Below are 55,631 nucleotides of genomic sequence, written 5' to 3' on the forward strand. Positions count from 1 at the left end.
CGGATCGACGCACTCGAGGCGGCCCTCGCCGCTGATCCGGCCGGCATCGCGCTGCTGACCTTTCTCTGGGCGAACAACGAGGTGGGAACGATCCAGCCGGCCGAGAAGATCGTGGCGCTCGCGGCATCCGCCGGAGTGCCGGTGCACATCGACGCGGTGTCCGCATACGGGCACCTGCCCGTCGACTTTGCGAGCATGCGATCGCGCACCGGGTCGAAGGGACAATCGGGGCTCGTCGCGCTCAGCGTCTCCGCGCACAAGATCGGCGGGCCGATCGGCGCGGGCGGCCTCGTGCTGTCGCGGGATGCGACGATCGTTCCGCTCATCCACGGGGGAGGCCAGCAGCGTCAGGTGCGCAGCGGAACGCAGGATGTTGCAGCAGCGTCCGCGTTCGCGGTGGCGGCGAGATCCGCGGAGTCGTCGCGAGGCGTGGAGTCCGTGCGACTCGCGGCACTGCGGGACCGACTGATCGCAGGCGTGCGCGAGGCGGTGCCGTCGGCAGTGCTGAGCGGTCCGGATTGCGGCGTGCTCGATGAGAGTGGAACGGATGTCCGGCTCGTCTCGAACGTGCACTTCGTGTTCCCCGGCTGCGAGGGCGACTCGCTGCTGTTCCTGCTCGACGCTGCCGGCGTCGAGGTCTCCACCGGATCCGCGTGCCAGGCGGGCATTCCCGAGCCGTCGCACGTGCTGCGCGCGATGGGACGCGACGAGGACGACGCGCGAGGAGCACTGCGCATCACCCTCGGACGCACTTCGACCGATGCCGATGTCGACGCGTTCCTCGTGGCGCTCCCTGTCGCGCACGCACAGGCATCCCGAGCCGGAATGGCGACTCGCGAGTCGTCCCTCGGCTCGCGCTGACGCCCACACCGCCACCACCGCGAGACTGCACGCCCGCGGCGAGAGTGCTGCCACCCCCCGCTGTTTCGCCGCGGGCGTGCAGTCTCATCGCGTGTAGGTAGTTCGCGTGCCGGTACTCAGGGACCATTTCGTAGACTTGGGGCCATGCGTGTTCTGGCAGCGATGAGCGGGGGAGTCGACTCCGCAGTGGCGGCGGCGCGTGCCGTCGATGCGGGTCACGACGTGGTGGGGGTGCACCTGGCCCTCAGCAGGATGCCCGGCACCCTGCGTACCGGAAGCCGCGGCTGCTGCACCATCGAGGACTCGATGGACGCGCAGCGGGTCTCCAACCTCATCGGGATCCCGTACTACGTGTGGGACTTCTCGGAGCGTTTCAAGCTCGACGTGGTCGACGATTTCATCGCGGAGTACTCGGCGGGACGCACGCCGAATCCGTGCCTGCGCTGCAACGAGAAGATCAAGTTCGCCGCGCTGCTCGAGAAGGCGATGGCGCTCGGCTTCGACGCTGTGTGCACCGGCCACTACGCGAGCATCGTGACGGATGCCGACGGCAACCGCGAACTTCACCGCGCGGCCGCGTGGGCCAAGGACCAGTCCTATGTGCTCGGCGTTCTCACGGCGGAGCAGATCGCGCACGCGATGTTCCCGCTCGGCGCGACGCCTTCCAAGGCCGAGGTACGAGCGGAGGCCGCGGAGCGCGGATTCACCGTCGCACAGAAGCCGGACTCGCACGACATCTGCTTCATTCCAGACGGAGACACCCGCGGCTGGCTCGCAGAGCACGTCGGTACGGCACCCGGCGACATCGTCGACCGCTCCGGCGCCGTCGTCGGCAGCCACGAGGGCGCACACGCGTACACGGTCGGTCAGCGTCGTGGGCTCGGCATCACGGTGCCGGCACCCGATGGCCGTCCTCGGTTCGTGCTCGAAGTCAAGCCGACGGAGAACACCGTCGTGGTCGGCCCGAAGGAAGCGCTCGACATCGCGGAGCTCGCCGGCCGCCGCATCACCTGGGCCGGTCTGCCGCCGAAGGATGCCGCGACTCCGTTCGCCTGCGAGGTGCAGATTCGCGCGCACGCCGACCCGGTGCCCGCCACAGCCGTGATGGAGGACGGTGAACTCGTCATCCGTCCCGAGACGCCGCTGAGCGGTGTTGCGACCGGGCAGAGCGCGGTCGTCTATGTCGGTACGCGCGTGCTCGGGCAGTGCACGATCGACCGCACGGTCAGCGCGGTGCCGGTCTCCGCCTGAGGGAGGTCATCCGCGCCTCGCACTGCAAGCAGCTCAAGGCCATGGCGGAAGCAGCGTCCCGGTACCTGCGGCGAACGCCGTGAGGAGCCTGCGCCCGTCGTCCCATTCGCCGAGACGACTCGCGCGGTTCAGATGGCCGTGCGGGCCGACGTTGACGAGCGGGGCGCGCCACCACGTGCTCAGATCGCGCAGATGCGCCAGGGAGCTGTACGGGTCGTCCTCGGACGCCACGATGACGGCCGGTATCGCCGAGGCGACGCGCGGGGTCACGAAGCCCGTCGCGGCATCAGGGAACGCCGGGCCGTTCTCGTCGGGCGGTGCGACGAGGAACGCGCCGGTTGCACGACCGCCGCGAGCGATCCAGGACGCGACGGCGAGGCATCCGAGGCTGTGCGCCACGAGAATGTCGTCGGGCTCGACCAGCCGGTCCAGCGCCAGCAGCCAGTCGTCGCCGTCCGGTTCGGTGAACGACGCCGGCTCGATACGCACCGCAGCCGGCCCGAGGGACTCCTGCCAGATCGACTGCCAGTGGTCGTGTGGAGAGTCGTCGATGCCGGGAACGATGACGATGCGCATGATGCTCCTTGCCGTGTCGTGTGACGGCACGCCATTTTCGCAGGTCCGCCGGTGGGTCGGTGGCTGCTTCTAGGATGGCGTCGTGACGGACATTCCTGCCGACTTCGCCTCAGCCCGTGCCGAATCGGAGGTGCTGCGCGAACGCATCGAGCAGAACCGCATCGCCTACTACGGAGGCGGAAGCCTGGTCAGCGATGCCGAGTACGACGCCGACATCCATCGCCTCGAGGCGATCGAGGCGGAGTTCCCCGAGCTGATCGGCCAGGACAGCCCGACGCAGACCGTCGGCGCCGAGGTGGCATCGGCCGGCTTTCCTGAGCACCGGCACGCCGAGCGCATGCTCAGCCTCGACAACGTCTTCAGCGTCGAGGAACTGAACGACTGGGCTGTGAAGACGCAGGATGCCGCCGGCCACCCCGTCCGCTGGCTCACCGAGGTGAAGATCGACGGTCTGGCCATCAGCCTGGCGTACCGCGACGGGGAACTCGAGACGGCGACGACCCGAGGTGACGGCACGGTAGGCGAAGACATCACCGAGAACGTGGACTGGATCCCCGTGATCCCGCGGCGACTGGCCGGCACAGGATGGCCGCCGTTCTTCGAGGTGCGCGGCGAGGTGTTCCTGCGCACCGAGGACTTCGAGTTCCTCAACGAACGGCAGCACCAGTTGCAGGAGCAGTACGCGGCCGGTCAGCGTGCGAAGGGCAAACCGGACGACGAGATCAAGACCCGTTATGCGGAGTTCGCGAACGCACGCAACACGGCGGCTGGAAGTCTGCGCCAGCGGCGGGAGAACAAGTCGGACCAAGAAAAGGAGTTGATGCGCGAGCGGCAGGGGCGGCTCTCCCTGTACTTGCACGGCATCGGCGCGTGGCCGAACCCCGAGGTCTCGACGCAGTCGGAGATCTACGACCTGCTTCGCGCCTGGGGACTGCCGGTGTCGCCCTACAACCGCGTGCTCGACGATCTGGAACAGGTCGGGGCCTACATCGAGGAGATGGGGGAGCAGCGCCATTCCCTCGAGCACGAGATCGACGGCGTCGTCATCAAGGTCGACGACTTGGCGACGCACGACGAACTCGGTGCGACGAGCAGGGCGCCTCGCTGGGCGATCGCGTACAAGTACCCGCCGGAGGAGGTCTTCACGAGGCTTCTGGACATCCTCGTCGGCATCGGCCGCACCGGACGCGCGACGCCGTACGCCGTCATGGAGCCCGTGAGGGTGGCGGGCAGCACGGTGCGACAGGCGACGCTGCACAATCAGCAGGTGGTGAAGGCCAAGGGCGTGCTGATCGGCGACGTCGTCGTGCTGCGCAAGGCGGGCGACGTCATTCCCGAGATCCTCGGCGCCGTCGAGGAGCGCAGGGACGGAACCGAGCGCGAGTGGCGGATGCCCGAGTTCTGCCCGGAGTGCGGCACCCGTCTGGCTCCTGCGAAAGAGGGGGACATCGATCTGCGCTGCCCGAACGCGCGGTCATGCCCGGCCCAGGTGCGGGGTCGTGTCGAGCACATCGCGGGCCGTGGGTCGCTCGACATCGAGGCGCTCGGCGAGGTAGTCGCCGCCGCGCTCACCCAGCCGTTGCATCCGCCGACGCCGCCTCTGCCCACCGAGGCCGGACTGTTCGACCTCACGTTGGAGCGCATCTTCGACATCGAGGTGATCGTGCGCGACCACGAGACGGGGCTGCCCAAGGAGGCCGAAGACGGCGAGCCGGGCCACGACCTCACGACCGACGACGGTGTGACGATCCGGGTGCGCACGGACACGCCGTTCCGTCGGCAACGCAAGCTCACCGGAAAGGATGCCGACCCGCCCTTCGACCCGTCGGCCGAGGTCTTCGCAGGCACGCCGTCCCACGTGCCGTCGAAGACCGCGCACGACATGCTGGCGAACATCGACGCGGCGAAACAGAAGGAACTGTGGCGATTCCTCGTCGGGCTGAACATCCGGCACGTCGGCCCTGTCGCCGCTCGCGCCCTCGCGTCCTGGTTCGGGTCGCTGGATGCGATCCGCGCCGCCACCAGAGACGAACTCGCCGCGATCGACGGCGTCGGTGGCATCATCGCCGACGCGGTGCTCGACTGGTTCCAGGTTGATTGGCACCTCGAGATCCTTGAGCGGTGGACCGCGGCCGGGGTCCCGTTCGCCGTGCCGGGGCATCCTGGACCGGGCAAGGCCGATGACGAGGGCGGCCCGCTCTCGGGACTCACCGTCGTGGCGACCGGGTCGCTCGAAGGGTTCAGCAGAGAGGGAGCGGTCGAGGCGATCATCGCCGCGGGCGGAAAGTCCGCCTCCAGCGTCTCGAAGAAGACCGACTTCGTCGCAGCGGGCCCGGGCGCGGGATCCAAACTGACGAAGGCCGAAGAACTCGGCATCCCGATCCTCGACGCGGCGGGCTTCAAGCTTCTGCTCGAAGGGGGAGCGGATGCCGTGCGCCCGGCAAGCACGCGCGCAGTGAGCACAGACGAGTGACGGTGAGCGACGGTGGCGATGAGCGACGGCGACGAGGAGCACGAGAGCCAGGCAGACGCTGCGGAGGCGCCGACCGACCGTGATGCGACCGCGACGCCGTCCGACGGCACGAGTACATCGCGGCGGTCGTTCCTGAAACGGGCCGGTGTCACGGCGGCGGGCGTCGCTGCGGGCGGTGTGGTCGGCGGGGTCGTCGGTGGAGTGATCGGGGCGGCAGCCGGGCGTGCGAGCGTTCATCCCGAGATCGAGAAGGAGCTCGGGCTGCTTCCGGTCCCAGAAAAGCCCGGATTCGAACATCTCGTCGTCGTGATGTTCGAGAACAGGTCCTTCGACAACATCCTCGGGTTCCTTTACGCCGACGAGAAGCCGCCTCACGGCCAGCACTTCGAAGGCCTCGACGTGCAGAGGGACAGCAATCGCGACCCGCTCACCGGGCAGGACATTCCGGCGCACGTCTACAACGGCACCACCGATTTCGTGATGAGCCAGCCCGATCCCGACCCGGGTGAGGAGTATCCGTTCGTCAACCACCAGCTGTTCGGCACAGTCGATCCTCCGGAGAACGCGAACCGCTACTTCTGGCAGATGGAACCGCCGTACAACGCCCCACCCGTCGGCACCAAGGCGGACATGAGCGGTTTCCTGGCCAGCTACATCGACCACCTGCGCGTCGAACGGAACCACAACACGCCGCCTCTCCAGGAGTATCGGCACATGATGGGCGCGTTCGATCCGACCATGCTCCCCGTGTTCTCCACGCTCGCGCGCGAGTTCGCGGTCTACGACAACTGGCACTGCGCCGTGCCATCGCAGACGTTCTGCAACCGTTCGTTCTTCCATGCCGGCACCTCGCACGGTTTCGTGACCAACCGTGGCGGTGCGGGCTTTCGCAAGTGGTTCGATGTGAAGGACGACACCCCGACGATCTTCAACCGTCTCGAACACGCCAACCGGAGCTGGGCGATCTACTTCGACGACAACCAGTTCCTCTCGATGACGGGATTCATTCACGCGCCGGCGCTGCAGAAGTACTGGAAGACCGACCACTTCCGCACCATGACGCGGTTCCACGACGACGTGAAGAACGGAAAGCTGCCCGCCTATTCCTTCATCGAGCCGCGCATGATCTACGACCACAACGACATGCATCCGCCCGTCGGGCCGATGACGCGAACGGATGTCGACGGCACGGTGATCGAGGGCGGCGCCATTTCCGACGTGCGCGCCGGTGAAGCGCTGCTGCACCGCATCTACACCTCCATCAGGACCAGCGCGTCGCTGAAGGGATCGAACGCGATGAACACGATGTTGTTCGTCACGTTCGACGAGCACGGCGGCATCTACGATCACGTTCCGCCGCCCGCGACGGTGCCTCCTTCGAAGCACCAGGGCGCGACGGAGATGGACTTCGCGTTCGACCGGCTCGGCGTGCGTGTACCGGCGCTGGCCATCTCCGCCTGGACCGCGAGGGGCCACGTGATCAACGAGACGATGCATCACTCGAGCGTGATGGCCACGTTGGAGAAGAAATACGGGCTCGCATCGATCACCGACCGCGACAAAGGTGCACCCACCATCGACAACGCGGTCACGCTTCGCTCGCCGAGGCAGCCGGCGATGTGGCCCCAGACCCATCCGCAATGGGTTCCCCCGAACCCCGAGGCGTCAGCCCCTGTGCCGGGCGGAGACGACGATCGCCCGCTGTCGTCTCCCGGCGTCGGGCTGCTCGGCATGCTGATCGCGCACTACGGCGGAGACGAGTCGAGGGTTCCGCGCACCTACCGCGAGGCGTACGAACTCATCAAGGTGTCCGGCAAGGGCCTGTTCGGCACCGGGCCCAAGCCGGAGCAGTCGGTGCTTCCGCTGACCACTCCTGGCCCGCACACCCCGCCGCCCACGCCGTCCGAGGGCTGACCCTCCAGTTCCCTGAGCGAGCGAAGCGAGTCGAGGGGCCCGAGCGCCCGGGGCAGGGCTTGGGCACCCGGCGCGCCGAATAGACTGGAAGGCATCCCGCGACCGACGAGCACTGAGCCCGCAAACACCATGGAGACGCATGCCCGACATCAGCGCCGACCAGGTTCGGCATCTCGCCGACCTGGCACGCATCGACCTCAGCGACGCCGAGCTCACGAGCCTCACGGCCGAGCTGGCGCAGATCGTTGAATCCGTGGCAAAGGTGAGTGAGGTGGCGACACCCGACGTGCCGGCCACCAGTCACCCGATTCCGATGACCAACGTGTTCCGCGAAGACGTCGAGGTGCCGGGACTCACGGTCCAGCAGGCGCTGTCCGGCGCCCCCGACCGCGAGGGTGACTTCTTCCGAGTCCCGCCGATCCTGGGAGAAGAGGCCTGATGAGCGACCTGACCCGTCTCACAGCGTCCGCCCTCGCTGAGCAGCTCGCCTCCGGCGAGGTCTCCAGCGTGCAGGCCACGAAGGCGCACCTCGACCGCATCGCGGCGGTCGATCCCGACGTGCACGCGTTCCTGCACGTGGCATCCGATCGGGCGCTGGAGACCGCGGCCGCTGTGGATGCCCGTCGCGCGGCAGGCGAGAAGCTCGGCCCGTTGGCCGGAGTGCCGATCGCCATCAAGGACGTGCTCTGCACCTATGACATGCCCTCCACGTCGGGATCGAAGATCCTCGACGGCTGGGTGCCCCCGTACGACGCGACGGTCGTCCGCAAGCTGCGCGAGGCCGATCTCGTGCCGCTCGGCAAGACGAACATGGACGAGTTCGCGATGGGCTCGTCCACCGAGCACTCCGCGTTCGGCCCGACACACAACCCGTGGGACCTCGAGCGCATCCCAGGCGGGTCCGGAGGCGGATCGGCCGCCGCCGTCGCCTCCTTCGAAGCGCCATTGGCTCTCGGCAGCGACACCGGTGGGTCCATCCGCCAGCCGGCTGCAGTCACCGGCTCGGTCGGTGTCAAGCCGACCTACGGCGGCGTCAGCCGGTACGGCGCGATCGCGCTGGCCAGCTCGCTCGACCAGGTCGGCCCGGTCTCCCGAAGCGTGCTCGACGCCGCACTGCTGCACGACGTGATCGCCGGTCACGACCCGCTCGACTCGACGTCGCTGACCGAGCAGTGGCCGTCGATGACGGATGCCGCGCGCGCCGGACTGAAGGACGACGCATTGAAGGGCGTGCGCGTCGGCGTCGTCACAGAGATCTCAGGCAGCGGCGAGGGTTTCCAGCCGGGTGTGAAGCAGCGTTTCGACGAGACCGTCCAGCTGCTCACCGCTGCGGGAGCAGAGATCGTCGAGGTGTCGGCCCCGAGCTTCGAGTACGCGGTGGCCGCGTACTACCTGATCCTGCCTGCCGAGGCATCCAGCAACCTTGCGAGGTTCGACTCCGTGCGCTTCGGCTTGCGGGTCACGCCGCAGAGCGGTCCCGTCACGAGTGAGCGCGTGATGGCAGCGACCCGCGACGCCGGGTTCGGACCCGAGGTCAAGCGCCGCATCATTCTCGGCACCTATGCGCTGAGCGCCGGCTACTACGACGCCTACTACGGCAGCGCGCAGAAGGTGCGAACGCTCATCCAGCGCGACTTCGCCGCGGCTTTCGACAAGGCCGATGTGCTGATCAGCCCCGCTGCGCCGACCACGGCGTTCAAGCTCGGCGAGAAGATCGACGACCCGCTGGCGATGTACCTGAACGACGTCACCACGATTCCGGCGAACCTCGCCGGTGTTCCCGGGCTGGCACTCCCGGTCGGGCTCGCGCCAGAAGACGGGTTGCCGGTCGGTCTGCAGATCATGGCGCCGGCACGAGCGGATGCGCGGCTGTACACGGTGGGCGCCGCGCTCGAGCGGCTTCTCGAAGCAGGGTGGGGGCATCCGTTGCTCTCGCGGGCCCCGGTGCTGGCCGAAACCGAGATGTTCGCGAGCGAGGAGGGAGCGGTCTGATGGCGAAAGACGCCCTGATGGATTACGACAAGGCCCTCGAACTCTTCGAGCCGGTGCTCGGTTTCGAGGTGCACGTCGAACTGAACACCAAAACCAAGATGTTCTGCGGCTGCGCGAACGAATTCGGCTCCGGCGCGAACACGAACACGTGCCCGACCTGTCTCGGCCTCCCCGGTGGTCTGCCGCAGGTGAACCACAAGGCGATCGAGTCGAGCATCCGCATCGGGCTGGCGCTCGGCTGCGACGTCGCGGAGAGCTCCCGCTTCGCCCGCAAGCAGTACTTCTACCCGGACACGTCGAAGAACTTCCAAACGTCGCAGTACGACGACCCGATCGCTCACGACGGTCAGGTCACCGTCGAACTGGAGGACGGCCGCCAGGTGACGGTGCTCATCGAGCGTGCGCACATGGAAGAGGATGCCGGCAAGCTCACGCACGCCGGCGCGACCGGTCGCATCCAGGGCGCGGATTACTCGCTGGTCGACTACAACCGCGGCGGTGTTCCGCTCGTCGAGATCGTCACCAGGCTGATCGAGGGAACCGAGGCGGATGCCCCGGAGGTCGGACGCGCATACGTCGCCCACATCCGCGAACTCGTGAAGGCGCTCGGCGTCTCGAACGCGCGCATGGAGGAGGGCAACGTGCGCTGCGATGCGAACATCTCGCTGCGCCCCCGCGGCTCCGACGTGCTCGGCACACGCACGGAGACGAAGAACGTGAACTCGTTGCGTTCCGTTGAGCGTGCCGTGCGGTACGAGATCCAGCGGCAGGCGGCCATCTTGGCTGGTGGCGGCACGATCACGCAGGAGACCAGGCACTGGCACGAGGACACCGGGACGACCTCGGCAGGGCGTCCGAAGAGCGACGCCGACGACTACCGGTACTTCCCCGAGCCCGACCTGGTACCGGTCGCTCCGAGCCGCGAGTGGGTCGAGGAGTTGCGCGGCACGCTGCCCGAGCCGCCGTCCGAGCGTCGCGCCAGGCTTCGCGAGGCGTGGGGGTTCACTGCGCTCGAGCTGCAAGACGTCGTCAACGCCGATCTGCTCGACGCGGTCGAGGCGACCGTCGCAGAGGGTGCGTCGCCGGCATCCGCTCGCAAGTGGTGGACGGGGGAGATCGCCCGGGTCGCGAATTCCCGCGGCGTCGCGGCGACCAGCCTGGTCTCGCCGTTGCAGATTGCCGAGCTCGTCGCACTCATCGACAGCGGTGACCTCACCGACCGGCTCGCCCGCCAGGTGCTGGAGGGTGTCATCGAGGGCGAGGGCTCGCCCTCGAAGGTCGTCGAGTCCCGCGGCCTCAAGGTCGTTTCAGATGACGGTGCGTTGATCGCCGCCATCGATACCGCACTGGCGGCGCAGCCCGATGTGCTGGCGAAGATCCGCGACGGCAAGGTGCAGGCGGCGGGAGCGGTGATCGGGGCCGTCATGAAGGCGATGAAGGGCCAAGCGGATGCCGCGCGCGTGCGCGAACTCGTGCTGGAGCGTGCCGCGCAATAGAGTTCCGTGCATTTTGTCGGATCGGTGCGGTCTCGCGCGACGAGGGTGTGAGTGAACGACGAAAGGAACGCTCATGCGATACATGTTGCTGATCTGCACCGACCCGACGGGCGAGCCCGAGGAATCGGCCGATGTGCCCATCGACCAGTGGGTGAACGAGCTCGACGCGTCGGGCGAGCGCATCCTCGGGGAACGGCTTCCCGCAGAGGACGCGAAGGTGGTGCGCAGGCGCGGCAAGCGGCTGATCGTCACGGACGGCCCGTTCGCCGAGTCGAAGGAGCAGATCGCCGGGTTCGATCTGATCGAGGCGGAATCGTTGGAGCGCGCCCTCGAGATCGCCGCACGGCATCCGATGGCCCGTGGCGGTCTCGTCGAGGTGCGCCAGTTCTACCAGGAGTGACCATCATCCGGCCGCCCGTGCCCGACTGACCGTCCGTGCCGGCCTGCCCAGCCATCCGTGCCGGCCGGCCCCCAGCCGTCCGTGCCGGCCGGCCCCCAGCCGTCCGTGCCGGCCGGCCCCCAGCCGTCCGTGCCGGAATTCGGAGATTCGTGGCGACACGCCGCACCTCGGGTGCGACGTGCCGTATCCGATGGCAGATCTCCGAATTCCGCACCGGCGTGGGTGATCTGCAGCGTGGTTGAATGGCGGAATGCGATCAGGAGCCTCCGACGTCCACGCGGCGGAGGAGGAACTCGATCCCGTCTCGATCGCTCTCCTCCGTGAGGATCTTCGTGCCGCGGGCTACACGGTCGCCCGGCTCGAGGAGCTCTGGGGCGACGAGGCGGCCGCCGCCCTGGGCCGCGGGCACCGTACTGCTGCGAAGCGCGCGGCCCACGGTGGAGTGGAGCGAGGGGATCCGGTCGCGGTGCTGGGCGTCGCCTTCATCCTGGGTCTGTCCGTGCCGGAGCAGGCGATGGCATCCGCGCTCCCGCACCTAACGGTGGAGGGCGCCGAACGCCTCGGACTGCTCGAGAGGGCATCGGACGACCCCGGCGCGCTGATCGCCCTCATCGACCTGCGGCCGTACGCGTTCGCAGACGACCTCGGCAGCGGCGAGTGGTGGATCGCCTCCGATCTCGGCGAGCTCGCCGTCGGACACGCTCTGCGCGAGGACCACGTTCTCGGCGTCGGCGGTGCCTCCAACACGCTGAGTTCGATCATGATCCGTGACCACGTGACGACGGCCCTCGACCTGGGAACCGGATGCGGCATCCAGGCGCTGCACGCGTCCCGTCACGCCGATCGCGTGGTCGCCACCGACATCTCTGCACGAGCGCTGCGCCTTGCCGAGTTCAACGCGGTGCTGAACGACGTGCGCAACGTGGAATTCCGGTTGGGCGACATGTTCGAGCCGGTGGCAGGCGAGCGGTTCGACCAGATCGTCTCCAACCCGCCGTTCGTGATCACTCCGCGCGTGGCGGGCGTGCCCGAGTACGAGTATCGCGACGGCGGACTGGCAGGAGATGCAATCGTCCGCGACGTCGTACGTGGCGTGCGCGAGCATCTGAACCCCGGCGGGGTCGCGCAGTTCCTCGGCAACTGGGAGTACCACGGCGAGAGCGAGGCGTTCGACCGGGTACGTGAGTGGCTGGGCGACGAGTCAGCGGCGGGGGCACTGGATGCCTGGGTCGTGGAGCGCGAGCTGCAGGATGCCCCACAGTACGCCGAGACCTGGATCCGCGACGGAGGAACCCGGCAGGGCACCGCCGAATTCGAGCGGCTGACGGCTGCCTGGCTCGACGACTTCGCGGCACGCGACGTTCGCTACGTGGGGTTCGGGTACGTGACGCTCCGTCGTCCACACGACGAGCTCGTGTCGCTGCGGCGATTCGAATCCGTCGAATCGACCGGCGCTGCGGAGGGCGGGCTCGGGCCGCACCTGGCTCGCGGCCTGCGCGCGGGAGCCTGGCTGGCATCCGCAGACGACGCCGAACTGCAGGTGTCGACACTCGTCATCTGCGGTGACGTGACCGAGCAACGGCACTACTGGCCGGGCGCCGAGGACCCGACGGCGATCACGCTCGCCCAGGGTGGCGGCTTCGGGCGCACCATCGCCGTCGACACGGGCCTCGCCGCTTTCGTCGGCGCCTGCGACGGCGATCTCGCTGTGGGCGTGATCATCGGCGCACTGGCAGATCTACTGGGCGTAGACGCTGTGGAGCTCGCGGCCGACCTGCTGCCGCGCGTCCGCGAGCTCGTTTTCGTCGGCATGCTCGAGCCGCAGGGCCTCGACGCCGGCGACTGATGAGCGGGGCTGCATGTTCCTAGACTGGAGCACATGCCAGAACCCGTCCCCGGCTCGCAGCCTTCGCGTGCGCCCCTCTCATCGGGCACCATCGTGCTCGCAGCCGTGCTCGACGTGATCCTCCTGCTCGCGTTCGTGCTGATCGGCCGTGGAAGCCACGGCGAGAATGTGGTCGGTGGGGCCCTCGTGACCTTCTGGCCGTTCGCGGTGGGCCTCGTCATCGGTTGGCTGGTGTGCCTGGCGTGGAGTCGGCCGATGGTGATGTGGCCCACCGGTGTCGTGGTGTGGGTGTCCACGCTTGTGATCGGCATGATCCTGCGTGTGGTGAGCGGCCAGGGGATCGCCGTGTCGTTCGTGATCGTCGCTGCCATCGTGCTAGCCGTGTTCCTGGTCGGATGGCGTGCCGTCGCCCTGCTCGTGACGACGCTCCGGCGCAGGCGCTCAACTGCGCGGACCACGCCCGCAGTCGGCGGCACCGGCCGCTGACCGCGGCGTGCTGACCGGAACGGCCGACGGATGTCCCGACTCACCGAACCGCTGAGGGCCAGGCTGCAGGAGACCCTGAGCGGCCAGCAGACCGGCCTGCCCGACTGGATCAGCGAGTTCGAGCACGGAACAGACGCAGGATACTTCGGCCCTGGCTCGGCGGTGTGGGCCGTCAACGGCGGCATGTCGACCCTTGTCGCAGGCGTGCGCGCCCTGCTCATGCAGGCACTGCATCCCGGCGCTCTCGCCGGCGTCTACGACTGGTCTCGGTTCAGAGAGGACCCGCTCGGCCGGCTCAGCGGCACGATCCGCTGGATCTTCACCGTCAGCTACGGCGACACCACGCAGGCCGTGCACGGCTCGGAGTGGGTGAAACGTCTGCACGAGCGGGTCGTGGGCGACTACGTGGACGGGCACGGGCATCCTGCGCGGTATGCCGCCAACGACCCCGACCTGGCCAGATGGGTGCACCTGGCCTTCACCGACGCGTTCCTCTCGACGTACGAGATCTGGGGCAGCGGCGTACCTGGCGGCTCGGACGCGTACGTGGACGAGTGGGCGATCGCGGGTGAGCTGATGGGCGTCGTGGATCCGCCGCGCACGAGAGCCGAGCTCAAGGCCGCCCTGCATGGCTACGCGGATGCCGGCGAGCTGCGTTGCGACGACCACACCCGCGAGGTGGTGCGCTTCGTCCGCCGCGCGCCGCTGCGTCGCTCTCTTCGTCCGTCGTACGCGGTGCTCTTCGGTGGCGCGGTCTCATCGCTCGAACCGCGCTTCCGCGAACTTCTCGGGCTGCGGATGCCCCACCTCGGCCCCATCCAGCTGCCCGTGAGGGCGGTGACCGGGCTGGTGCTGCGCGGCGCCGGCAGCCTGCTCGGGGAACAGACGGCGGGGGAGCGGGCCGCGCGCGTGCGTTTGGAAGCGCTGGGCTGAGAGCGCACGACGATCAGAACGCGAGCCCGGCCACCAGGTTGACGACCGAGGCCAGCACCACGGTTCCGAAGACGTACGACAACAATGTGTGCCTGAGGATGACGGATCGCAGCTGCGTCGTGCTGATGTTCGTGTCCGACACCTGGAACGTCATGCCGAGGTCGAAAGCCAGGTAGGCGAAGTCGATGTACCGCGGATCCTCGTCATCGTTGAAGTCGATGCCACCGACGGGCTCGGTGTAGTAGATGCGCGCATAGCGCAGCGTGTAGAGGGTGTGCAGCAACGTCCACGACAAAGCGACGCTGAGAAGAGCCATCGTCGCACCGACGCCCTGAGCCACGCCGTGGGTCTTGCTCGTGTGGATCAGGAGCACCGCGACGGCGCCAAGGCTGGCCACCGAGAGCAGCAGGATGAGCAGCTCGCTCACCGTTCGACCCGGGTCCTCCCGGGTCGCATGCAGCTTGGTGGTGACGCCGTCGAACCTGCTGATCACGAGCCAGACCCACAGGATGTAGCTGGCGCACGCCGCCGCCCAGCCGCCGACCGGTGCGTACCACCACGATCCGCTCAGAGCGATCGCTGCACCGACGATGACGCCGACGATCAGCATCGCCAGCAGTCGTTCCCTCGACCTGTTGCGCCCCTTCGGATCCAGCGTGATGCTCACAGCACGATGCTGGCACGCGCGGCGCGTCGCTGTCCTTCCGGCGCGCCGACCCTCACGGCCGTGCGGCGGCCGATCAGCCCTCGTTCCGGCCAGCGAGGTCTGCGACCACCTGACGCCGGAGCACCTTGCCGACGATCGAGCGCGGCAGCTCCTTCACCTCGAACACCTTCCGCGGAACCTTGTACGGCGTCATGATCGTGCGCGCGTACGCCCTGATCGACTCGGCGTCGAACGGCACGCCGGGCTTCATGATCACGGCGGCGACGACATCCTCACCGCCGCGCGAGTGGGGGAGTCCCACGACCGAGACATCCGCGATGCCGTCGTAGGTGCGCAGCTCGTCCTCCACCTCGGTCGGCGACACGTTGAAGCCGCCGGTGATGATCAGCTCCTTGATGCGGTCGACGATGCGCACGAAGCCCTGGGCATCCATCGTGACGATGTCGCCGGTGCGCAGCCAGCCGTCGGCATCCAGCACCTTCGCGGTCTCCTCTGGCTTGCGCCAGTAGCCGCGGAACACCTGGGGGCCTCTGGCCTGCAGCTCGCCCTCCTCGCCTGAATCGACCACGGCACCCGTGTCGGGATCGATGACGCGCAGTTCGGTGCTGGGCAACGGCAGTCCGACCGTGCCCGCCTTGCGCGTCGAGCCGACAGGGTTCGCCATCAGCACGGGCGACGCCTCGCTGAGACCGTAACCCTCGACGAGGTAGCCTCCGGTCTGCTTCTCCCAGAGGTCGACGATCGTCTGCGGCAGACTCATTGCGCCCGAGATCGCGATCTCGATGCCGGCCAGCGAGACGTCGCGCGCCTTCGCGGCGGCGACCAGTCGCTCGTAGATCGGCGGCACGGCGGGCAGGAACGTCGCGGGGCGCTTCTTCACGACGTCGAGCACCGAATCCGGATCGAAGTTCGGAAACAGCACGAGCCGGGCGCCCATGCTCATCGCGAACGTGAGGCAGAGCGTCAGCCCGTAGGCGTGGAACAGCGGGAGCACGGCGTAGACGACGGATGTTCCGCGCGGCACGCTCGGCACCCAGGCCCGCGCCTGCGCGGCATTCGCCACCAGGTTGCCGTGGGTGAGCTCGACGCCCTTCGGCAGTCCCGTCGTGCCACTCGTGTACTGGATGAGGGCGAGGTCGTCCACCTCCGGGCGGGGAACGGATGCCTTGATCGGCTCCGCCTTCAGCAGCGAGTCCCAGCCGACGGCCCCTGTCGTCTTCGCCTGGAGCTGCGCCCTGGCGGCGCGCGACTTGGCCAGCGGAAGCCGCAGGGCGAAGCGCAGGCGCGCGGGCATGGCATCGACGATGTCGACGGCGATGATCTTCTCGAGACCGACGTCGCCAGGCAGCTCTTGCAGCGTGCCGACGACCTTGGTCCACGCGATCGCAACCGTCGCGCCATGGTCCTCGAACTGGTGGCGCATCTCGCGTGGTGTGTACAGCGGGTTGTGCTCGACGACCACGGCGCCGATCCGCAGTGCCGCGTAGAACGCGACGACGTGCTGCGGGCAGTTGGGGAGCACGAGGGCAACCCGGTCGCCGGCGCGCACGCCGAGCGCGGCGAGCCCGCCTGCCATGTGATCGATGGCGTCGCCGAGCTCACGGTACGTCGTCGTCGCGCCGAAGAACTCCAGCGCGACGTGGTCGGCGTACGTCGACACGGAGTCTTCGATCAGGTGCGGCAGAGACGCGGCCGGCGGGTCGATGTCGGCGGGAACGCCGTCAGCGTAGCTCGACAACCACGGGCGTTCGGCGCTGCTCATGAGACCAAGCGTAGGCGGACGGCGACGCCGTGCGCAGCTTCCGTTCCCGCCGCGCAGGCGCGTTGATGTGCTGGGCGCGTGGCGCTACGCGGCGAGGCGGTCGTCGCGCCCCGTGAGCGCCAGCAGACGCGACTGCAGCGATGCGTTCTCGGGTACAGGCACAGGAGACGCGAACAGTCCGCTCGCCTCGAGGGTGTCCTTCTGCGGCTCGAACACCGTCCACGCCGCGGCGACCAGCGGCTCCCCGAGCTGGTCGTCTGCGCCGATGGCGCGCGACAGATCCCACGTGTGCACGATGACGTCCGATGCCTGCTCACGCAGGTACGCGCTGGCGGGCACGATGTCGTACGAGAGGTTCACCTTCGCATCCGGAGCGACGGATGCCCATGCCCGCGTCGCCTCAGCCGAATACCTGCGCCACTCGGCGACGAGGTCGGTCCCGAGCGGCTCGAGGCGAGACCTCGCCTCGCCGACCGTTCGTCCCGCCAGCAGGAGCGGAACCCACTGCTGCTCCTCGATCACGTGCGAGACGAGCGCCCGCACATCCCACTCGTCGTCGGGGGTCGGTGCCGACCAGTCGACGACCAACCCGACGCGCTCGCCGAATGCCGCGTGCGCGCCGACTTGAACGTCCAGCCAGTCCGAGAATGACATGCCGTGTTTCCTCTGTTCCGAGTCGTGATCCCGGCCAGCGGCAGTCTCCTGCTCGCCGACCAGTGCTTGGTCGTGTGTGTTCCAGAACCTCGGATCGTGGTCGTTCATTCCGGCATGTTCCGTTCTATCCGATGTCGTTGGCGCGAGTGAGGTCGGCGAGTGCATCGCCGATGGGCGCGGTGCCCGAGACGAGATCGAACTGGGAGCGGATGGTCTCAGGACTGCGCAGCACCTCGGCGATCACCCGTGCGACGTCCTCGCGAGGGATGGCGCCGCGCTCGAGGCGCGGTGCGATGCTGACGAGGCCCGTTCCGTCGTCGAGCGTGAGAGCGCCCGGGCGCACGATCGTCCAGTCGAGCGCGGTGCGCCGCAGCTCGGCGTCGGCGTCTCGCTTGGCCGCAACGTACGCCGTCCACGACTCCGTGGCGTCCGGCGCTACCGGGTCGTCGACACCCATCGCCGAGATCTGCACGAACCGTGCAACGCCGGCGCGCTGCGCTGCGGTCTGGGACTTGATCGAGCCGCCGTAGTCGACAGTGGCCTTGCGCTCCACGCCGGAGTCTCCGCCGGCACCGGCGGCGAACACCACTGCGCCCGAGCCCGCGAACGCTGTGGCGAGAGCGTCGACATCCGCGGTCTCGATGTCGAGCAGAATGCCCTCGCCACCGAATCGGTAGATGTCGTCGGCATGATCCTCGTTGCGGACGATGCCCACGAACTCGTCTCCCTGGTCGTACAGCACCCGCATCAGCTGCTGCGCCACCTTGCCGTGTGCTCCGACGATCGCCACTCGTGTCATGACACCATCATGCTCGTCTCAGCGCCCGCTCGCAGGTCGCTCGGCACCTCATCGCACCGCATGGCCGATGCCGGGTGCGGTGGGACAATGTGACACGTGTGGAGACGACGCGAGAAGCAGAGCGCCGAACGGGCCGAGGAGATGTTCGGTGTCGGCGTGCAGGTGCATGTCATCGATGACGAACGTCAGGGCGCCACGGGCTGGGTCGGCGACCCGACAGGTGTGATCATCGCCAGCGCGACCGGGCTCGCGAACGGCGCGTTCGAGGTGCAGCGTCTCTCGGGCAGGGTGTGGATCGTCGCCTTCGACGAGCCCCAGTACCGGGTCGATGGGGCAGGGCCGTTCGACCGTGCCGAGGTTCCCGAATTCCTGCTCATGACGGCTCCGATCGCCCGCACCGAAGAGGACGATCCGGCAGCGGATCGAGCAGAGACCGCCGAGGACGAGTCGTGACCCACCTGCTCTTCTCCTGTGGCACTCTCCAGCTGCCCGCGGTGCAAGAGGCAACGTTCGGGCGACGGATGCCCATGCGCCGCGCCGTGCTGCCGGGCCACGTGCTCGACACGGTCGCCATCGACGGGGCGAGCACCCTCGACTAGTACGCAGCCCTCCTGCAAGGTGCTCGGGCGTTTTCCCTCGCCGATGTCGGTCCCCGCTTCTAAGCTGGAGACATGCTCGTGGAGGGCACCCTTCGCTGGCGGGTCACGGAAGACTGCCCGTTGGACCTGCTGGTCGCACTGTGCCTTCGCGACCTCGCCGGGTTGGAGCATGTCGGTGATCCGCCGCTTCCTGCCGTCGTGCCGGCAGTGCAGCATGAGCCGGCTGCTCAGCGGATGCTCGCCGTTGCGCCTCGCAGTACATGGGCACCGACTCCTGGCGGCGTGAACAGCGCGGACCCGTCGGTGCTCGGTGAGGAGTGGGCGAGGTGGTGGCGCCGCGCGGTGATCAGGATGAACGCCGTCGCCTCGTGGAGCACACTCTTCGTCCCGCCGCACTTCGCAGCGTTCGACCGCGAATTGGCGCTTCAGGATCTCGTGATCGAACGCTTCGCGGATGCCATCGCCTGGTCCAACGCGAGGCGTGCGGAATACATCGCCGACGACCTCGCCCATCGCATGGAGTACTCGGACGCGATCGTCGACGTCGTCCGCAGCCGTGAGCACGAGCTGCGCCGGCAGGCGGGATCCTTCCGTCTCGACATCGAGGCGCTGCCGCTCGCGGAGAAGGGCGCGTGGGTGGTCGGACCCGACACGGTCGTCATCAGCTGGAGCCTGCGCGACGATCGCGCCGCTTTCCGCGAATGGTTCGAACCCCTCGTCGCAGCCCTCGTCTAGCGTCCTCGCGCTGCCATGCCGGGCATCGCCCGCAGCCGTTTCGAGCAATTACAGCCACTTCTGCTGGCTGCGAATGCGCAAACCGGCCGCGGACGAGGTCGACTCGGCTGGGAGACCCTACGCGACGCGCGTCGGGGGCGAGGTGGTGAGGGACGGGTCCGTCTTCGCTACCGGGAGGATCACGTCGTCGATGCGCTTGAGCACGTCGGCGTCGAGCTTCACGCCGGCGGCCGCGGCGTTCGACGCGACCTGCTCCGGACGGGATGCCCCGACGATCGCACCCGCCACGTTCGGGTTCTGCAGCACCCACGCCACCGCGAGCTGGGCCAACGTGAGACCTGCCTCGTCGGCGATCGGCTGAAGATTCTGCACGGCCGTCAGAACGTCGTCGGTGAGGAAGTTCTTGATCGCACCGGCGCCGCCCTTCTCGTCTGTTGCGCGGCTTCCCGCGGGAAGCTCGGCGCCCGGCTTGTACTTGCCCGTGAGCACGCCTTGCGCGACCGGCGACCAGACGATCTGCGAGATGCCGAGCTCCTTCGACGCCGGGACGACCTCTCCCTCGATGACGCGCCACAACATGGAGTACTGGGGCTGGTTCGAGACGAGCTGGAAGCCGAGTTCGTTCGCGAGGGCATGGCCGGCACGCAGCTGCTCGGCGTTCCATTCGCTGACGCCGATGTAGAGTGCCTTGCCGGCACGCACGATGTCGGCGAACGCCTGCATCGTCTCCTCGAGTGGAGTCTCGACGTCGTACCGGTGCGCCTGGTAGAGGTCCACGTACTCGGTGCCAAGGCGACCGAGCGAGCCGTCGATCGACTCGAAGATGTGCTTGCGGCTGAGGCCGGTGTCGTTGTGACCGCGCGGGCCGGTCGGCCAATAGACCTTCGTGAAGATCTCGAGCGACTGCCTGCGTTGACCCTTCAGCGCGTCGCCGAGCACCTGCTCTGCCGCGGTGTTGGCATAGGCATCCGCGGTGTCGAAGGTGGTGATGCCCGCGTCGAGGGCGGCGTGAACCGACTCGGTGGCCGTGTCGTTCTCCACCTGGGAGCCGTGGGTGAGCCAGTTGCCGTAGATGATCTCCGAGATCTTGAGTCCGCTGTTTCCGAGGTATCTGAAGTGCATGTGTTCAACGTTATCTGCGCGGCCCGGATGCCATCACGGCTGTGCCGTTCGACGGGCTCGATCGACTGTCGGCGGCAGGTGCGACACTGAGGGCGTGGGACGCGGCGATGGACGGGACAGACAGGTCACCGTCGGACCGGTGGACGACGCGGGAGCAACGAAGCTGCACGTCGACATGGACGCGTTCTACGCAGCGGTCGAGCTCCTCGATCGGCCGGAGTTGCGCGGGCGTCCGGCGATCGTCGGCCATGCGTCTGGGCGTTCGGTGGTCTCCAGCGCGACCTACGAGGCTCGCAGGGCGGGCGTGCGCAGCGCGATGCCCGTATCGCAGGCATTGCGACTCTGCCCGAGCGCGGTGGTGCTCGAGCCGCACTTCGACAAGTACGCGCTCTACTCGCGGCAGGTGCTGGACATCCTGGGCGACGTCACGCCGCTGGTCGAGCAGGTCAGCATCGATGAGGCCTTCCTCGATGTCGCGGGCTCGGTGCGGCTTCTCGGGTCGCCGTCGACGATCGGTGCAGCGATCCGGCGCCGTGTGCTTTCTGAGACCGGTCTGGTCTGCTCCGTCGGGGTCGCGGGCACCAAGTTCATGGCGAAGCTGGCCTCGACGACGGCGAAGCCCGACGGGATGCTCGTCGTTCCGGTGGCCGACACCCTGACCTTCTTGCACCCTCTGCCGATCGGCGCGCTCTGGGGTGTCGGACCCTCGACACAGGAGACCCTTCACCGCTACGGGTTGCGCACGGTGGGCGACGTCGCTTCGACACCACTGGACGTGCTGAGGCGCTGGGTCGGGGACGCCTCTGGCGTGAAGCTGCACGAACTGGCGAACGGCATCGACACCCGACAGGTGGAAACCGTCACACGCGAGAAGAGCATCGGACACGAGCAGACGTTCGAGCACGACCTGACCGACCTGGTCGAGTTGCGTCGCGAACTGCTGAGGCTTTCGACCCAGGTGGCAGCCAGGCTGCGCAAGCACGGGCTGGCCGCACGCACCGTCGCTCTGAAGCTGAGGTTCGTGGATTTCCGCACCATCTCGCGGTCGCGAACGCTCGGTGAGCCGACGAATGTGGGCAAACGCATCTTCGAGGAGGTCTCAGAGCTGCTGGAGGCGGCGCTGCCTCAGGGCGGCGCGGTGCGGCTGATCGGCGTTCGAACCGAGCAGCTGATGCCGGATGGCGACGGGTCTCCGCTCCTCTGGGATCCGGACGAGGACTGGCGCGACGCCGAGCACGCCATCGACAAGGTCGCCGCGCGTTTCGGAGGCGGCCTCGTGACGCCGGCCGCGCTGGTGGGTCGCGCGCCCCGGCGTGTCGGCGACACGCTGAACGCCAAGGTGATCACGGAGCGCGAGGGGCGTAGCGATGGCTGATGGGCATCCCGTGCGTTCGACAACGGCAGCTAGCGCAGCGAGACGTCGATGCCGCGATGGTCGCTGCCGTTGGCAGGCAGAACCGTGCTCGTCACGGTCGTGAGTCCGCGGGTGAGCAGATGGTCCACTCTCGCGAACGGGAACGTCGACGGCCAGGTGAAGCCGAAGTCGAACGTCGAGGTGGGCGCCTCGGTCACCGTCTGTTCGAGCTGGCGGAATTCCCGGTCGGTCGATGCCGCATTGAAGTCGCCGACGACGATCACTCGCGAGTCGGAGGCGCCGTCCAGCGTGTTCTTCAAGGCCGCGAGCATGGTGTCTCGCTGCCGGTATTCGCCGAGGCGAACGGATGCCATGTGCACCTCGAACACCCGTACCGGTCCGTCTGCGGTGCTCACATCCACACTGAGTGCGCGGTTCCAGCCCAGACCCAGCTCGAGCGGCTCGCCGTGGGTGAGCGGTGTCTTGCTCCACACGCCGATCGTGCCTACCACGTAGCTGTGCGGATATGCCGACACGAGCATCCGCTCCGCGATCGGCGTGGACTTCGCATCGAGCTCCTGCAGAGCGACGACGTCGGCATCCCGCGACACCAACGAGCCGATGGTCGCGGCCGGGTCGTGGTTGTCGGCGTCGATGTTCTCGCTGACGACGTGCAGGTTCGCGGTCAGGGTCGAGTTGTGCGGCACCAGCGTCGGCACGAACAGCACGGCCCATGCGATGGCCGCGAGTGCGACACCGATCCAGGCGAACAGCGACGTGCGGCCGATGACAGCGGCCGCCACCAGCGCGACGATGGGTACCCATAGCCAGGGAAGGAAGGTCTCCAGCAGTGAGATGTAGCCACCGACATCGGGGATCCAGGTATGCGTCAACAGCACGAGGGCGGTGATCGCTCCGAGCACGCCTACGACGATGCCGCGATCGGAAGGGCGTCGTCGGGCTTTCGGCACCCGTCGATTATGGCGTGGCAGCCTTTGCATCGAATACACGGTTCGCACAGGATGCGTGGGTGCGATCCGCCGGGCGGCGAGTAGCGTTGCACCATGGCAGACCTCGTGCTCAAGCTCGCCGATTCCGTCAAGTCCACGGTGGGGGTTCACACCGCATACGGCGAGGCGGTGACTCTCGACGACGTGACGGTGATCCCCGTTGCCGTCGCCTGGTTCGGATTCGGGGCGGGAGAGGGACCTCAGGAGCCCGACGTCGGCTCCGGTGGGGGCGGTGGAGGTGCCAGCCTGCCGATCGGCGCCTACATCAAGGACAAGACGGGAGTTCGGTTCGAGCCGAACCCGATCGCATTGCTCGCGGTCGCCATTCCGTTCGTCTGGGTCGCCACCAGGGGAATCGCGCTGGTATTCAAGGCTTTGCGGAGGCGTCGCCGCCGCTGACCGCCCGCGTCGCAGCATCACGCGCGGCCGCGGTCCTCGCGGCGGCGGCCCGTCGAGCCGTCAGTTCGGCCTTCCGCTGGGCGGCAAGCCGTTCGAACTTGCGCATGCGTACGATCATCAGCCGCAGGAGCAGCACGAATGCGAGTGCGAGCACGAGGAGCACCCACATGATGACCATCGACGTCTCCTCGGTTGCGTGCGAGCACCTCGCACGAGGCACCGCCGCCTTGCGCAGACAGCGCGACACGGCGCTAGCTGACTATACTCGCCACTGAAAACACGGGAGTCCGGTGAGCCGGGCTGAGAGGAAGGTTCTCCAACCTTCGACCGTCGAACCTGATCTGGGTCATGCCAGCGCAGGGAGGCATCTCTGGGGGGCTTCGCATCGTGCGAAGCATCCACCCGTGCCCACGTTTCGTGATTGAACGGAAGGGCACGTATCGTGCACGCAACCATCGCAGCAACCTCGGCACCCGTCAGACGGATCTCTCGCTGGCGAGTCGTCGACATCATCATCGCCGCCGTCGTGGGAGTCGCCTCCGGCGTCATCTTCTGGGCGTGGGGCCTGGCCTGGACCCCGCTCTCCGCGGCCCTCACCTTTCTCGGTCCGGGAGCGGCCGGCCTGCTCTCTGGCGGGTGGCTGTTCGCCGGCGTGCTGGGCGGTCTGATCATCCGAAAGCCGGGCGCTGCGCTTTTCACCGAGATCGTCGCAGGGGTCGTCGAGATGCTCATCGGCAACGAGTGGGGTTTCACGAACTTCATCTGGGCCGCCGTCGAAGGGGCCGCGGCCGAGATCGCCTTCGCGATCCTGCTGTACCGGGTGTGGAACCTCGGCGGTGCGCTCTTCGCGGGAGCACTCGCCGGCGTCTCGACAGGTCTTCTCGACACGACGTTCACCTCGCTCGCCGCGCTGGATGCCGGGCAACGCTGGCTCTACATCGGCACCTCGGTGCTCTCCGGCGTCGTGATCGCCGGACTCCTGGGATGGCTCGCCGTGCGAGGTCTCGCCGCCACCGGCGCGCTCAGCAGGTTCGCATCAGGTCGTGGGGCGCGCATCGTCGACGACGGCGCGGATCTGCACGAGCAGTCGGCCGGACCGGTCGGCTCGTCAGGTGGCGCCGTCTAGATGACATCCCAGCGCACGGCGGGCGGTGCCAGGGTGCTCGCACGCGGCTGGGGCTGGCGTCACGCCGGCCGGTCGCGATGGGCCGTGCGCGACGTCGACCTGCAGATCGAACCGGGTGAGCGGGTTCTCCTGCTCGGCGCCAGCGGAGCGGGAAAGTCGACGCTGATGCAGGCGATCGCGGGTGTTCTCGGCGGCGATGAGGAGGGCGATGCCGCCGGAACACTCACGATCGACGGGCTTCGGCCCGCTGACGCACGCGAACACGTCGCGCTCGTCCTGCAGGATCCCGACTCCCAGGTCGTGATGGCCAGGCTCGGCGACGACGTGGCCTTCGGCTGCGAGAACGCCGGGGTACCTGCCGAGGAGATCTGGCCGCGCGTCGAGGGCGCACTGCGCGATGTCGGCCTCGACCTTCCGCTGTCGTCCTCGACGTCGGCACTGTCCGGCGGACAGAAGCAGCGTCTGGCCCTCGCGGGTGCGATCGCGATGCGACCGAGACTCCTTCTGCTCGACGAGCCCACCGCCAACCTCGATCCGGCCGGGGTCGAGGAAGTGCGGGATGCCGTCCAGCGGCTCTGCCGTGGCAGCGAGGCGACCGTGGTGATCGTCGAGCACAGGGTCGCGGTGTGGTCGTCGCTGGTCGATCGGGTCATCGTGCTCGACGAAGCCGGCGGCGTGCTCGCCGACGGTCGACCGGACGACGTGCTCGACGGACAGCGCGCCGCGCTGGACGCTGCGGGAATCTGGGTGCGGGGAGCGGCATCCGATCGCGTGCGTGGACAAGCGGGAGCGGGGGATTCCCTCCTCACTGCGGAGTCGCTGAGCGTTGGTCGTACGCCGTTCGGGGTGCGCACGGTGCAGCTGGCGGCATGCGGCATCGACTTCGCGGCACAGCGCGGCAGGACCATGGTGGTCACCGGGCCGAACGGAGCGGGAAAGTCCACACTCGCCCTCACCGCCGCCGGCCTGCTGCGACCGATCGACGGACGCCTGGCGGCAACGGATGCCTTCCGCCGCGGCCTCGCCCCGGAGCCGGCGCGCTGGCGGTCTCGCCAACTCGTCACGCGCATCGGCACGGTCTTCCAGGATCCGGAGCATCAGTTCGTGCGCTCCACTGTGCGCGACGAACTGGCCGTCGGTCCTCGCGCGGCCGGAGTCGACCGTCGTTCCGCTGACGCACGCGTGGAGGAGCTGCTCGTGCGCCTGCGCCTCGGCCGCCTTGCTGCGGCGAACCCATTCACGCTCTCCGGCGGCGAGAAGCGCAGGCTGTCGGTCGCGACCGCGATCGCGACCAGGCCCGACCTGCTCGTGCTCGACGAGCCGACGTTCGGCCAGGATGCCCGCACCTGGCGCGAGCTCGCCGCGCTGCTCGCCGAGCTGCTCGACGACGGCCACGCCGTGATGGCGGTCACGCACGACGACGCGTTCGTGCGTGCGCTCGCCGACGATGTGCTCGAGCTCGGAACGACGACGGAGCCCCTGCAGAGCGAACGAGTGGAGGCGAGGCAATGAGCCTTGTGCTGACGCCGGATATCCGCTCCAGCCGCATTGCCGCCGTCAATCCCGTGGCGAAGCTCGCGGCTGCGCTGCTCATCTCGCTCACCCTCGTGCTCACCATCGATTGGGTCTCTGCCGGCGTCGCACTCGCGCTCGAGGCCGTATTGCTGCCGTTCGCCGGCGTCTCCGCCAGGCAGTTCTGGCTGCGAACCGCTCCGGTGTGGATCGCCGCCGCCGCGGCGGCCGTCGCAACGGCGCTCTACGGTGCAGACTCCGGGGCGGTGCTGTGGGGCCTCGGCCCCGTCACGGTGACCGAGGGATCCCTTGCCCTCGCGGGAGCGATCGCGCTCAGGGTGCTGGCCATCGGCATCCCCGGAGTGATCCTGTTCGCCACGAGCGACCCGACCGACCTGGCCGACGGACTCGCGCAGCTCGTCCACCTGCCGGCGCGTTTCGTGCTCGGGGCGCTCGCCGCGCTGCGTCTCGTGGGACTGTTCATCGACGACTGGCGTGCGCTGGGGCGTGCCAGACGCGCACGGGGCATCGGCGACGGGGGAGGCCCGATCGGTGCCATCGGGAGGCTCGGCTCCCGATCGTTCGCCCTGCTCGTGCTCTCCCTGCGTCGGGGCAGCAAGCTCGCGACGGCCATGGAGGCCAAAGGCTTCGGCGGCCCGGCGCCCCGCACCTGGGCGCGGAAGTCGCGGTTCACTCGTCGTGACATCACGATGATCGCGCTCGGGGCTGCCATCGCGGCATTCGCCACGACAGCGGCCGTGCTCGCGGGGAGCTGGTCCTTTGTCGTCTCCTGATTCGGGCGGCGATCGTGCCGCCGTGCCGGTCGACCGCTCCACGCCTCTCACGATCGTCCGCGCGGCCCTGGCGACCTCGTCATCGCCCGTCGTGCTCATCGACGGTCCGAGTGGAGCGGGCAAATCCCGCCTCGCCGATGCGGTCGTGGTGGCGTGGCCTGGCGCGAACGTGGAGCTCGTGCGCATGGACGACATGTATCCGGGGTGGGAAGGACTGGCCGCCGCGTCGGCACACCTGCGCGAGGACCTGCTCGGGCCACTGCGTTCGGCGGGCACCGGGCGCTGGCGCGGCTGGGACTGGGCAGCGTCGGCGCCCGCGGCGTGGCACAGCGTCGCGGGTGGGCATCCGCTGGTCGTCGAGGGCTGCGGATGCCTGACCCGCGCGACCGCGCCCCTCGCCGACCTGCGCGTCTGGCTCGGTGCCGACGACGACGTACGCAAGCGTCGGGCGTTGGAGCGTGACGCCGGCGGGTTCGACGCGCACTGGGATCTCTGGCAGAGGCAGTGGGAGCAGCTGGTCTCACGCGAGTCGCCACGCACGCTCGCCGACCTGGTATTCGACGGCACGCCGGAGGCGCCGGGTCCCGACTGACGGCCGCCTGCGCCGCCTGCGAACGCTCGCGCGGTACCGTTAGGTCATGAGCGACAGCGCAACCGAGTACATCGTCGAGTATTCCGACGGCCCGCTGGCCGGTACCAGCGAACGCCGCTTTCTCGTGGGGGGCCGGTACGATGAGAGCCTGAACGCGGTTGCCGCCATCGACGGCGTCGAATCGCTCTTCAAGTACAACGCGCTCGACAACCGTGAGATCCAGGGTGAGCTGCACGTGCGGTACTCGTTCGACCGCTCAGACAGCGACCCGTTCGAGAGCGATCCCGAGGACGACCCGGCCCGTTGATACGAACGGCGTCACGCCCAGCCGAGCTCGTGGAGTTCGGAGTCGTCGATGCCGAAGTAGTGCGCGATCTCGTGCACCAGAGTGACGTGCACCTGATCGCGTAGTTCTGATTCGTCGCCGCAGATCGACAGCAGCGGCTCGCGATACACGATGATTCGGTCGGGCATCTCGCCGAAGCCGTAGCGATCCCGCCGCGTCAGCGAGATCCCGTTGTACTCCCCGAGCAGGCTCAGCGAGCCGTCGGCCGGTCGGTCCTCCACCAGGAAGGCCACATTCTCGATGCCGTCCACCATGTCGTCTGGCAGGGCGTCGAGCTCGTCGATCACAAGTCGCTCGAACTCGTCTGCAGCCATGCTCATCACGACACCAGCGTGCCACGGCCTCCTGCGACGCGCGTGAGCAGGATGTCGTGCGTAACCGAACGCGCGCACGTCACGTTCGTCGCGTACACTCGTTCGACCAGCCCTCCCCGCCGCCCGAGCCGATAGAGCTCGCCCGACTCGAGGACCCGATGTCCGAAGTCCCCAGCACCATCGCCCCCACGACGCAGGTCGTGCCTGCGGCTGCGACCGGGCGACCCCCATCGCGCTATACGATCACCGGCACTTTCGGCGAGGGCGGCATGTCCGTCGTCTATTCGGCCTTCGACGAGCATCTGCGTCGTGAGGTGGCGGTCAAGGTCTTCACGAAGCCGATCTCCGGCACGGACTCCGAAGAGCAGCAGCTCGAGATCGATGTTCTCGCCGGCCTGAACCACCACGCGGTGGTGACGCTGATCGACGCGGGTATCGCGCCGGATCCCGATGGGGTCGAGCACCGTTACCTCGTTCTGGAGCCGGTGGACGGTGCCGATCTACGGCGTCGGCTGGCATCCGCACGTCTTTCCTTGCGGCACATCGCGGAGATCGGTTACGACCTCGCAGAGGCGCTCGAGTACGTGCACCGCCACGGTGTCATCCACCGCGATCTGAAGCCGGGCAATGTTCTCGTCGTGACCGACGGCGATGACGGCGGACGTGCCCGCGCCAAGCTCACCGACTTCGGTATCGCGCTGTCGTCCGGCATCGCCCACGTCACACGACCGGAGGGAACGACAGGAACCGCCGCCTACCTCAGTCCCGAGCAGGCAAGGGGTGACGTACTGACCGGCGCGAGCGACGTGTATTCGCTGGGCCTCGTGCTGCTGGAGTGCCACACGGGTCGTCTCGCGTTCCCCGGTGCTCCGGTCGACTCGGCGATGGCTCGCCTCAGCACCGATCCCGAGATCCCCGCCGAGCTTCCCGAGCAGTGGCGCTTGCTCCTGACGGCGATGACGGCGCGTGAGCCGAAGGACCGTCCGGCGGATCACGAGGTGGTGCAGGCGTTGCGCGATCTCGTCGTCGCGGAGGGCAGCCGGCACCGGGCATCCTCGGGCCTCACTGCTCCCGAGCTGTCGACGGCGCGCGCGTTCGAAACCATCGCAGCGATCGCGGCGCGCACGTTCGACGTACCGGTCGCCGTCTTGAGTCTCGTGCACGACGGAAAGGTGCAGTTCGCAGCCCATCACGGCGTGCCCGACGCCCGGATGCCTGCCCTCGAGTCGATCTGCTCAGGAGCGTCGTCCAGCGGGCCGTTGATCGTCGAGGATGCCGCGACCGACCCGCGAGTGATGACCCACGAGCTCGTCACCGGCGAGTTCGGCCTGCGCTTCTACGCGGGCATCCCGGTGCGGTCTGCGGAAGGGGCGGTCGTCGGAACGTTGTGCGTCGTCGACTCCCGCCCTCGCACCGTCGCAGCGAACGAGCTGGCCACCCTGCACGACCTTGCAGGGTTGGCAACGGTCATCCGAGGCACTGAAGCCGCGATCGAGTCGGCGTCGGCCTGAACGCCGCCGCGGCATCCGCGCGGGAAGCCTACGACCAGGGACCGGGTGCGGGCGCAGGCGTTGTCGCTTCGCTGCGCACGGATGCCCGACCTCGCCGAGTCCGACCGTAGCGGCCGCCTGCCCGTTCTGAGCGCCGTGTCACGTTTGCGGTGCTCCGATTGTCAAACCAGTAGCGCGTGTGGATAGCGCAGCCCCCGCACGCGATGCCCGTGTCTCACGAGCAGTCCGGGCCAACTACTGGAGGAAAAACTCACGAGTTCAGCGCTCAGTGCTCTCCGTCGCGAATTCCGCGGCGCCATCATCGAACCAGGCGAGGCGGACTACGCGGCCGCCGCGCGTTCCGTCCTCGCTGTCGGAACCCCTGCGGTCGTTCTGCAGCCCCTGGATGCCGCCGATGTGCAAGCGGCCGTCAGGTTCGCCGTCGCGTCGGGGCTCACGCTGTCCGTGCGGGGCGGAGGTCACTCGTTCGCGGGTTTGGGCACGAACGACGGCGGCGTCGTCATCGATCTGCGCAACCTGGCGGAGGTGGAAGTGATCGACCGCGAGCGCGGCATCGTGCACATCGGTGGGGGAGCCACCTGGGGTGAGGTCGCGGCGGGGCTCTCACCCTACGGCTTGGCGATCTCCTCAGGCGATACGAAGAGCGTCGGAGTCGGCGGTCTGACCTTGAGCGGTGGAATCGGCTGGATGGTGCGCAAGTACGGACTCGCGCTCGACGGCGTGGTCGCCGCCCGGGTGGTGACGGCCGATGGCGAACTCGTGCGTGCCGACGACGAGGAGAACCCCGAGCTGTATTGGGCGCTTCGTGGTGGCGGCGGCAACTTCGGCGTGGTAACTGCGTTCGAGTTCCGGGCGCATCGTACGAGGGACGTCTACTTCGGCGCGATCGAGTTCCCCGCCGAGGAGGCGTCGAAGATCCTGCCGGGGTGGGCGGACTATCTGCGGAACGCTCCCGACGAGCTGACATCCATTGTGAACTTCGCCAATCCGTTCGCCGGCGGAGTGGATGCCCCGGTGCAGGTGATGGTCGCCTTCGCCGGCGACGACGAGCGGGCGGCCGCCCGCGCGATCGATCCGATCCGCCGACTCGGCACCGTGATACGTGACGATGTCACGTTGAAGGCGTATTCCGATGTTCTGGTCGACGGTGGAACGCCGCCCGCCGGCATCCGATTCGTCGCTCGGGGTGCATTCGTCGAGGAGACGTCCGTTCCCGACGTGCTGCAGATCCTTCTCGAGGTCGGAGCGTCGGAGCGATCGCCGTTCATCTCGCTGAGGGCTGTCGGCGGGGCGGCGTCGCGGGTAGCAGAGGATGCGACCGCATACGCGTACCGTCAGGCGGAGCTGATGTTCGTCACGAACACGGCGGGCCCCGAGCACGTCGTCGACGCCGCGCGTCCGGCACTGAACGCCATCTGGAAGCGGCTCGCCCCGCACACGAGTGGCGCCTACGCCAACTTCCTCACGACGGCCGCCCCCGAAGACGTTGCGGCCGTCTACCCGCCTGCAACACACCGACGCCTTGCGGCCGTGAAGCGTCACTACGACCCGCGGAACGTCTTCAGCGGCAACCACAACGTGCTGCCTGCAAGTAATACAACCTTGGAGTGATCGCCGCTGTGCGGCTCAACCCCTGCGTCGGCCTCGGCAATTCGAGCCAGCTCGATTGCACTCGGCCTTCCTTGGGGTGAGTAACGGGGCTTGAACCCGCGACCTCCTGGACCACAACCAGGCGCTCTACCAGCTGAGCTATACCCACCATGATGCTCGCGTGCGAACAACCAGACGAGTCTATTACATGCGAGGGGCCCAGATTTGCACGACCTCGGCCGCGATCTTCTGGCACTGGTCGGACGTAGGTCCGGGTGCGCCGGTGAACACGGCGCGACGGTAGTAATCGAGCTCTCGAATGGACTCGAGGATGTCGGCCAGCGCACGGTGGCCACCGTTCTTCTCAGGCGCATTGAAGTACACGCGCGGGAACCAGCGTCGGGCCAGCTCCTTGATCGATGACACGTCGACGTTGCGGTAATGCAGATGTGCGTCGAGGCGCGGCATGTACTTGGCAAGGAACATGCGATCGGTGCCGATGGAATTGCCGGCGAGAGGGGCCTTCTGCTCGTTCGGCACGAACTTGAGAATGTACTCCATCACCTCGTACTCGGCCTCGGCGAGACTCTTGCCGTGCGGAATCTCTTCGATCAGCCCGCTCGTCGTATGCATCTGCCGCACGAAATCGCCCATGTGGTCGAGGGCGCTCTGATCGGGTTTGATGACGATGTCGATGCCCGGATCCAACGGCACGAGGTCGAAGTCGGTGATCACGACGGAGATCTCGACGAGTTCGTCGGCTTCGAGGTCGAGCCCCGTCATCTCGCAGTCGATCCAGACCAGGGCGTCGTTCGCAGTCGGCATGCGCGCAAGTCTATCGACGCCCTCCGACGTCGTTGCCGACGGATGCCTGTGCGCAGCCCGCGTGGGGCCGCCGACCTAGACTTCACACCGTGGAGTTGCAGCTGTACACATCGGCGTTCTGCGAGCCGTGCATGCAGACCAGGGGAGTGCTCGCCGAAGCCGGGCGCTTGGTCCCTAATGCCAGGGTGACCGAGTTCGACGTCGTGCGTTTCGAGGAGCGCGCGCGGGCTGCTGGCATCCGCACGACGCCTACGGTCGTTGTGCTCGACGGTGATGGTGAAGAGGTCTTCAGGGCTGACGGCGTGCCCAGCCTCGCCCAGGTGCTCGTCGCCGCGGCCAAAGCGGTTTGAGCGTCGCCCTGCTGTACCCTGGAAGCCGCTTGAGACAAGCCGGCCGCCCCCGTAGCTCAGCGGATAGAGCAGGAGCCTTCTAATCTCTTGGTCGCAGGTTCGATTCCTGCCGGGGGCACCAGAACATTCAGAGCGCCGCGACGTCGAGTCCGAGCCCCTTCAACCGATCGGGATCGGCGAGGATCTCGATCTCGCTGATCGTGTCGCCCGAGAACGTGAACGCCATCACGGCGCCGACCTGCGCGTTCAGCTCGATCACGACGCCGGCCGATCCGTTCACCATCGCCGGGTGCAGAATCGCCGCCGACTGGTGGAACTGCTTCGCGTGTGCTGAGACCGCTGCACGTCCTTGCAGCCGCGTGGTCGCAGCCGGCAGCCCTGTGCCGCCGTCTGACCGCAACACGACGTCGGGTGACAGCAGCGCGAGAAGGTCGTCGAAGCGACCGGCTCTGGATGCTGCGAAGAAGGCATCCACGATCTCCCGCTGCCTGCCTGTGTCGGTCTCGAGCGTCGTGGCATCCGCGCCGCGCACTCGTGCCCTCGCTCTGCTCGCCAGCTGACGCGCTGCGGCCGGGCTGCGGTCGAGCATCGAGGCGATGTCGTCGAACGGCACGTCGAACATGTCGTGCAGCACGAAGGCGAGCCGTTCCGACGGCGTGAGCGCATCCAGCACAACCTGCAGCGCGAGACCGATGGAGTCCGCCAGCACGGCCTCCTCCTCCGGGTTCGGCCCCCCGAACGCGCTCACGACCGGATCCGAGACGTGCACCTCCAGCGAGTCCTCCCGTCTGGTGCGGCGCGACCGCAGCATGTTCAGGCTCACTCGCGCCACGATGGTGGTGAGCCAGGCGGAAAGGTTCTCCACTCCATCGGCGTCCGCCCTGCTGAGACGGAGCCACGCCTCCTGCAAGGCGTCGTCGGCATCAGCGACCGAACCGAGCACACGATAGGCCACCGAGCGCAGCCGCGGCCTGTTCTGCTCGAAGCCGTCCGCGAGCCATTGCCTGTCGTCGGTCATCCGTCACACTCCTTCGTCGAGCCGTGTCGATAGTGATGACACCTGAAATGCAGGCGATGTGACAGGAGACAACCATGCGGACACCGACAGGGCAACAGAGCGCACCGGGCAACATCACTTCTCGGGCTGCGGATGTCCCGGCCGTGGTCCGGACGACGGACACGGCTCCGCTGCTCGCGCGCGGTGCGACCGGCCATTGGGACCTCGATGCCGCTGTCTCGAGCGTGCGGTTCACGACCGGCTTGCTCGGCGGCCTCGTCCCTGTGCGGGGCGGCTTCCGTGATGTCGACGGCCACGTCGAAATCGGAGCGAACGGTGACGTGACAGGAGGGATGGCCGCGCTGGCGGTATCCGTCGACACGCACAACGCGCGCCGCGACCGACACCTGCGCTCCGCGGCGTTCTTCGATGTCGAGAACAGCCCCCGCATCGAGTTCGCGGTCGACGGCATACAGCCCTCGCACCGCGGCGTCGCGGTGACCGGGATGCTCACCGTACGCGACATCTCCCGAGAATTCACCGTCGAAATGAGCGGATCTCTGCTGGGCGAGGCAGAGGTGTGTCTCGACGGCGTCGTGACTCTCGACAGGCGTGAAATCGGCATCACGTGGAACGCGCTCGGCATGGCATCTGCTGTCGTGACCGTTGCTGTGCACGCCGTGTTCCGCAGACGTGAATGACCTGACACATGCTCAGGTCAGTGGCTCGGTCCACACGGGTTCCATTTATGCTCGTGGCATGCCAACGTCTGAGGCGCATGGATGATCCCGCTCGAATTCGATCGGCCAATGCAGACGCCGCGGCTGACGATCAGGCTGATGACCGACGCCGACATCGACGCGATCACGGCACATGAGTCGCGCGCGGATGTCTGCGAATACCTGCTCTACGAGCCCCGCACTCGAGACGAGGTCGCTGAGAAGATCGCCGACTGGGCGATCCGCACCAGGCTCAGGCGTGACGGGGACTTCCTGCAGCTCGCTGTGGCGTTGAACGACGGGCGCGTCATCGGCGAGCTGTACTTTTCGCTCGTCAGCGTGGAGCACGAAACCGCAGAGATCGGCTGGGTGCTCAATCCCGACGACCAGGGACGCGGCTACGCGGCCGAGGCTGCGGCTGCGCTCCTCGACCTCGGCTTCGGGAGAATGCGCTTGCATCGCATCAAGGCGGAGCTCGCTCCCGAGAACACCGCGTCCGTCAGCCTCTGCCTGAGACTGGGCATGCGCGAGGAGGCGCATTTCGTCGAGGACATGTTCGTGAAGGGGAGTTGGGAGGACACCGGCGTCTATGCGCTGCTCCGCAGGGAGTGGGAGGCGCAGGCCTGAGTTGCCCCCTGACATCCGGATGTCGCATGTCGGATGCCTGAGGCAGCATTCCTCACGAAGGCAGGCGGGAGGACGCTGATGACCGAGCGGAATCGGGTCACGCCGATGGGCGAGATCGTCTCGATCCCTCTACGCGGTGCGTGGACGGGCAATCGGGGTCGGCTGCACGAGGGCCACGACATTGTGCGCTTCCATTCCGGTGCGCTCTGGTTGATCTGCGCCCTCCAGTTCCGCGGGCGCTGGCAGGAGCAGTGGAAACCGCACCATTACACCTTCCTGTTCTTCCACGACGAAGCTGTCGCGTTCGCGGCAGGACACCGGCCGTGCGCCGAGTGCCGTCACGGCGCCTATATCGACTACCTGGATGCCTGGACCTCCGAGCTGGGCGGCCCTCGCCCGTCCGCCGCCCAGGTGAATGCCCGGCTGCACGCCGAGCGTCTTCACCAGGGCACGCACCGTCGGAAGCTCCACGACTCCGCCTGGCGCGACATCCCGAACGGGGCCTTCGTGCTCGAGAGCGGAACTCCGAAGCTCGTGCTCGACGACCGGCTCGTCGAATGGACGGTGGAGGGCTATAGCGCGGTGACCTCCCGACCGCGAAGCGGATCGTCGACACTGATCACACCTCCCTCGACTGCCGCCGTGCTGCGTGCCGGATACCCCGTGCAGATCGACGCCGCAGCGCTTTCCGCGTCCTGACGCTCGCTGATCGAGAACAGCACGTTGCGTGGGCGAAACACGAGCGGAATAGGGTGCAAGGTATGCGCGAACTTCAGGCGGAGATCATCCGCGAGCTCAACGTGAAGGCCACCATCGACCCCGCGGCGGAGGTGGAGGCCAGGGTGTCCTTCCTCGTCGACTACGCACGGGCATCCGCTGCCCGCGGCTTCGTGCTGGGCATCAGCGGCGGGCAGGATTCTTCACTCACCGGCAAGCTCTGCCAGCTGGCGGCCGAGCGGATGCTGGCTTCCGGCCTCGACGCCGAGTTCATCGCCGTTCGGCTGCCCTATTCCGTGCAGGCCGACGCGGACGACGCTCAGCTCGCACTGGACTTCATCGGCCCGCAGCACACCATCGAGTTCAACGTGCAGCGAGGAGTCGACGGCATCGCCGCTGAGTTCGGCGACGCTGCGGGCGAGCCGATCCGCGACTTCACGAAAGGCAATGTCAAGGCCAGAATGCGCATGGTCGCCCAGTACGCGATCGCCGGACAGCGCGGGCTCCTCGTGGTCGGCACCGACCATGCGGCCGAGGCGGTGACGGGCTTCTTCACGAAGTACGGCGACGGGGGAGTGGACCTCACCCCGATCACCGGGCTCACCAAGAGCCAGGGCAGGCAGCTGCTCGAGTACTTCGGCGCTCCTGCCAGGTTGTACGAGAAGTCGCCGACCGCAGACTTGCTCGACGACGCTCCAGGTCAGACCGACGAAGACAACCTCGGCGTCAGCTACCGGGACATCGACGCCTACCTCGAGGGGCTCGACGTCGATGAGGATGTCGCGCAGGCGATCGAGGACAAGTACCTGGCGACCGAGCACAAGCGACGGGTCCCCGCTACGCCGTTCGACTCCTGGTGGCGCTGACCAGCATGATGTGACGAGCATTCGCCGAGACGAGGAAGGGTGCACCGGCAACTTCCGGTGCACCCTTCCTCGATCGATCGGGCGCTCAGTCCGCGCTGAGCCCCGTCGGCTTACGTGCCGCGTAGGCGCCGACCGGATCGGAGACGTCGTCGTACGCGCTCAGCACCTCGGTCTTGTCTTTCGCCGGGGCCGGTGCGTCGACCGCCGCCGTCGGCTTCGTGTCGGAGAACTGTTCGTGGTGCTGCTCGGCAACCCACTGATCCTGCTCGGAGAGCGTGGTCTGCTCGCTCGTCGTGCGCTCGAAACGCCAGCGCTCGAGGTCCTCGAGGAATAGCCGCCGCGTGCGGCGCGGTTTGTTCTGCCATTCCACGAGTCGGTCGCGGAACTCCACGATGGCCGGTTCGAGATTGTACCCGTACGTGGCCGAATTACGCTTGAGCTCCGCGAGCTGGTGAGCAGCCCAGTCGGCCGCGACCGCAGCACCCTTGAGGGGCAGCAGACGCACCAGAATGTCGGACTGGCCCACGGAACGATCGGAGAGAACCTGCTCACCTGGAGTGAGGGAGTTCCAGACGGATGCCTCGACAGCGGCATCCACGAGGGCTGCTACGGCTGCGGCCTTCTGTTCACGCTCGGCGCGTGACAGCAGCCCACGGATGGCGCCACGCGCGATCCATGCCGAAAGCAGTCCGGCAACGATGATGGACACGAGCAGGACGGCACCGGCGAAGATCACCGGCTGAGCGTCGTGCGACGTGAGCCATTCCCAAAAGTCATTCCACCACTGCATGCAGCGAACGCTACCGGGGCGTATGACCCGTGACGGTGAGGCGTGCCGAGGGGAGTCGGATTCGTCTACCTGCTCCGGCTCCCTCTCGGCGTGCGCGTGCTCAGGATGCCGGGCGCCCGGTCCCGTCGATGGCCAGCGGCTCGATCGCGGCGAGCTCGTCTTCGGTGAGAGGGGCGGCATGCACGGCGGCGATGTTCTGCTCCAGCTGCGCGACGCTGGATGCCCCGATCAGCGCGCTCGACACCTGCGGGTGCCGCAGCACCCAAGTGAGCGCAAGCTGGGCCAGGGTCTGTCCCCGCCCGGCCGCGATCTCGTTCAGTGCCCGAGCGCGTTCCAGGTATTCGCCGGTGATGTTCTCCGCATGCAGAAACACACTGGTGGCAGCACGGGAGTCGTCGGGGATCGACCCGGAGAGGTAGCGATCGGTCAGCAGACCCTGGTGCAACGGGGAGAAGACGATGGCGCCGACGCCCAGGTCGTCGAGGGTCTCGAGCAGCCCATGCTCGACGTGCCGGTTGAACATCGAGTAACTCGGCTGGTGGATCAACAGCGGCACGCCTTCGGCCGCCAGGGCCGCCGCGGCAGCCTTGGTCTGCTCTGGGCTGTAGTTGGAGATTCCCGCGTAGAGGGCCTTGCCCTGGCGCACGGCCGTCGCGAGTGCGCCCATCGTCTCCTCGATCGGCGTCTCCGGGTCGGGACGATGCGAATAGAAGATGTCGACGTAGTCGAGTCCGAGGCGGGTCAGCGAACGATCGAGCGACGAGAGCATGTACTTGCGCGAGCCCCATTCGCCATACGGGCCGGGGTGCATGTAGTACCCGGCCTTCGTCGAGACGATGATCTCGTCGCGGTACGGCGCGAGGTCCTCCGCGAAGATGCGGCCGAAGTTGGTTTCGGCGGAACCGGCGGGCGGTCCGTAGTTGTTCGCAAGGTCGAAGTGCGTGACGCCGAGATCGAAGGCGCGTCGCACGACAGCACGCTGGGTCTCGACCGGCCGTGTGTCGCCGAAGTTGTGCCAGAGGCCCAGGGACACGGTCGGAAGGCTCAGCCCGTTTCGTCCGACGCGGCGATAGGCCATCGAGTCGTACCTGTGGGAATCGGCGAGATATGTCATGTCTGAATCGTATTCAGCGGTGCGCGCCGCCGCTGATCGACGTGGTGCATCCCTCCCTCCCCAGGAGCGGCTGAGGCGCCGTTGTCCCCGAAGTCGGACCCCGGTCCGCCGCGCCGCCGCTCATGTGACGACAGTGGAATCCACGAACCTCGGCTGCCTCGGCTGTCGGGCCGTGATCCACGACCGCGACGCGCGATTGCGCGTCATTCTCAGGAAGGCACGCTCATGCAGGACACCGTCTCTGCCGTAGGAGTGGTCGGAACAGACCCGACCCTCATGCTCGTCGGCAATGGACTGGCCAGACTCACGTTCCGGCTCGGATCCACTCAGCGCAAGTTCAACCGCGAGGGCAGCGGCTGGGAGAACGGCGAGACCAATTGGTACTCCGTCGTCGCCTTCCGGCGTCTGGCCGAGAACGGCGCGAAGTCCCTTTCCAAGGGCGACCGCGTGGTCGTCACCGGGCGGCTGCGAGTCAACGAATGGGAACGTGAAGGCCGACACGGAATCAACGTCGAGTTGCTGGCTGACGGCATCGGACACGACCTCATGTTCGGCACGACCGCCTATACGAAGAACTCGGCCTCGTCATCCTCGGAGCTGCCGACGACGAACGTGGACCCGTCGACACCTTCTCAGCAGCAGGATGCGCCGGCGGTCGATGCCGACGGGTGGGCTCTTCCCGGTGTGCTGTCGGGCTCGGAAACGACGGCGTCGGCGAACGATTCCGAGCTCACCTCGGCCGACGACGGGGCCGACGTCGAGGAGGAACAACAGTTGGTGTTCTCCGACGAGGAGCCGCCGTTCTGACGGAGAGTGCCTCGCTCGGGCCTCCCGGCGTTCGGCCTCCAGTGACTCGACGAGACCTGCGCGCGTGCTGACAGGCAACCGCAGAGTGCTGCCCCTAGACTTCTCAGGCGTCGGCCGAGGACGGGCCGTCTTCGGTACGAGGGGAGTCGGTTCCGTGGGTTTCAACAGGCGCGCGCGCCGGTCGCAACTCGCCGTTGTCGCGCTCCTGGCGCTTCCTGCCATCACAGTGGGGCTGGCCGCGTGCTCGTCGCCCGCACCGAGCCCCACGAAGAGCTCGAGCAGAGCCACCAGCAGCGCCCCCGCGGCGGTGCCGAGCGTGGTGCCCACTGTCGATCCGAAGGGCACAGCGAAGGACAACCTCGGCTACTTCGACTACGTGAATCGCCGCACCATCGCCGCGAACCCGACACCGAACGGTCAGCAGTTCATCGCAGGGCTCGTTGCTGCAGGCTTCAAGAAGGCCGACATGCAGGTCACCGCCGACAAGACGACGATCGATCTTCAGCCCGGTTCGCTGCAGTTCTCCGTACTGATCAACGGGGGATGCCTGGTGGGCCAGTTCGGCACCGACATCGGCGGCTATCACAGCGAGGTGGTACCTGTGCTCGACACGGGCAAGTGCCTGATCGGCAACACCGTACCGATTCACTAGCGCGAGCCGATTCGGCGGACGAAGCGCACCGGCACGCGCCCATAGACTGGAGCGCATGGCCGAATATATCTACTCGATGGTCCGCGCCCGAAAGGCGGTGGGCGACAAGCTCATCCTCGACGATGTCACCATGGCGTTCCTGCCAGGCGCGAAGATCGGTGTGGTCGGTCCCAACGGCGCGGGTAAGTCCACGATCCTGAAGATCATGGCGGGCCTCGACACCCCATCGAACGGCGAGGCCAAGCTCACGCCGGGATTCAGTGTGGGCATCCTGATGCAGGAGCCAGAGCTCGACGAGACGAAGACCGTACTCGAGAACGTGCAAGAGGGCGTCGGCGAGATCAAGGGCAAGGTCGACAGGTTCAACGAGATCTCGGCCGCGATGGCCGAGCCCGATGCCGACTTCGACACCCTGCTGGCCGAGATGGGCACGCTGCAGGAGGAGATCGACGCGGCCGACGCCTGGGATCTCGACTCCCAGCTCGAGCAGGCGATGGATGCGCTGCGATGCCCGCCGTCCGACACTCCGGTGTCCGTGCTCTCGGGTGGAGAGAAGCGCCGCGTCGCACTCTGCAAATTGCTGCTGCAGAAGCCCGACCTGCTGCTGCTCGACGAACCGACGAACCACCTCGACGCCGAGAGCGTGCTCTGGCTCGAGCAGCACCTGAAGCAGTACCACGGCGCCGTCCTCGCCGTCACCCACGACCGGTACTTCCTCGACCACGTCGCGGAGTGGATCGCGGAGGTCGACCGCGGCCACCTTTACCCGTACGAGGGCAATTACTCGACCTATCTCGAGAAGAAGCGCGAACGTCTGCAGGTTCAGGGCAAAAAGGACGCGAAGCTGTCCAAGCGTCTGGCCGAGGAACTCGACTGGGTGCGCAGCAACGCCAAGGGCCGGCAGGCCAAGTCGAAGGCCCGTCTTGCTCGCTACGAGGAGATGGCCGCCGAGGCGGAGCGCACCAAGAAGCTCGACTTCGAAGAGATCCAGATTCCGCCGGGGCCGCGCCTCGGCCAGGTCGTCATCGACGCGAAGAACTTGCAGAAGGGCTTCGGTGAGCGCAACCTCATCGACGGACTGACCTTCACGCTGCCGCGCAACGGCATCGTCGGTGTGATCGGACCCAACGGGGTCGGCAAGACCACCCTCTTCAAGACGATCGTGGGCATGGAGCCCCTGGACGGTGGCCAACTCCAGATCGGAGAGACTGTCGAGATCTCGTACGTCGACCAGACGCGTGGTGGCATCGACCCGAACAAGTCGCTCTGGGAGGTGGTCTCCGACGGACTCGATTACATCCATGTCGGCAAGGTCGAGGTGCCCAGCCGTGCCTACGTCTCCACCTTCGGATTCAAGGGACCAGACCAGCAGAAGAAGGCTGGGGTGCTCTCCGGTGGTGAGCGCAACCGCCTGAACCTCGCGCTCACGCTCAAGCAGGGCGGCAACCTGCTGTTGCTCGACGAGCCGACGAACGACCTCGACGTCGAGACGCTCTCCAGCCTCGAGAACGCGCTCCTCGAGTTCCCCGGTTGCGCCGTGGTGATCACCCACGATCGGTGGTTCCTCGATCGCATCGCCACGCACATCCTCGCGTACGAGGGCACTGACGACGACCCGGCGAACTGGTACTGGTTCGAGGGCAACTTCGAGGCGTACGAGCAGAACAAGATCGAGCGCCTCGGACCGGATGCCGCGAAGCCGCACCGCTCCGCGTACCGCAAGCTGACCAGGAGCTGACTCATGCGCCTGAACGTTCCCATCAGGCTCCGCTGGAGCGATCTGGACGCGTACGGGCACGTCAACAATGCCGAGATGCTCCGCCTGCTGGAAGAGGCGCGCATCCTGGCTCTCTGGACGACGGATGAGACCGATGTCGACAGCGGCGAGGCACTCGGCGCCTCGACAGCGGTGCTCGACGGTCGCCCAGGGGCGGACACCCTGAGCCTGATCGCGCGGCAGGAGATCGAATACCTCGCGCCGATCCCGTACCAGCGTCAGCCGCTCGACATCCAGATGTGGGTCGGCGCCATCGGCGGAGCAAGCCTCGACCTCTGCTACGAGGTGCGGTCTCCCGCCGGCGCAGAGCCGGGAACGCTGTACGCGCGGGCGGCGACGACCATCGTGCTCGTCGACGCGGCATCCGGTCGTCCTCGGCGCATCAACGAGCGCGAGCGCGCAGCCTGGTCTCCGTACCAGGAGCCGAGGATCGAGTTCCACCGGCGCTGACGCATCTCGATACGCGAGCGCCTCCGGCGCGCGCTACCCGGTCTGCGTGGCGGATCAGGACTTCACGGTGATGGTGTCGCCGTTGACGGATGCTGTCAGCTTGTTCAGAGGCCGCGTCGCCGGACCCTGCAGAACGGCACCCGTCGCCTCGTTGAAGCGCGAGCCGTGGCACGGGCAGTCGTACTCGCCGTTCGTGGGCTTGACGACGCATCCCTGGTGCGTGCAGATGGCAGAGAACGCCACGACCTTGCCCGCCTGCGGCTGCGCGACGAGGATCGGCGAGTCGGCGATCTTCGCCGAGACCGCACCACCGACGGGCACGTCCGAAAGCTTCAGGGTGGTCGAAGACCCAGCGGGCACCTCGTTCGAGGAGCTCTCGCCCTGCGGAGTACAGGCGGCCAGCGACACCACGCCGACCGCAGCGGTCGCGCCCGCCAGGGCCGCACGCCGAGTGACGATGATTCCGTTGCTGGGGTCGCGTCTACTCACGACTGGTCCTCTCGATTCGGCAGGCGGATCATGCCCTCCTGGGCCACGTTGGCCACGAGCACGCCTTCGCGATTGTAGATACGCCCGAGTGAGAGTCCTCTGCCACCGGTAGCGCTCGGGGATTCCTGCACGTAGAGCAGCCAGTCGTCCACCCTGCTGAACCGGTGCCACCACATGGCGTGGTCGAGGCTGGCGATCTTGAGTCCCGGCGTGCCCCAGGCGATCCCGTGCCTGCGCATCACGGGCTCGAGAATCGAGTAGTCGCTGGCGTACGCGAGTGCCGCGCGATGAAGGTTCTCGTCATCCGGCAGCCTGTCGAACGTCTTGAACCAGACAGCCTGGTGCGCGACGTGTTCGCCCTCGACGCTCACGTAGACCGGTGACGGAATGTGCCTCAGGTCGAAGGGGCGCTCGTCGCGCCAGTAGCGCCCGACCGGATGTTCGAACCCGGCCAGCAGCTCGGCGTCGCTCGCGATCTGCTCGGGCGGCGGCACATCCGCCGGCATGTCCTGCTGGTGTTCGAGGCCGCTGTCGGGGTCCTGGAAGGAGGCGATCATCGACAGGATCGGCAGGCCGTCTTGATAGGCCTGAGTGCGACGGGTCGCGAACGAGCGTCCGTCGTGGATGCGGTCGACCGAGAACGTGATCGGCTTGGTCACGTCCCCGGGACGCAGGAAGTATCCGTGCATCGAGTGCACAGCCCTGCCATCGGGGAGCGTGCGCATGGCAGCCACGATCGACTGCGCGAGCACCTGGCCGCCGAAGACACGCCCGTGAGGCATCCACTGGCTGGGGCCGGTGAAGATGTCTTCGTTCGTGCGGGCGCCGGTGTCGGTCAGGTCGAGCGCGGTGAGCATGCCTTCGAGGGGTTCGGTCATGGTGCCTCTCGAGTCTCGAAGTCGTCAGCCGCCGACGCGACGCGACGGCCGTGTCGACCGTCGCATTCCGTTAGTTTAGACAGCACATGAGTCAGTTCTTCTCCCTTGTCGACACCCTCGCCGTTTCCGACCTTCAGGTGTACCTCTCGCGTGCCGGCCGCGTCGAGGACGGTTCCGTGCGCCTCGTCGCCGGGTCGGGCGTGCTGGCCGTCTACACGGCCATCCTTTACCCGCGCAGCCTGCTCGATCACATCCCGACGGTCCTCGGTCTGCGCACGTTCGCTACCGACCGCGAGGCGGTCTTCGACGCGGTCGTCCCCACCAGGTCGTTGCTCGACCGGCTGGCACGGGCAGCGGATGCCCCACCCCCGGCGACTCCCGACGAAGCGGTACCCATCGGCATCCGTCTGCCCCTCGAAGTCAGCACGGTCACGTGGGCGGGCATCACGCCGCCCCGCGGCGGGTGGCATCGCGTCGGTGAGACGTCGGGCGGGGTGCTGGAGCGGGCATCGGCTGAGGGCATCGCCGACGTCGCCGAGGCGATCCCGTCCGGCACGGGAGAGCAGCTCGTGCAACGCGTACGTGGCGAGGTCTGGGGCAGACCCATTCCGCAATTGGAATACGTTGCAGCAGGGGCGGCATTCGCAGCACAGTCGCTCGGGTTCCTCGTGGAGTCTGACGAGGCCGTCAGCGTGCACGAGACCGGTCCGTGGACCAGGCTCACGCTGCGCCGCGGTCACGTGCTCGTCAAGCGGGCGGCGTGGTCGTTGCGGGGCTGAGCCGGCATCCCCGAGGAGTGGAGCACAGCGGGGGTAGACCACAACGACCCCCTACGTCGGTAGGGGGTCGGGACAGCCCCATGGCGTGATGTGCTCGTCGCTGCCATCCGCGTACGGTGCCCTAAAGCGCGGAGATGCCGCCTGAGACAGGGCACGACATGACGGCGACCGAGATCGCAACCGAATCGCGGATCATCCGCACCAGTGGACGACGAGGGCGTGCGAACGCCTCAGGACAGAGCGCCTTCGCGGAGGTCTCGTCGGTCATCAAGCAGGAGGGCCTTCTCCGCCGCCGATACGGGTTCTATCTGACCGTCTTCGCCTGCTGGAGCCTCGCGCTGGTCGCTGCGATCACGGCGATGGTGCTGATCGGCGACAGCTGGTGGCAGCTGCCCATCGCGGCCGTGCTGGGCATCATCTTCACTCAGTTCGCCTTCCTCGCCCACGAGGCCGCGCACCGTCAGATCTTCGCATCGGGCAAGGCGAACGAGCGGGTCAGCCTCGTGCTCGGCAATCTCGTCGTCGGACTCAGCTACTCGTGGTGGATGAACAAGCATTCCAGGCACCACGCCAACCCGAACACGGTCGGCAAGGACCCGGACATCGAGAAGGACACCATCTCGTTCCTCGAGGAGGACGCTGCAGCAAGCCGCGGTCTGGAACGTCTGATCACGCGAAAGCAGGGCTACTTGTTCTTCCCACTGTTGCTGCTCGAGGGCGTCAACCTGCACCGCCACGCATTCGTGTCGGCCTTCGGGCGCGGGCGCGTCGCACACCGTCCCCTGGAGATCATCCTGCTGCTGACGCGATTCGCCGCGTACTTCACGTTCCTGTTCGTGCTGTTGCCTGCGCCGATAGCAGTCGTCTTCATAGCCATCCAGATGGCGGTCTTCGGCCTCTACATGGGAGCGTCGTTCGCTCCGAACCACAAGGGGATGCCGATCATCGCACGGGATGCCAAGGTGGACTTCCTCAGCCGTCAGGTGCTCACCTCGCGCAACATCACGGGCGGCGTGTTCATCGACAACTTCATGGGCGGCCTGAACTACCAGGTCGAGCACCACCTGTTCCCGAGCATGCCGCGACCTGCGTTGCGTCGCACCCAGCGACTCGTGAAGGCGTACTGCCTCGAGAACAACGTGCGCTACACCGAGACGACTCTGCTGAACTCCTACGCGATCGTGATCGAATACCTCAATCGCGTCGGCCTCGCCGCGGGCGACCCGTTCGACTGCCCCATGGTGTCGCAGTACCGACCGCGCGACTGATCGATCGCGCGGCTAAAGGTCCGCGAGCACGCCGCGAGCGGCCTGTCTGCCGGAGAACAGGCATCCGCCGAGGAATGTGCCCTCCAGGGATCGGTAACCGTGCACGCCGCCTCCGCCGAATCCGCTGACCTCTCCGGCCGCGTAAAGTCCGGGCACGGCCGTGCCGTCTGCAGTCTGCGCGCGTCCCTGCAGATCGGTCTCCAGCCCGCCGAGCGTCTTGCGGGTGAGGATGTGCAGTTTCACCGCGATCAGCGGGCCGGATTTCGGGTCGAGGAACTTGTGCGGCGATGCGACCCTGATGAGCCTGTCGCCTCGATACTTGCGCGCAGAGGTGATGGCCGCCAGTTGGGCATCCTTCGAGAAACCGTTGTCGAGCTCGCGGTCATGCTCGAGGACGCTGCGCTCGATCGCCTTCTCGTCGAACGGAACGTCGGCAAGGCCACGCATGCCTGCCAGCAGCTCGGGCAGGGTGGACGCCACGATGAAGTCCGCGCCGTGCTGCTTGAACGCGTCGACGGGCCCCGGAGCCCCGGAGCGCACGCGTTGCAGCAGCAGTCCGATGTCTTTGCCGGTGAGGTCGGGGTTCTGCTCGCTGCCGGAGAGCGTGAACTCCTTTTCGAGGATCTTCTGCGTCAGCACGAACCAGGTGTAGTCGTGGCCGGTGCTCTGGATGTGCTCCAACGTTCCCAGCGTGTCGAACCCGGGGAACAGGGGAGCGGGCAGCCGGTTTCCTTCTGCGTCGAACCACAGTGACGACGGCCCGGGCAGAATGCGGATGCCGTGGTTCTGCCAGACCGGATTCCAGTTCTGGATGCCTTCCGTGTAGTGCCACATGCGGTCGCCGTTGATCACCCTCGCGCCGGTCCGCTGCGAGATCTCGACCATGCGGCCGTCAACGTGGGCGGGTACGCCCGCGAGCATGCGCTCAGGGGGAGTGCCCAGCCGTTCCGGCCAGTTGCGGCGCACGAGCTCGTGGTTTCCGCCGATGCCGCCGGAAGTCACGACGACGGCCGGCGCGCGGAACTCGAACTCCCCGATGACGTCCCGGTTGCTGGCGACGCCGCGCTCCATGGCGTCGGGGGCCAGCACGCTGCCGCGCACTCCGACGACGCGACCGTTCTCGACGATGATCCCGTCGACGCGATGACGGTGCGCCAGGGTGGCTGCGCCTTCCGCCACACCCTGCCTGACGCGCTCGATGAACGGCGCGAGCAGCCCTGGCCCTGTTCCCCACGTGATGTGGAAGCGGGGCACCGAGTTGCCGTGTCCACCCGCCGTGCCGCTGCCGCGCTCCGCCCAGCCGACGACCGGGAAGAACTTCACGCCCTTCGAGCGCAGCCATGCTCGTTTCTCACCGGCAGCGAAGTCGAGGTAGGCCTCCGCCCAGCGCTTGGGCCAGGCATCCTCTTCGCGATCGAAGCCCGCCGTGCCGAACCAGTCCTGTCGCGCCAGCTCGAGCGAGTCGTGCACTCCCATGCGGCGTTGTTCGGGGGAGTCGATGAGGAAGAGGCCGCCGAACGACCAGAATGCCTGGCCGCCGAGCGACTGGGAAGGCTCCTGCTCGACGACGAGCACGCGCTTGCCGTGCTCGAGCAGTTCGCTGGCAGTGACGAGGCCGGCAAGGCCTGCGCCGACGATGATCGCGTCGTAGTCGGGGACGGTGTCGGGGGTCGCGGGCATCCGGGGTCTCCTTCGATCGGAATGCGTCGTGCGGTGGCCGTGACTGTGATCGCGGTCGTGCGGCCAGGAGCAGTGTCGGTTACCGAGAAGTATGACTTAGTCAGTTGACCAAGTTCGAATCGGATCCGCTCCGACCCGCCGGGGTGCCTACTCCTCGAACGTGTTGACCATCGCGTGAGCCGCGCGCTCGAGGTACGACCAGAGCGTCGCCTCGTACAGTGGGGGCAGCTCCAGTACGTCGACGGCGGCGCGCATGTGGGCGAGCCAGCGATCGCGGGCATCCGGGTTCACCTTGAACGGTACGTGTCGCATGCGAAGGCGGGGGTGCCCGCGCTGCTCGCTGTACGTCGTCGGCCCGCCCCAGTACTGCTCGAGGAACATCCGCAGCCGTTCGGCGGCGGGCCCGAGATCTTCTTCCGGGTACATCTCGCTGAGCACAGGGTCACCCGCGACGCCGCGGTAGAACGTGTCGACCAGGCGTTGGAACGTCTCGTGACCGCCGACCTGCTCGTAGAAGTTGCCCGTGACGGCCTCCCCGCCCGGCGAGGTGCGCAGCGTGAGCGGTGCGGCGGTGGGCGCAGGGGAGCCGTGCGGTGTCTCGGGCAACGGCCGCTCGTCGTTCACTGTGCCGTCACCCGAGCCGGAGGGAGTCGTGTCGGTCAATGCTGTCCCTCGTCGTCGTGGTGATCGCTCTGCAGGCCGTGCTCGCCGGGAGACGGATGCTTCGGAGCAGCCGCTCCCGCCGCGTCTGTCGCCGACGGCTTGGTGATCGCCTGCGGGTGTCGGTGCGTCGATGTGGAGGTCTGAGGTGCGCGTCCCGCGTCTGCAGGCGGCTTCCTGCCGCGCTTCCGCTTCTGCTTGGAGTCCTCGGTCGTGACGACGGGACTCGGCCGCGTGCGCGGAGGATGCGCGCCCGTGATGCTGGCGGCGCCGTCGAACCCGGTGAGAACAACGCTTGAGAGCGACGGCAGCGTCACGTTCATCTCGTCGAGCGCGGACTTGAGACGCTTGCGCAGCTCTCTGGCGACGTCGTCCTTCGCGGTCGTGCGGGTCTTCAGCACGACACGAAGCACGATCGCGTCGGCCGAGACCGATTCGATGCCCCACAGCTCCGGCCGTTCCACGATGCGGGCACGCCACTTGGGGCTCGTAGCGAGCTCGTTCGCGACCGCGAGCATACGGTCCTCGATCGCATCGACATCGCTGTCGTACGGCACGGCGAGATCGGTGATCACGCGCGCCCAGCCCTGCGACATGTTGCCGACGCGCAGAATCTCGCCGTTGCGCACGAACCAGAGAGTGCCGTTGACGTCACGAATCTGCGTGACGCGGATGCCGACCACCTCGACGATGCCGGTCGCCGGTCCAAGATCGACGACGTCGCCCACGCCCAACTGGTCCTCCATCACCATGAACAGTCCGTTGAGCACGTCCTTGACGATGTTCTGCGCACCGAAACCGAGGCCGGCGCCGATCGCGGCCGTGAGCAGGGCAAGAGAACCGAAGAGGTCGGGGAGGGCGACATTGACGCACGCCACCAGGGCGATGATGACGATCGTGATGTTCACGATGTTGCTGAGCACGGTGCCGAGCGTGCGGGTTCGCTGCACGAGCCGCACTGCGGCGATTGGAGACGCGGTAAGCGCCTGCGTGTCTTCGACGTTCTGTTTCTTCTTCACGCCGGTGACGATGCGCCGCACGATACGTCGGATGACGAAGTGCATCACCCACGCGATGAGGATCGCGACCACGACGATGATGGCGATCTGAATCAGCTTCCAGCCCCACGAGGTCAATGCGGCGAGGGCGGACTCCCAGAACGTCGGGGCGGTTGCGGAGTGAAGTGATGCGAGAAGAATCATCGCGCCCGAGTCTACTGAGCCGACCATGTGCATCCAGAGGGCGACGCCTTTGCGTGCCCTGGAGGCGACCGACAGACGGATGCCCGGGGCGACGTGGTGAAGACGTCGCCCCGGGCATCCGGAACCGGGCGATGAGCCCGGGTTCCCCCTGGCCGCTATACGTCGCGTCTCTTGATCAGCACCGCGCCGATCACGACGCCCACGATGACCCACGCTGCGAGCACGAGGCCGCCGGTCGTGGCGTCCAAAGCCACGACGCCGCTCGCGGGCGCCGGGGCGTTCGGCTGCACGAACGCGTAGAGCTGACCGCCTGACGCGGACGGCAGGAAGCTCGCCACGTTCGACACCCAGGTCGCGTTCGTGAGCCCTGCGACAACCTGCAACGCCACCGGAAGCACGAGCAGGGTGCCGAGGATCGCGGCGATACCGCCGGCGGAGCTGCGGATGATCGCACCGAAGGCGAAGGCCAGTATCGCGACGAGCGCGAGGTAGCCCGCACCGCCGAGCAACGGCAGCAGAACATCGCTCCTCGTCAAGTCGACGTTCACACCGCGGGCGTTCAGGATGCCCGTTGCCACGAGCGACGAGATTCCGAGTGACACGATCGAGACGACGAACACCACGACGGCCAGCACGATGAGCTTGCCGAAGTAGGCGCCGAGTCGACCAGGTACGGCGGTGAACGTCGAACGGATCATCCCGGTGCTGTATTCGCCACTGATCACGAGAACGCCGAGAACGGCCGCGACCAATTGTGTGAAGTTCACGCCGATGGTCGATGACTGCACGAGCAGCGAGGCGGCGTTGGTGGCGGGTATCGCGCCTGGATTCTGCAGATGGAGAACGCCGGCGACAAGCGCCGAGAACCCGACGGAGAGCAGGATGACGAGACCGAGGCACCACATGGTGGAGCGAAGGCTGTGCAGCTTGATCCACTCCGAGTTGAGCACGCCGCCGAAGGACAAGCGGATGCCGTCGAGCGGGCCTGCTGCTGTCGTGGTTTCTGTCGCAGTGGTCATCGGGTCACCTCCGAGTGGTACTCGACCTCGTCTTGGGTGAGTTCGAGGTAGGCCTCTTCGAGCGAGGCGTCGACCGGGGTCAGTTCGTGCAGAGGGAGGCCGGAGGCCGCCGCGATGTCGCCGATCCGAGCGGCGTCGACCCCGGAGACCTCGAGCGCGCCGTCGTCGAACGACGTCACGGTGATGTCCGGCCCGGCGAGCGCCGCCGTGAGGGCTTGCACCTGCGGGGTGCGCACGCGCACCACCCGCCTGGTCGCACCGGCTATCACGTCGGAGATCGGGGCATCCGCGAGCACGCGACCGCGTCCGAGCACGATCAGATGGTCGGCGGTCTGCGACATCTCGCTCATCAGGTGCGAGGAGATGAAGACGGTGCGGCCTTCGGATGCCAGATAGCGGCAGAACTCGCGCACCCAGCGAACGCCCTCTGGGTCGAGTCCGTTCACCGGCTCGTCGAGGATGAGCGTATGCGGGTCGCCGAGCAGTGCGGCGGCGATGCCGAGGCGCTCGCCCATGCCGAGCGAGAAGCCGCCGACGCGCTTGTTCGCCACCGACTCGAGGCCGGTCATGGCGATCACGTCGTGCACGCGGCTCTTCGGGATGCCGTGCGTCGCCGCGAGCGCGCGCAGGTGGTTGAACGCGGTGCGGCCGGTGTGCACGGCTTTGGCCTCGAGCAGTGCCCCCACCTCGTGGAGCGGTGCCGGATGCTTCGCGTACGGCTTGCCGTCGACGAGGGCGTGGCCCGCCGTCGGCTTGTCGAGGCCGACGATCATCCGCATGGTCGTGGACTTGCCTGCGCCGTTCGGGCCGAGGAAGCCCGTGACGATGCCGGGACGCACCGTGAAGGTGACGTCGTCCACCGCCAGCTTGGGGCCGTACCTCTTGGTGAGGCCTTCAATTTCGATCATGATCCCAACCTAGGGTCAGGAGCACGGCCGCGGCATCCGCCCAGAGGATGACAGCCCTGCATCCACGGGCCGATTATCTCGCAGGCCTCGCGACTCGGCGCGCCGCGCGCCGGCCCCACCCGCGCGCCGGCCCCACCCGCGCGCACACGTTTTCAGGACATTCGCTGACCCAGCGACACTGTGGGTGCGGAGGCGGCGATGTCCTGAAAACGTGTTGCGTTCGACCGAGTCGACGGGCGGATCAGCCCCGAGCGTCGCGCTTCTGAGCAGCGAGGGCGCGTTCGACCGAGGCGAGCTCCTCCGTGACCAGACGACGCAGGGCGGCGGGCTCCTGGTTCGCGTCGAGCCACGCGCGGGTGGCGTCGGCGAGCCTCTGGTCGACCAGCGGGAACGGGTACATGCCCTCCACCAGGTACTCCGCGATCTTGTAGGTGCGGGATGCCCACACCGACTGGATCGCGTCGAAGTACTTCGCGACATACGGCTCGAGAAGCGCGGTGTCGTGTGTGCGCTGGAACCCGATACCGGTCATCCGAACGATGGTGTTCGGCAGATCGTCGGAGTCGAACACGCTCGACCACGCTGCCGCCTTGCCTTCAGCGGTGGGGATGGCCGCGCGGGCCTGAGCCGCTGCCTGCGCTCCGTTGGCGGTGTTGTCCGCGGCGAGCGCCGCGTCGATCTCCGCCGTGCCGGCTCGTCCGCCGGCAACGAGCGAGCTGATCAGCTCCCACGCGAGGTCGGTGTCGATCGTGAGGTCGTCCAGAACGATCGACCCGTCGCGCAGCCCGGCCACCTTTGCAAGCTGGTCGGGAGTCGAGGCGAGCGCGGCGAAGAACTTCACGAACTGGAACTGGGCATCGCTGCCGGGCGCCGCGTCGGAGGCGAGCTGCCAGAGGGCATCCGCCGCCTGGTCGCGCGTCGACTCACGGTGCTCGGGAGCGACGTACGAGCTCACGCTCAACACGAGTTGGTTCAGTGTTGTGCGCAGCGTCGTCGACTCGGTCTCGGAGCCGATGTTGCCGAGCACGAGGCGCACGTAGTCGCTCGCCGGAGTCTCGGCGTCGCGCGTGGCATCCCACGCCGAGCCCCATACCAGCGAACGCGCCAGAGGCGACTCGATGTCGGAGAGGTGCTCGATGGCGGACGCGAGCGACGCCTCGTCGAGACGGATCTTCGCGTAGGCGAGATCGTCGTCGTTGATCAGCACGAGGTCGGGACGCTTCAGGCCCACCAGCTCGGCGACCTCGGTGCGCTCACCGTCGACGTCGAGCTCGATGCGCTGATCGCGCACCAAGCTCTGCTTGCCCTGTCCTGCGTCGCGAAGGTTGTACAGCCCGATCGCGAGACGATGCGGACGCAGCGTCGGATAATCGGCCTTCGCGCTCTGCAGCACGGCGAACCCGGTGATGGTGCCGTCTGCATCCACCGCGATGTCGGGGCGCAACGTGTTCACGCCGGCGGTCTCGAGCCAGAGCTTCGACCACGAGGTGAGGTCGCGACCGCTGGTCGCTTCGAGCTCCACGAGCAGGTCGCGCAGTTCGGTGTTGGAGTGCGCATGCTTCTTGAAGTACTGCGAAACCCCGGCCAGGAAGTCGTCCTGACCGACCCAGGCGACCAGCTGCTTGAGAACGGACGCGCCCTTGGCGTAGGTGATGCCGTCGAAGTTGACCTGCACGTCCTCGAGGTCGTTGATCGTGGCGACGATCGGATGCGTCGACGGCAGCTGGTCCTGCCGGTACGCCCAGCTCTTCTCCATCGCAGAGAAGGTCGTCCACGCCTCGTTCCACTCGGTCGCCTCAGCGGTCGCGAGCGTCGACGCGTATTCCGCGAACGACTCGTTCAGCCACAGGTCGTTCCACCACTTCATGGTCACGAGGTCGCCGAACCACATGTGCGCCAGCTCGTGCAGGATCGTGACGACCCGGCGCTCCTTGATGGCGTCGGTCACCTTGGAGCGGAACACGTACGTCTCGGTGAACGTGATCGCCCCGGCGTTCTCCATCGCACCGGCGTTGAACTCCGGCACGAACAGCTGGTCGTACTTCGCGAACGGGTACGGTACATCGAAACGCTCTTCGTAGAACGCGAAGCCTTCCCGCGTCTTGTCGAAGATGTAGTCGGCATCCATGTACTCGGCCAGCGATGCGCGGGCGTAGACACCCAGGGGAATCGTGCGTCCGTCGCTGCTGGTCAGCTCCGAGTGCCAGCTCTTGTAGGGGCCGGCGATGAGGGCGGTGATGTACGAGGAGATCACAGGCGTGGTCTCGAACACCGTGGTCTTGATCGGCCCTGCGGCCTCGACCGATGCGACGGGGGAGTTGCTGACGACGGCCCACTCGTGCGGCGTCGTCACCGTGAACGTGAACTCGGCCTTCAGGTCAGGCTGCTCGAACACCGGGTACACGCGGCGCGAATCCGGCACCTCGAACTGCGAGTAGAGATACACCTCGCCGTCGACCGGATCGACGAAGCGGTGCAGACCTTCTCCCGTGTTCGTGTACCGCATGTTCGCGACGACGGTCAGCACGTTCTCCTCGTCGAGATCGTCGAGCTGGATGCGCACGCCGTCGCTGACCTTCGCCACATCGAGCGACGTGCCGTTGAGCATCACCGAGAGAACCTCTGCGGTGATGGCGTCGATGAACGTCGACGCACCCTTTTTCGCGGCGAACCGCACGGTGGTGGAACTGAGGAACGTCTCATCGCCGGTCGTCAGATTCAGTACGACGTCGTAGCTGTGGGTGTCGACGATGGCGCGGCGCTCCGCCGCTTCGATGCGCGTGAGGTTCTCTCCTGGCACGTGGCTCTCCTAAAGTCTCGTTTCGGCGCCGTGTCGTGTACGGCATCCGACCGACAAGCCTACGACGTGCGTGCATTCGAGCGCCCTGGCCGGCGAAACGGCGCCGTGTCGGGGCTCAGTCGCTTAGATGGATGCCATGACCGACGTTGACTTCTGGTTCGACCCCTCGTGCCCCTGGGCCTGGATGACCTCACGCTGGGTCGACGAGGTGGCCCCGCACCGCGACCTCAATGTGACCTGGCACATCATGAGCCTCTACGTGCTCAATGAAGACAAAGACGTGTCGGATGCCTACCGCGCGATGCTCCCGCGCACCCTCCGCTACGCGCGCCTGGTCACAGCCGTGGGGGAGCTGGAGGGCCAGGATGCCGTCAAGCCGCTCTACGACGCGCTCGGCACCCGCATCCACCCCGGCCACCGCAAGGATGCCGACGCCGTGATCGCTGAGGCGCTCGCCGAAGTCGGGCTGCCGGCCGAATATGCGCGGTACGCGGACTCCGACGAGTACGACACCCAGCTGCGCGCGAGCCATGCGGACGGCATCGACCGCGTCGGTCAGGAGGTGGGAACTCCTGTCGTGGCAGTGAACGGATCCGCCTTCTTCGGTCCTGTCATCTCGCCGACGCCGCGCGGCGAGCAGGCGCTCACGCTCTGGGACGGCGTCGTCGCCGCGGCCTCGTACGACGGCTTCTTCGAGCTGAAGCGCACCCGCACCCGCGAGCCCATCTTCGACTGACGGCCTCTCTAAACTTGGTGTCATGCGCATCCACATCGGCACCGACCACGCCGGGCTCGAGTTCTCCGAAACCCTGCAGCAGCATCTGCGCGAGGCCGGCCACGAGGTGATCGATCACGGGCCCAGCTCGTACGACCCGCTCGACGATTATCCGGCGTTCTGCATCAACGCGGCCAAGGGCATCATCGCGGATCAGGAGGCGGGCGTCACGGCCCTCGGCGTGGTGTTCGGCGGTTCGGGCAACGGCGAGCAGATCGCGGCGAACAAGGTCGCGGGCATCCGTGCCGCCCTGGTCTGGAACGAGAGCACCGCACTGCTGGCACGCCAGCACAACGACGCCAACGTGATCGCGATCGGCGCAAGGCAGCACACGGTCGACGAGGCCATCGCCTTCATCGACACGTTCATCGCCGAGCCCTTCTCCTTCGAGGAGCGCCACGTTCGCCGCATCGCTCAGCTGGCGGAGTTCGAGGCGTCCGGTGACATCGCAGGCAAGAACGTCGACCGGTAGCCGCATGCCAGAAGGTCATTCCGTACACCGCATAGCTCTGCAGTTCCGTCGCAATTTCGTCGGCCAACGCGTCGCGGCGAGCTCCCCGCAGGGACGGTTCACCGCCGGTGCGAAGCTGATCGACGGCCGGCGAATGACGGATGCCCGCGCCGTCGGCAAGCAGATGTTCCTCGAGTTCGAGAACGGCCTCTGGTTGCGCGTGCACCTCGGCATCTATGGCGCATGGGACTTCGCCGGCGAGATCACCGTGGATGACACGATCCGTTCCGCCGGCGGTCGCATGGGCCAGACGAACCAGCACGGAACGCTCCTGGACTCGCGGGGTGAGGACTCGCTCGCGAGCATGGGAGCACCGCGGCGGGCACGCTTGCGCATGTCGGAGTCTGAAAAGGAGGACGACTCCACGTTCGTCTTTCCGACGGAGCCGGTCGGCGCCGTGCGCGTGCGCCTGCTCACCGACACCGCCGTCGCCGACCTGCGCGGACCAACCGCCTGCGAGGTCATCGACGAAGCGCGTGCCGCGGAGATCATCGGTGGTCTCGGACCGGACCCGCTCGTCGATGACGGCCCCGAAGTCGAAGACGCCGTTGCCCGCACCATCACGTCGAAGCAGACGCCCATCGGTCAACTGCTGATGGATCAGTCCGTCGTGAGCGGCATCGGCAACGTCTATCGTGCCGAGTTGCTTTATCGGGCACGCCTGAACCCGCACACGCCGGGAAAGAAGGTGCCGTTCGACACGGCACGCGCTCTGTGGCGCGACTGGTCGCACCTGCTCGACGTCGGTGTTCGCACAGGCCAGATGATGACCATGGATGATCTGACTCCCGAGCAGTGGGCGCAGGCCATGGCCGGCCGCGAGGATCGGCACTGGGTCTACAAACGTGAAGGTCTCC

58 protein-coding genes, 2 tRNA genes and 1 riboswitch (2 of these 61 cut by a window edge) are annotated in these 55,631 nt (G+C 67.4%); of the genes, 38 read left to right on the forward strand and 22 right to left on the reverse strand.

Features of this window, described 5'->3' with window-relative positions:
* Window positions 1-861, forward strand: the 3' portion of a protein-coding gene (locus MJ603_RS15550; RefSeq protein ID WP_243064662.1) for a cysteine desulfurase family protein. Its footprint begins 384 nt before the window's first position; the window shows 861 of its 1,245 coding nt (coding positions 385-1,245); the start codon falls outside the window, past its left edge; the stop codon is at window positions 859-861.
* Window positions 862-1,005: 144 nt separating this feature from the next.
* A complete protein-coding gene (mnmA, locus tag MJ603_RS15555; protein ID WP_243064663.1) occupies window positions 1,006-2,112 on the forward strand; it encodes a tRNA 2-thiouridine(34) synthase MnmA in 1,107 nt (368 codons plus the stop codon).
* Between the two features lie 33 nt (window positions 2,113-2,145).
* Here the strand turns inward: mnmA and MJ603_RS15560 are convergent, their stop codons facing one another.
* Entirely contained in the window at window positions 2,146-2,688 is a 543-nt protein-coding gene (locus MJ603_RS15560) for an alpha/beta hydrolase (RefSeq protein ID WP_243064664.1), read from the reverse strand.
* 82 nt (window positions 2,689-2,770) lie between these two features.
* Between MJ603_RS15560 and ligA the strand changes: the two genes are divergently transcribed.
* The 9 genes from ligA (at window position 2,771) to MJ603_RS15605 (ending at window position 14,228) form a co-directional block, all read left to right on the forward strand.
* Window positions 2,771-5,161, forward strand: coding sequence for an NAD-dependent DNA ligase LigA (gene ligA, locus MJ603_RS15565; protein WP_243064665.1), 2,391 nt, complete (start codon window positions 2,771-2,773; stop codon window positions 5,159-5,161).
* Between the two features lie 18 nt (window positions 5,162-5,179).
* A complete protein-coding gene (locus MJ603_RS15570; protein ID WP_243064666.1) occupies window positions 5,180-7,075 on the forward strand; it encodes an alkaline phosphatase family protein in 1,896 nt (631 codons plus the stop codon).
* A gap of 139 nt (window positions 7,076-7,214) precedes the next feature.
* Window positions 7,215-7,514, forward strand: a complete 300-nt coding sequence (gatC, locus tag MJ603_RS15575; protein WP_243064667.1) for an Asp-tRNA(Asn)/Glu-tRNA(Gln) amidotransferase subunit GatC — start codon at window positions 7,215-7,217, stop codon at window positions 7,512-7,514.
* Window positions 7,514-9,067 (forward strand): Asp-tRNA(Asn)/Glu-tRNA(Gln) amidotransferase subunit GatA, encoded by a 1,554-nt coding sequence (gene gatA, locus MJ603_RS15580; RefSeq protein WP_243064668.1) that lies wholly within the window; start codon window positions 7,514-7,516, stop codon window positions 9,065-9,067. The genes gatC and gatA overlap by 1 nt, the downstream gene beginning before the upstream one ends.
* A complete protein-coding gene (gene gatB, locus MJ603_RS15585) occupies window positions 9,067-10,563 on the forward strand; it encodes an Asp-tRNA(Asn)/Glu-tRNA(Gln) amidotransferase subunit GatB (RefSeq protein ID WP_243064669.1) in 1,497 nt (498 codons plus the stop codon). The genes gatA and gatB overlap by 1 nt, the downstream gene beginning before the upstream one ends.
* A 73-nt stretch (window positions 10,564-10,636) precedes the next feature.
* The gene (locus MJ603_RS15590; protein ID WP_243064670.1) at window positions 10,637-10,963 is read left to right on the forward strand and encodes a YciI family protein; all 327 of its coding nucleotides are present in this window, start codon (window positions 10,637-10,639) and stop codon (window positions 10,961-10,963) included.
* 250 nt (window positions 10,964-11,213) lie between these two features.
* Window positions 11,214-12,809 (forward strand): methyltransferase, encoded by a 1,596-nt coding sequence (locus tag MJ603_RS15595; RefSeq protein ID WP_243064671.1) that lies wholly within the window; start codon window positions 11,214-11,216, stop codon window positions 12,807-12,809.
* A gap of 33 nt (window positions 12,810-12,842) precedes the next feature.
* Complete coding sequence (locus MJ603_RS15600) at window positions 12,843-13,295, forward strand: DUF3054 domain-containing protein (protein WP_243064672.1); 453 nt, start codon at window positions 12,843-12,845, stop codon at window positions 13,293-13,295.
* A gap of 30 nt (window positions 13,296-13,325) precedes the next feature.
* The gene (locus MJ603_RS15605) at window positions 13,326-14,228 is read left to right on the forward strand and encodes an oxygenase MpaB family protein (RefSeq protein WP_243064673.1); all 903 of its coding nucleotides are present in this window, start codon (window positions 13,326-13,328) and stop codon (window positions 14,226-14,228) included.
* 13 nt (window positions 14,229-14,241) lie between these two features.
* Here MJ603_RS15605 and MJ603_RS15610 read toward each other — a convergent pair whose 3' ends face one another.
* The 4 genes from MJ603_RS15610 to MJ603_RS15625 form a co-directional block, all read right to left on the reverse strand.
* A complete protein-coding gene (locus MJ603_RS15610) occupies window positions 14,242-14,895 on the reverse strand; it encodes a DUF1345 domain-containing protein (protein ID WP_308220608.1) in 654 nt (217 codons plus the stop codon).
* A 73-nt stretch (window positions 14,896-14,968) separates the two neighbouring features.
* Window positions 14,969-16,657 carry a long-chain-fatty-acid--CoA ligase gene (locus MJ603_RS15615; protein WP_243064674.1) on the reverse strand — a complete coding sequence of 563 codons (1,689 nt, stop codon included), beginning with the start codon at window positions 16,655-16,657 and terminating at the stop codon, window positions 14,969-14,971.
* An 84-nt stretch (window positions 16,658-16,741) separates the two neighbouring features.
* The gene (locus MJ603_RS15620; protein ID WP_243064675.1) at window positions 16,742-17,419 is read right to left on the reverse strand and encodes a TIGR03086 family metal-binding protein; all 678 of its coding nucleotides are present in this window, start codon (window positions 17,417-17,419) and stop codon (window positions 16,742-16,744) included.
* Window positions 17,420-17,435: 16 nt separating this feature from the next.
* Window positions 17,436-18,110, reverse strand: coding sequence for an SDR family oxidoreductase (locus MJ603_RS15625; RefSeq protein ID WP_243064676.1), 675 nt, complete (start codon window positions 18,108-18,110; stop codon window positions 17,436-17,438).
* Between the two features lie 96 nt (window positions 18,111-18,206).
* Between MJ603_RS15625 and MJ603_RS15630 the strand changes: the two genes are divergently transcribed.
* The 3 genes from MJ603_RS15630 to MJ603_RS15640 all read left to right on the forward strand — a co-directional run bounded on the left by MJ603_RS15630 (window position 18,207) and on the right by MJ603_RS15640 (window position 19,444).
* A complete protein-coding gene (locus MJ603_RS15630; RefSeq protein ID WP_243064677.1) occupies window positions 18,207-18,563 on the forward strand; it encodes a hypothetical protein in 357 nt (118 codons plus the stop codon).
* Window positions 18,560-18,709, forward strand: a complete 150-nt coding sequence (locus MJ603_RS15635; protein WP_243064678.1) for a hypothetical protein — start codon at window positions 18,560-18,562, stop codon at window positions 18,707-18,709. The genes MJ603_RS15630 and MJ603_RS15635 overlap by 4 nt, the downstream gene beginning before the upstream one ends.
* A 72-nt stretch (window positions 18,710-18,781) precedes the next feature.
* Complete coding sequence (locus MJ603_RS15640) at window positions 18,782-19,444, forward strand: hypothetical protein (protein WP_243064679.1); 663 nt, start codon at window positions 18,782-18,784, stop codon at window positions 19,442-19,444.
* Window positions 19,445-19,561: 117 nt separating this feature from the next.
* Here the strand turns inward: MJ603_RS15640 and MJ603_RS15645 are convergent, their stop codons facing one another.
* Complete coding sequence (locus MJ603_RS15645; RefSeq protein WP_243064680.1) at window positions 19,562-20,566, reverse strand: aldo/keto reductase family protein; 1,005 nt, start codon at window positions 20,564-20,566, stop codon at window positions 19,562-19,564.
* A gap of 94 nt (window positions 20,567-20,660) precedes the next feature.
* Here MJ603_RS15645 and dinB point away from each other — a divergent pair, with 94 nt between their 5' ends.
* Window positions 20,661-21,941, forward strand: a complete 1,281-nt coding sequence (dinB, locus tag MJ603_RS15650; protein WP_243064681.1) for a DNA polymerase IV — start codon at window positions 20,661-20,663, stop codon at window positions 21,939-21,941.
* Between the two features lie 29 nt (window positions 21,942-21,970).
* On the opposite strand, the gene MJ603_RS15655 is transcribed toward dinB, so the two are convergent.
* Entirely contained in the window at window positions 21,971-22,891 is a 921-nt protein-coding gene (locus MJ603_RS15655) for an endonuclease/exonuclease/phosphatase family protein (protein WP_243064682.1), read from the reverse strand.
* A gap of 93 nt (window positions 22,892-22,984) precedes the next feature.
* On the opposite strand from MJ603_RS15655, the gene MJ603_RS15660 reads away from it, so the two are divergent.
* Window positions 22,985-23,329 carry a hypothetical protein gene (locus tag MJ603_RS15660; RefSeq protein WP_243064683.1) on the forward strand — a complete coding sequence of 115 codons (345 nt, stop codon included), beginning with the start codon at window positions 22,985-22,987 and terminating at the stop codon, window positions 23,327-23,329.
* On the opposite strand, the gene MJ603_RS15665 is transcribed toward MJ603_RS15660, so the two are convergent.
* On the reverse strand, window positions 23,298-23,507 hold the full coding sequence (locus MJ603_RS15665) for a hypothetical protein (RefSeq protein ID WP_243064684.1): 210 nt from the start codon (window positions 23,505-23,507) through the stop codon (window positions 23,298-23,300). The two genes, MJ603_RS15660 and MJ603_RS15665, sit on opposite strands and share 32 nt — an antisense overlap.
* 91 nt (window positions 23,508-23,598) lie before the next feature.
* Window positions 23,599-23,709: riboswitch (TPP riboswitch) on the forward strand.
* A 62-nt stretch (window positions 23,710-23,771) separates the two neighbouring features.
* Here MJ603_RS15665 and MJ603_RS15670 point away from each other — a divergent pair.
* Genes MJ603_RS15670 through MJ603_RS15690 form a run of 5 tightly spaced genes read left to right on the forward strand, consistent with a single transcriptional unit; the run spans window position 23,772 to window position 27,660 of the window.
* Window positions 23,772-24,455, forward strand: a complete 684-nt coding sequence (locus MJ603_RS15670; RefSeq protein WP_243064685.1) for an ECF transporter S component — start codon at window positions 23,772-23,774, stop codon at window positions 24,453-24,455.
* Window positions 24,456-25,967, forward strand: a complete 1,512-nt coding sequence (locus MJ603_RS15675; protein ID WP_243064686.1) for an ABC transporter ATP-binding protein — start codon at window positions 24,456-24,458, stop codon at window positions 25,965-25,967.
* The gene (locus MJ603_RS15680; protein WP_243064687.1) at window positions 25,964-26,761 is read left to right on the forward strand and encodes an energy-coupling factor transporter transmembrane protein EcfT; all 798 of its coding nucleotides are present in this window, start codon (window positions 25,964-25,966) and stop codon (window positions 26,759-26,761) included. Before MJ603_RS15675 ends, MJ603_RS15680 begins: the two co-directional genes overlap by 4 nt.
* Before the next feature lie 22 nt (window positions 26,762-26,783).
* On the forward strand, window positions 26,784-27,353 hold the full coding sequence (locus MJ603_RS15685) for an ATP-binding protein (RefSeq protein WP_243064688.1): 570 nt from the start codon (window positions 26,784-26,786) through the stop codon (window positions 27,351-27,353).
* A 46-nt stretch (window positions 27,354-27,399) separates the two neighbouring features.
* Window positions 27,400-27,660, forward strand: a complete 261-nt coding sequence (locus MJ603_RS15690; protein WP_243064689.1) for a hypothetical protein — start codon at window positions 27,400-27,402, stop codon at window positions 27,658-27,660.
* 11 nt (window positions 27,661-27,671) lie between these two features.
* Here the strand turns inward: MJ603_RS15690 and MJ603_RS15695 are convergent, their stop codons facing one another.
* Window positions 27,672-28,019 carry a metallopeptidase family protein gene (locus MJ603_RS15695; RefSeq protein WP_243064690.1) on the reverse strand — a complete coding sequence of 116 codons (348 nt, stop codon included), beginning with the start codon at window positions 28,017-28,019 and terminating at the stop codon, window positions 27,672-27,674.
* A 152-nt stretch (window positions 28,020-28,171) separates the two neighbouring features.
* Between MJ603_RS15695 and MJ603_RS15700 the strand changes: the two genes are divergently transcribed.
* Window positions 28,172-29,524 carry a protein kinase gene (locus MJ603_RS15700; RefSeq protein ID WP_243064691.1) on the forward strand — a complete coding sequence of 451 codons (1,353 nt, stop codon included), beginning with the start codon at window positions 28,172-28,174 and terminating at the stop codon, window positions 29,522-29,524.
* 300 nt (window positions 29,525-29,824) lie between these two features.
* Window positions 29,825-31,135, forward strand: a complete 1,311-nt coding sequence (locus MJ603_RS15705) for an FAD-binding oxidoreductase (RefSeq protein WP_308220609.1) — start codon at window positions 29,825-29,827, stop codon at window positions 31,133-31,135.
* Between the two features lie 72 nt (window positions 31,136-31,207).
* Here MJ603_RS15705 and MJ603_RS15710 read toward each other — a convergent pair.
* Window positions 31,208-31,283: transfer RNA gene (locus MJ603_RS15710), tRNA-His, on the reverse strand.
* Window positions 31,284-31,318: 35 nt separating this feature from the next.
* On the reverse strand, window positions 31,319-31,939 hold the full coding sequence (orn, locus tag MJ603_RS15715; RefSeq protein WP_243064693.1) for an oligoribonuclease: 621 nt from the start codon (window positions 31,937-31,939) through the stop codon (window positions 31,319-31,321).
* Window positions 31,940-32,028: 89 nt separating this feature from the next.
* Between orn and MJ603_RS15720 the strand changes: the two genes are divergently transcribed.
* Both MJ603_RS15720 and MJ603_RS15725 read left to right on the forward strand, forming a co-directional pair.
* On the forward strand, window positions 32,029-32,289 hold the full coding sequence (locus tag MJ603_RS15720; protein WP_243064694.1) for a thioredoxin family protein: 261 nt from the start codon (window positions 32,029-32,031) through the stop codon (window positions 32,287-32,289).
* Between the two features lie 45 nt (window positions 32,290-32,334).
* Window positions 32,335-32,410, forward strand: a tRNA-Arg gene (locus MJ603_RS15725).
* A 6-nt stretch (window positions 32,411-32,416) separates the two neighbouring features.
* On the opposite strand, the gene MJ603_RS15730 is transcribed toward MJ603_RS15725, so the two are convergent.
* Window positions 32,417-33,307, reverse strand: a complete 891-nt coding sequence (locus tag MJ603_RS15730; protein ID WP_243064695.1) for a sigma-70 family RNA polymerase sigma factor — start codon at window positions 33,305-33,307, stop codon at window positions 32,417-32,419.
* Between the two features lie 74 nt (window positions 33,308-33,381).
* Here MJ603_RS15730 and MJ603_RS15735 point away from each other — a divergent pair, with 74 nt between their 5' ends.
* From MJ603_RS15735 to nadE, 4 genes are all read left to right on the forward strand, one after another.
* Window positions 33,382-33,987 (forward strand): YceI family protein, encoded by a 606-nt coding sequence (locus MJ603_RS15735; protein ID WP_243064696.1) that lies wholly within the window; start codon window positions 33,382-33,384, stop codon window positions 33,985-33,987.
* 108 nt (window positions 33,988-34,095) lie between these two features.
* Window positions 34,096-34,632 (forward strand): GNAT family protein, encoded by a 537-nt coding sequence (locus MJ603_RS15740; RefSeq protein WP_279239485.1) that lies wholly within the window; start codon window positions 34,096-34,098, stop codon window positions 34,630-34,632.
* Window positions 34,633-34,665: 33 nt separating this feature from the next.
* Window positions 34,666-35,331, forward strand: coding sequence for a hypothetical protein (locus MJ603_RS15745; protein ID WP_243064698.1), 666 nt, complete (start codon window positions 34,666-34,668; stop codon window positions 35,329-35,331).
* Window positions 35,332-35,393: 62 nt separating this feature from the next.
* Window positions 35,394-36,215, forward strand: a complete 822-nt coding sequence (gene nadE / locus MJ603_RS15750; protein WP_243064699.1) for an ammonia-dependent NAD(+) synthetase — start codon at window positions 35,394-35,396, stop codon at window positions 36,213-36,215.
* 85 nt (window positions 36,216-36,300) lie between these two features.
* Here nadE and MJ603_RS15755 read toward each other — a convergent pair whose 3' ends face one another.
* Entirely contained in the window at window positions 36,301-37,005 is a 705-nt protein-coding gene (locus MJ603_RS15755) for a hypothetical protein (RefSeq protein ID WP_243064700.1), read from the reverse strand.
* A 100-nt stretch (window positions 37,006-37,105) separates the two neighbouring features.
* Entirely contained in the window at window positions 37,106-38,119 is a 1,014-nt protein-coding gene (locus MJ603_RS15760) for an aldo/keto reductase (protein WP_243064701.1), read from the reverse strand.
* 225 nt (window positions 38,120-38,344) lie between these two features.
* Here MJ603_RS15760 and MJ603_RS15765 point away from each other — a divergent pair, with 225 nt between their 5' ends.
* From MJ603_RS15765 to MJ603_RS15780, 4 genes are all read left to right on the forward strand, one after another.
* Window positions 38,345-38,926: a single-stranded DNA-binding protein gene (locus MJ603_RS15765; protein ID WP_243064702.1), complete on the forward strand. Its 582-nt coding sequence runs from the start codon at window positions 38,345-38,347 to the stop codon at window positions 38,924-38,926.
* 154 nt (window positions 38,927-39,080) lie between these two features.
* A complete protein-coding gene (locus MJ603_RS15770) occupies window positions 39,081-39,578 on the forward strand; it encodes a hypothetical protein (RefSeq protein ID WP_243064703.1) in 498 nt (165 codons plus the stop codon).
* Window positions 39,579-39,633: 55 nt separating this feature from the next.
* Window positions 39,634-41,316 (forward strand): energy-dependent translational throttle protein EttA, encoded by a 1,683-nt coding sequence (ettA, locus tag MJ603_RS15775; protein WP_243064704.1) that lies wholly within the window; start codon window positions 39,634-39,636, stop codon window positions 41,314-41,316.
* A 3-nt stretch (window positions 41,317-41,319) separates the two neighbouring features.
* Window positions 41,320-41,805 carry a thioesterase family protein gene (locus tag MJ603_RS15780; protein ID WP_243064705.1) on the forward strand — a complete coding sequence of 162 codons (486 nt, stop codon included), beginning with the start codon at window positions 41,320-41,322 and terminating at the stop codon, window positions 41,803-41,805.
* A gap of 54 nt (window positions 41,806-41,859) precedes the next feature.
* Here the strand turns inward: MJ603_RS15780 and MJ603_RS15785 are convergent, their stop codons facing one another.
* Window positions 41,860-42,294: a ubiquinol-cytochrome c reductase iron-sulfur subunit gene (locus tag MJ603_RS15785; protein ID WP_243064706.1), complete on the reverse strand. Its 435-nt coding sequence runs from the start codon at window positions 42,292-42,294 to the stop codon at window positions 41,860-41,862.
* Entirely contained in the window at window positions 42,291-43,172 is an 882-nt protein-coding gene (locus MJ603_RS15790) for an acyl-CoA thioesterase II (RefSeq protein ID WP_243064707.1), read from the reverse strand. Before MJ603_RS15790 ends, MJ603_RS15785 begins: the two co-directional genes overlap by 4 nt.
* Window positions 43,173-43,258: 86 nt before the next feature.
* Between MJ603_RS15790 and MJ603_RS15795 the strand changes: the two genes are divergently transcribed.
* Complete coding sequence (locus MJ603_RS15795) at window positions 43,259-43,951, forward strand: hypothetical protein (RefSeq protein ID WP_243064708.1); 693 nt, start codon at window positions 43,259-43,261, stop codon at window positions 43,949-43,951.
* Window positions 43,952-44,085: 134 nt separating this feature from the next.
* Entirely contained in the window at window positions 44,086-45,219 is a 1,134-nt protein-coding gene (locus MJ603_RS15800; RefSeq protein WP_243064709.1) for an acyl-CoA desaturase, read from the forward strand.
* A 12-nt stretch (window positions 45,220-45,231) separates the two neighbouring features.
* Here the strand turns inward: MJ603_RS15800 and MJ603_RS15805 are convergent, their stop codons facing one another.
* The 6 genes from MJ603_RS15805 to pepN all read right to left on the reverse strand — a co-directional run bounded on the left by MJ603_RS15805 (window position 45,232) and on the right by pepN (window position 53,488).
* Window positions 45,232-46,899: an FAD-binding dehydrogenase gene (locus tag MJ603_RS15805; RefSeq protein ID WP_243064710.1), complete on the reverse strand. Its 1,668-nt coding sequence runs from the start codon at window positions 46,897-46,899 to the stop codon at window positions 45,232-45,234.
* Window positions 46,900-47,046: 147 nt separating this feature from the next.
* Complete coding sequence (locus MJ603_RS15810) at window positions 47,047-47,454, reverse strand: globin (protein ID WP_243064761.1); 408 nt, start codon at window positions 47,452-47,454, stop codon at window positions 47,047-47,049.
* Between the two features lie 104 nt (window positions 47,455-47,558).
* Window positions 47,559-48,761: a mechanosensitive ion channel family protein gene (locus tag MJ603_RS15815; RefSeq protein WP_243064711.1), complete on the reverse strand. Its 1,203-nt coding sequence runs from the start codon at window positions 48,759-48,761 to the stop codon at window positions 47,559-47,561.
* Between the two features lie 155 nt (window positions 48,762-48,916).
* Entirely contained in the window at window positions 48,917-49,780 is an 864-nt protein-coding gene (locus tag MJ603_RS15820) for an ABC transporter permease (protein WP_243064712.1), read from the reverse strand.
* A complete protein-coding gene (locus tag MJ603_RS15825; protein WP_243064713.1) occupies window positions 49,777-50,688 on the reverse strand; it encodes an ABC transporter ATP-binding protein in 912 nt (303 codons plus the stop codon). Before MJ603_RS15825 ends, MJ603_RS15820 begins: the two co-directional genes overlap by 4 nt.
* 241 nt (window positions 50,689-50,929) lie before the next feature.
* Window positions 50,930-53,488 (reverse strand): aminopeptidase N, encoded by a 2,559-nt coding sequence (gene pepN, locus MJ603_RS15830; RefSeq protein WP_243064714.1) that lies wholly within the window; start codon window positions 53,486-53,488, stop codon window positions 50,930-50,932.
* Between the two features lie 136 nt (window positions 53,489-53,624).
* Between pepN and MJ603_RS15835 the strand changes: the two genes are divergently transcribed.
* The 3 genes in view from MJ603_RS15835 to MJ603_RS15845 are tightly spaced (at most 22 nt apart) and all read left to right on the forward strand, a layout consistent with a single transcriptional unit that may run on beyond the window.
* Window positions 53,625-54,224 carry a DsbA family protein gene (locus MJ603_RS15835; protein ID WP_243064715.1) on the forward strand — a complete coding sequence of 200 codons (600 nt, stop codon included), beginning with the start codon at window positions 53,625-53,627 and terminating at the stop codon, window positions 54,222-54,224.
* A 22-nt stretch (window positions 54,225-54,246) separates the two neighbouring features.
* Window positions 54,247-54,735, forward strand: a complete 489-nt coding sequence (locus tag MJ603_RS15840; protein WP_243064716.1) for a ribose-5-phosphate isomerase — start codon at window positions 54,247-54,249, stop codon at window positions 54,733-54,735.
* Between the two features lie 4 nt (window positions 54,736-54,739).
* On the forward strand, window positions 54,740-55,631 hold the 5' portion of the coding sequence (locus MJ603_RS15845; protein WP_243064717.1) for an Fpg/Nei family DNA glycosylase. It continues 83 nt past the right edge of the window; 892 of the gene's 975 nt are visible here — the first part of the coding sequence; its start codon is at window positions 54,740-54,742; its stop codon lies beyond the right edge, outside the window.

This window comes from Humibacter sp. RRB41 (assembly GCF_022761015.1).
GTDB lineage: Bacteria > Actinomycetota > Actinomycetes > Actinomycetales > Microbacteriaceae > Humibacter.

Bases quoted from the DNA above. Each gene is read 5' to 3' on its own strand.
- mnmA (WP_243064663.1), top strand. From the start codon at position 1,006: ATGCGTGTTCTGGCAGCGATGAGCGGGGGAGTCGACTCCGCAGTGGCG.
- MJ603_RS15560 (WP_243064664.1), bottom strand. From the start codon at position 2,688: ATGCGCATCGTCATCGTTCCCGGCATCGACGACTCTCCACACGACCAC.
- MJ603_RS15570 (WP_243064666.1), top strand. From the start codon at position 5,180: ATGAGCGACGGCGACGAGGAGCACGAGAGCCAGGCAGACGCTGCGGAG.
- gatC (WP_243064667.1), top strand. From the start codon at position 7,215: ATGCCCGACATCAGCGCCGACCAGGTTCGGCATCTCGCCGACCTGGCA.
- gatA (WP_243064668.1), top strand. From the start codon at position 7,514: ATGAGCGACCTGACCCGTCTCACAGCGTCCGCCCTCGCTGAGCAGCTC.
- gatB (WP_243064669.1), top strand. From the start codon at position 9,067: ATGGCGAAAGACGCCCTGATGGATTACGACAAGGCCCTCGAACTCTTC.
- MJ603_RS15590 (WP_243064670.1), top strand. From the start codon at position 10,637: ATGCGATACATGTTGCTGATCTGCACCGACCCGACGGGCGAGCCCGAG.
- MJ603_RS15595 (WP_243064671.1), top strand. From the start codon at position 11,214: ATGCGATCAGGAGCCTCCGACGTCCACGCGGCGGAGGAGGAACTCGAT.
- MJ603_RS15600 (WP_243064672.1), top strand. From the start codon at position 12,843: ATGCCAGAACCCGTCCCCGGCTCGCAGCCTTCGCGTGCGCCCCTCTCA.
- MJ603_RS15605 (WP_243064673.1), top strand. From the start codon at position 13,326: ATGTCCCGACTCACCGAACCGCTGAGGGCCAGGCTGCAGGAGACCCTG.
- MJ603_RS15615 (WP_243064674.1), bottom strand. From the start codon at position 16,657: ATGAGCAGCGCCGAACGCCCGTGGTTGTCGAGCTACGCTGACGGCGTT.
- MJ603_RS15620 (WP_243064675.1), bottom strand. From the start codon at position 17,419: ATGAACGACCACGATCCGAGGTTCTGGAACACACACGACCAAGCACTG.
- MJ603_RS15625 (WP_243064676.1), bottom strand. From the start codon at position 18,110: ATGACACGAGTGGCGATCGTCGGAGCACACGGCAAGGTGGCGCAGCAG.
- MJ603_RS15640 (WP_243064679.1), top strand. From the start codon at position 18,782: ATGCTCGTGGAGGGCACCCTTCGCTGGCGGGTCACGGAAGACTGCCCG.
- MJ603_RS15645 (WP_243064680.1), bottom strand. From the start codon at position 20,566: ATGCACTTCAGATACCTCGGAAACAGCGGACTCAAGATCTCGGAGATC.
- MJ603_RS15660 (WP_243064683.1), top strand. From the start codon at position 22,985: ATGGCAGACCTCGTGCTCAAGCTCGCCGATTCCGTCAAGTCCACGGTG.
- MJ603_RS15665 (WP_243064684.1), bottom strand. From the start codon at position 23,507: ATGGTCATCATGTGGGTGCTCCTCGTGCTCGCACTCGCATTCGTGCTG.
- MJ603_RS15675 (WP_243064686.1), top strand. From the start codon at position 24,456: ATGACATCCCAGCGCACGGCGGGCGGTGCCAGGGTGCTCGCACGCGGC.
- MJ603_RS15680 (WP_243064687.1), top strand. From the start codon at position 25,964: ATGAGCCTTGTGCTGACGCCGGATATCCGCTCCAGCCGCATTGCCGCC.
- MJ603_RS15690 (WP_243064689.1), top strand. From the start codon at position 27,400: ATGAGCGACAGCGCAACCGAGTACATCGTCGAGTATTCCGACGGCCCG.
- MJ603_RS15695 (WP_243064690.1), bottom strand. From the start codon at position 28,019: ATGAGCATGGCTGCAGACGAGTTCGAGCGACTTGTGATCGACGAGCTC.
- MJ603_RS15700 (WP_243064691.1), top strand. From the start codon at position 28,172: ATGTCCGAAGTCCCCAGCACCATCGCCCCCACGACGCAGGTCGTGCCT.
- orn (WP_243064693.1), bottom strand. From the start codon at position 31,939: ATGCCGACTGCGAACGACGCCCTGGTCTGGATCGACTGCGAGATGACG.
- MJ603_RS15730 (WP_243064695.1), bottom strand. From the start codon at position 33,307: ATGACCGACGACAGGCAATGGCTCGCGGACGGCTTCGAGCAGAACAGG.
- MJ603_RS15735 (WP_243064696.1), top strand. From the start codon at position 33,382: ATGCGGACACCGACAGGGCAACAGAGCGCACCGGGCAACATCACTTCT.
- MJ603_RS15740 (WP_279239485.1), top strand. From the start codon at position 34,096: ATGCAGACGCCGCGGCTGACGATCAGGCTGATGACCGACGCCGACATC.
- MJ603_RS15745 (WP_243064698.1), top strand. From the start codon at position 34,666: ATGCCTGAGGCAGCATTCCTCACGAAGGCAGGCGGGAGGACGCTGATG.
- nadE (WP_243064699.1), top strand. From the start codon at position 35,394: ATGCGCGAACTTCAGGCGGAGATCATCCGCGAGCTCAACGTGAAGGCC.
- MJ603_RS15755 (WP_243064700.1), bottom strand. From the start codon at position 37,005: ATGCAGTGGTGGAATGACTTTTGGGAATGGCTCACGTCGCACGACGCT.
- MJ603_RS15760 (WP_243064701.1), bottom strand. From the start codon at position 38,119: ATGACATATCTCGCCGATTCCCACAGGTACGACTCGATGGCCTATCGC.
- MJ603_RS15765 (WP_243064702.1), top strand. From the start codon at position 38,345: ATGCAGGACACCGTCTCTGCCGTAGGAGTGGTCGGAACAGACCCGACC.
- ettA (WP_243064704.1), top strand. From the start codon at position 39,634: ATGGCCGAATATATCTACTCGATGGTCCGCGCCCGAAAGGCGGTGGGC.
- MJ603_RS15780 (WP_243064705.1), top strand. From the start codon at position 41,320: ATGCGCCTGAACGTTCCCATCAGGCTCCGCTGGAGCGATCTGGACGCG.
- MJ603_RS15790 (WP_243064707.1), bottom strand. From the start codon at position 43,172: ATGACCGAACCCCTCGAAGGCATGCTCACCGCGCTCGACCTGACCGAC.
- MJ603_RS15795 (WP_243064708.1), top strand. From the start codon at position 43,259: ATGAGTCAGTTCTTCTCCCTTGTCGACACCCTCGCCGTTTCCGACCTT.
- MJ603_RS15800 (WP_243064709.1), top strand. From the start codon at position 44,086: ATGCCGCCTGAGACAGGGCACGACATGACGGCGACCGAGATCGCAACC.
- MJ603_RS15805 (WP_243064710.1), bottom strand. From the start codon at position 46,899: ATGCCCGCGACCCCCGACACCGTCCCCGACTACGACGCGATCATCGTC.
- MJ603_RS15815 (WP_243064711.1), bottom strand. From the start codon at position 48,761: ATGATTCTTCTCGCATCACTTCACTCCGCAACCGCCCCGACGTTCTGG.
- MJ603_RS15820 (WP_243064712.1), bottom strand. From the start codon at position 49,780: ATGACCACTGCGACAGAAACCACGACAGCAGCAGGCCCGCTCGACGGC.
- MJ603_RS15825 (WP_243064713.1), bottom strand. From the start codon at position 50,688: ATGATCGAAATTGAAGGCCTCACCAAGAGGTACGGCCCCAAGCTGGCG.
- MJ603_RS15835 (WP_243064715.1), top strand. From the start codon at position 53,625: ATGACCGACGTTGACTTCTGGTTCGACCCCTCGTGCCCCTGGGCCTGG.
- MJ603_RS15840 (WP_243064716.1), top strand. From the start codon at position 54,247: ATGCGCATCCACATCGGCACCGACCACGCCGGGCTCGAGTTCTCCGAA.